Origin of the sequence: Chromobacterium sinusclupearum (assembly GCF_002902845.1) — a bacterium.
Taxonomy (GTDB): domain Bacteria; phylum Pseudomonadota; class Gammaproteobacteria; order Burkholderiales; family Chromobacteriaceae; genus Chromobacterium; species Chromobacterium sinusclupearum.
Window position 1 is genome coordinate 24118 of sequence record NZ_PPTF01000098.1, and the last position, 55419, is coordinate 79536.

General features: G+C 64.4%; 58 protein-coding genes (1 of these 58 only partly in view). 23 read left to right on the top strand and 35 right to left on the bottom strand.

Features of this window, described 5'->3' with window-relative positions; all coding sequences use genetic code 11:
• Positions 1-107 (bottom strand): hypothetical protein (locus C2134_RS22085; RefSeq protein ID WP_255408134.1); only part of this gene is annotated, 107 nt, incomplete at its 3' end.
• Between the two features lie 611 nt (positions 108-718).
• Here C2134_RS22085 and C2134_RS19865 point away from each other — a divergent pair.
• Positions 719-1420 carry a glycine zipper 2TM domain-containing protein gene (locus C2134_RS19865; RefSeq protein ID WP_103321798.1) on the top strand — a complete coding sequence of 234 codons (702 nt, stop codon included), beginning with the start codon at positions 719-721 and terminating at the stop codon, positions 1418-1420.
• A 59-nt stretch (positions 1421-1479) separates the two neighbouring features.
• Here the strand turns inward: C2134_RS19865 and C2134_RS19870 are convergent, their stop codons facing one another.
• From C2134_RS19870 to bioB, 10 genes are all read right to left on the bottom strand, one after another.
• Positions 1480-2367, bottom strand: coding sequence for a sterol desaturase family protein (locus tag C2134_RS19870; RefSeq protein ID WP_103321799.1), 888 nt, complete (start codon positions 2365-2367; stop codon positions 1480-1482).
• 130 nt (positions 2368-2497) lie between these two features.
• Positions 2498-3148 (bottom strand): glutathione S-transferase family protein, encoded by a 651-nt coding sequence (locus tag C2134_RS19875; protein ID WP_103321800.1) that lies wholly within the window; start codon positions 3146-3148, stop codon positions 2498-2500.
• A gap of 87 nt (positions 3149-3235) precedes the next feature.
• Complete coding sequence (locus C2134_RS19880) at positions 3236-4129, bottom strand: patatin-like phospholipase family protein (RefSeq protein WP_103321801.1); 894 nt, start codon at positions 4127-4129, stop codon at positions 3236-3238.
• 15 nt (positions 4130-4144) lie between these two features.
• A complete protein-coding gene (locus C2134_RS19885; RefSeq protein WP_103321802.1) occupies positions 4145-4696 on the bottom strand; it encodes a GNAT family N-acetyltransferase in 552 nt (183 codons plus the stop codon).
• A gap of 32 nt (positions 4697-4728) precedes the next feature.
• Entirely contained in the window at positions 4729-5637 is a 909-nt protein-coding gene (bioC, locus tag C2134_RS19890; protein WP_043627443.1) for a malonyl-ACP O-methyltransferase BioC, read from the bottom strand.
• Entirely contained in the window at positions 5634-6398 is a 765-nt protein-coding gene (gene bioH / locus C2134_RS19895) for a pimeloyl-ACP methyl ester esterase BioH (RefSeq protein WP_103321803.1), read from the bottom strand. Before bioH ends, bioC begins: the two co-directional genes overlap by 4 nt.
• Positions 6399-6422: 24 nt before the next feature.
• The gene (locus tag C2134_RS19900) at positions 6423-7040 is read right to left on the bottom strand and encodes a class I SAM-dependent methyltransferase (protein ID WP_233196520.1); all 618 of its coding nucleotides are present in this window, start codon (positions 7038-7040) and stop codon (positions 6423-6425) included.
• Entirely contained in the window at positions 7030-9873 is a 2844-nt protein-coding gene (locus tag C2134_RS19905; protein WP_103321804.1) for a bifunctional diguanylate cyclase/phosphodiesterase, read from the bottom strand. The genes C2134_RS19900 and C2134_RS19905 overlap by 11 nt, the downstream gene beginning before the upstream one ends.
• A 153-nt stretch (positions 9874-10026) precedes the next feature.
• Positions 10027-11178: an 8-amino-7-oxononanoate synthase gene (gene bioF / locus C2134_RS19910; RefSeq protein WP_103321805.1), complete on the bottom strand. Its 1152-nt coding sequence runs from the start codon at positions 11176-11178 to the stop codon at positions 10027-10029.
• A gap of 114 nt (positions 11179-11292) precedes the next feature.
• The gene (gene bioB, locus C2134_RS19915; protein WP_083340784.1) at positions 11293-12276 is read right to left on the bottom strand and encodes a biotin synthase BioB; all 984 of its coding nucleotides are present in this window, start codon (positions 12274-12276) and stop codon (positions 11293-11295) included.
• A gap of 92 nt (positions 12277-12368) precedes the next feature.
• Here bioB and C2134_RS19920 point away from each other — a divergent pair, with 92 nt between their 5' ends.
• From C2134_RS19920 to C2134_RS19930, 3 genes are all read left to right on the top strand, one after another.
• Entirely contained in the window at positions 12369-13079 is a 711-nt protein-coding gene (locus C2134_RS19920; RefSeq protein ID WP_103321806.1) for a ComFC family protein, read from the top strand.
• A gap of 40 nt (positions 13080-13119) precedes the next feature.
• The gene (trmL, locus tag C2134_RS19925) at positions 13120-13584 is read left to right on the top strand and encodes a tRNA (uridine(34)/cytosine(34)/5-carboxymethylaminomethyluridine(34)-2'-O)-methyltransferase TrmL (RefSeq protein ID WP_103321807.1); all 465 of its coding nucleotides are present in this window, start codon (positions 13120-13122) and stop codon (positions 13582-13584) included.
• A 103-nt stretch (positions 13585-13687) separates the two neighbouring features.
• Complete coding sequence (locus C2134_RS19930) at positions 13688-14497, top strand: septal ring lytic transglycosylase RlpA family protein (RefSeq protein WP_223253587.1); 810 nt, start codon at positions 13688-13690, stop codon at positions 14495-14497.
• Between the two features lie 192 nt (positions 14498-14689).
• Here the strand turns inward: C2134_RS19930 and yihA are convergent, their stop codons facing one another.
• Complete coding sequence (yihA, locus tag C2134_RS19935; RefSeq protein WP_103321808.1) at positions 14690-15310, bottom strand: ribosome biogenesis GTP-binding protein YihA/YsxC; 621 nt, start codon at positions 15308-15310, stop codon at positions 14690-14692.
• Positions 15311-15402: 92 nt separating this feature from the next.
• Between yihA and C2134_RS19940 the strand changes: the two genes are divergently transcribed.
• From C2134_RS19940 to C2134_RS19965, 6 genes are all read left to right on the top strand, one after another.
• Positions 15403-16017: a c-type cytochrome gene (locus tag C2134_RS19940; protein ID WP_103321809.1), complete on the top strand. Its 615-nt coding sequence runs from the start codon at positions 15403-15405 to the stop codon at positions 16015-16017.
• Between the two features lie 112 nt (positions 16018-16129).
• Positions 16130-18151, top strand: a complete 2022-nt coding sequence (locus C2134_RS19945) for a cytochrome c biogenesis protein ResB (protein ID WP_103321810.1) — start codon at positions 16130-16132, stop codon at positions 18149-18151.
• Positions 18151-19296, top strand: a complete 1146-nt coding sequence (gene ccsB / locus C2134_RS19950; RefSeq protein ID WP_103321811.1) for a c-type cytochrome biogenesis protein CcsB — start codon at positions 18151-18153, stop codon at positions 19294-19296. The genes C2134_RS19945 and ccsB overlap by 1 nt, the downstream gene beginning before the upstream one ends.
• 134 nt (positions 19297-19430) lie before the next feature.
• Positions 19431-21014: a TerC family protein gene (locus C2134_RS19955; protein ID WP_103321812.1), complete on the top strand. Its 1584-nt coding sequence runs from the start codon at positions 19431-19433 to the stop codon at positions 21012-21014.
• Positions 20995-21303 (top strand): GIY-YIG nuclease family protein, encoded by a 309-nt coding sequence (locus tag C2134_RS19960; RefSeq protein ID WP_103321813.1) that lies wholly within the window; start codon positions 20995-20997, stop codon positions 21301-21303. Before C2134_RS19955 ends, C2134_RS19960 begins: the two co-directional genes overlap by 20 nt.
• Before the next feature lie 143 nt (positions 21304-21446).
• On the top strand, positions 21447-21788 hold the full coding sequence (locus C2134_RS19965) for a hypothetical protein (RefSeq protein ID WP_103321814.1): 342 nt from the start codon (positions 21447-21449) through the stop codon (positions 21786-21788).
• A 235-nt stretch (positions 21789-22023) separates the two neighbouring features.
• On the opposite strand, the gene C2134_RS19970 is transcribed toward C2134_RS19965, so the two are convergent.
• Positions 22024-22860: an isocitrate lyase/PEP mutase family protein gene (locus C2134_RS19970; protein ID WP_158248833.1), complete on the bottom strand. Its 837-nt coding sequence runs from the start codon at positions 22858-22860 to the stop codon at positions 22024-22026.
• Between the two features lie 140 nt (positions 22861-23000).
• Here C2134_RS19970 and C2134_RS19975 point away from each other — a divergent pair, with 140 nt between their 5' ends.
• Positions 23001-24317: a bifunctional transcriptional activator/DNA repair enzyme AdaA gene (locus C2134_RS19975; RefSeq protein WP_103321816.1), complete on the top strand. Its 1317-nt coding sequence runs from the start codon at positions 23001-23003 to the stop codon at positions 24315-24317.
• Here the strand turns inward: C2134_RS19975 and C2134_RS19980 are convergent.
• From C2134_RS19980 to C2134_RS20040, 13 genes are all read right to left on the bottom strand, one after another.
• Positions 24278-25462 carry an MFS transporter gene (locus C2134_RS19980; protein WP_158248834.1) on the bottom strand — a complete coding sequence of 395 codons (1185 nt, stop codon included), beginning with the start codon at positions 25460-25462 and terminating at the stop codon, positions 24278-24280. The two genes, C2134_RS19975 and C2134_RS19980, sit on opposite strands and share 40 nt — an antisense overlap.
• Before the next feature lie 14 nt (positions 25463-25476).
• Positions 25477-26187 carry an HAD-IA family hydrolase gene (locus C2134_RS19985; RefSeq protein ID WP_103321818.1) on the bottom strand — a complete coding sequence of 237 codons (711 nt, stop codon included), beginning with the start codon at positions 26185-26187 and terminating at the stop codon, positions 25477-25479.
• 12 nt (positions 26188-26199) lie between these two features.
• Entirely contained in the window at positions 26200-27627 is a 1428-nt protein-coding gene (locus C2134_RS19990) for a hypothetical protein (protein ID WP_103321819.1), read from the bottom strand.
• A gap of 1 nt (position 27628) precedes the next feature.
• Entirely contained in the window at positions 27629-29173 is a 1545-nt protein-coding gene (locus tag C2134_RS19995; protein WP_103321820.1) for an L-tyrosine/L-tryptophan isonitrile synthase family protein, read from the bottom strand.
• 290 nt (positions 29174-29463) lie between these two features.
• The gene (gene ybgF, locus C2134_RS20000; RefSeq protein WP_103321821.1) at positions 29464-30210 is read right to left on the bottom strand and encodes a tol-pal system protein YbgF; all 747 of its coding nucleotides are present in this window, start codon (positions 30208-30210) and stop codon (positions 29464-29466) included.
• A 126-nt stretch (positions 30211-30336) separates the two neighbouring features.
• Complete coding sequence (pal, locus tag C2134_RS20005; RefSeq protein ID WP_103321822.1) at positions 30337-30858, bottom strand: peptidoglycan-associated lipoprotein Pal; 522 nt, start codon at positions 30856-30858, stop codon at positions 30337-30339.
• 14 nt (positions 30859-30872) lie between these two features.
• A complete protein-coding gene (gene tolB / locus C2134_RS20010) occupies positions 30873-32159 on the bottom strand; it encodes a Tol-Pal system beta propeller repeat protein TolB (RefSeq protein WP_103321823.1) in 1287 nt (428 codons plus the stop codon).
• Positions 32160-32187: 28 nt separating this feature from the next.
• Positions 32188-33084, bottom strand: a complete 897-nt coding sequence (tolA, locus tag C2134_RS20015; protein ID WP_103321824.1) for a cell envelope integrity protein TolA — start codon at positions 33082-33084, stop codon at positions 32188-32190.
• Positions 33081-33494, bottom strand: a complete 414-nt coding sequence (locus C2134_RS20020) for an ExbD/TolR family protein (protein WP_103321825.1) — start codon at positions 33492-33494, stop codon at positions 33081-33083. Before C2134_RS20020 ends, tolA begins: the two co-directional genes overlap by 4 nt.
• A 114-nt stretch (positions 33495-33608) precedes the next feature.
• On the bottom strand, positions 33609-34274 hold the full coding sequence (locus C2134_RS20025; RefSeq protein WP_103321826.1) for a class I SAM-dependent methyltransferase: 666 nt from the start codon (positions 34272-34274) through the stop codon (positions 33609-33611).
• Between the two features lie 61 nt (positions 34275-34335).
• Entirely contained in the window at positions 34336-34515 is a 180-nt protein-coding gene (locus tag C2134_RS20030) for a DUF3460 family protein (protein WP_043627403.1), read from the bottom strand.
• A 66-nt stretch (positions 34516-34581) separates the two neighbouring features.
• The gene (locus tag C2134_RS20035) at positions 34582-35169 is read right to left on the bottom strand and encodes a TMEM175 family protein (protein ID WP_103321827.1); all 588 of its coding nucleotides are present in this window, start codon (positions 35167-35169) and stop codon (positions 34582-34584) included.
• Positions 35170-35188: 19 nt separating this feature from the next.
• Complete coding sequence (locus C2134_RS20040) at positions 35189-36166, bottom strand: sensor histidine kinase (protein WP_146042232.1); 978 nt, start codon at positions 36164-36166, stop codon at positions 35189-35191.
• Positions 36167-36315: 149 nt separating this feature from the next.
• Between C2134_RS20040 and C2134_RS20045 the strand changes: the two genes are divergently transcribed.
• From C2134_RS20045 to C2134_RS20075, 7 genes are all read left to right on the top strand, one after another.
• The gene (locus C2134_RS20045) at positions 36316-37080 is read left to right on the top strand and encodes a substrate-binding periplasmic protein (RefSeq protein ID WP_103321829.1); all 765 of its coding nucleotides are present in this window, start codon (positions 36316-36318) and stop codon (positions 37078-37080) included.
• Between the two features lie 347 nt (positions 37081-37427).
• Complete coding sequence (locus tag C2134_RS20050) at positions 37428-38588, top strand: Re/Si-specific NAD(P)(+) transhydrogenase subunit alpha (RefSeq protein WP_103321830.1); 1161 nt, start codon at positions 37428-37430, stop codon at positions 38586-38588.
• Positions 38581-38880, top strand: coding sequence for a proton-translocating transhydrogenase family protein (locus tag C2134_RS20055; RefSeq protein ID WP_103321831.1), 300 nt, complete (start codon positions 38581-38583; stop codon positions 38878-38880). Before C2134_RS20050 ends, C2134_RS20055 begins: the two co-directional genes overlap by 8 nt.
• Positions 38881-38883: 3 nt before the next feature.
• Positions 38884-40257, top strand: coding sequence for an NAD(P)(+) transhydrogenase (Re/Si-specific) subunit beta (locus C2134_RS20060; RefSeq protein WP_103321832.1), 1374 nt, complete (start codon positions 38884-38886; stop codon positions 40255-40257).
• A 78-nt stretch (positions 40258-40335) separates the two neighbouring features.
• A complete protein-coding gene (locus C2134_RS20065; RefSeq protein WP_103321833.1) occupies positions 40336-41004 on the top strand; it encodes an META and DUF4377 domain-containing protein in 669 nt (222 codons plus the stop codon).
• 54 nt (positions 41005-41058) lie between these two features.
• Positions 41059-41727 (top strand): META and DUF4377 domain-containing protein, encoded by a 669-nt coding sequence (locus tag C2134_RS21780; protein ID WP_103321834.1) that lies wholly within the window; start codon positions 41059-41061, stop codon positions 41725-41727.
• A 253-nt stretch (positions 41728-41980) separates the two neighbouring features.
• Positions 41981-42802: a class I SAM-dependent methyltransferase gene (locus C2134_RS20075; protein ID WP_103321835.1), complete on the top strand. Its 822-nt coding sequence runs from the start codon at positions 41981-41983 to the stop codon at positions 42800-42802.
• Between the two features lie 21 nt (positions 42803-42823).
• On the opposite strand, the gene C2134_RS20080 is transcribed toward C2134_RS20075, so the two are convergent.
• Positions 42824-44452: a methyl-accepting chemotaxis protein gene (locus tag C2134_RS20080; RefSeq protein WP_103321836.1), complete on the bottom strand. Its 1629-nt coding sequence runs from the start codon at positions 44450-44452 to the stop codon at positions 42824-42826.
• Positions 44453-44672: 220 nt separating this feature from the next.
• Here C2134_RS20080 and C2134_RS20085 point away from each other — a divergent pair, with 220 nt between their 5' ends.
• Entirely contained in the window at positions 44673-45494 is an 822-nt protein-coding gene (locus C2134_RS20085) for an HDOD domain-containing protein (RefSeq protein ID WP_043627388.1), read from the top strand.
• Between the two features lie 138 nt (positions 45495-45632).
• On the opposite strand, the gene C2134_RS20090 is transcribed toward C2134_RS20085, so the two are convergent.
• The 7 genes from C2134_RS20090 to C2134_RS20120 all read right to left on the bottom strand — a co-directional run bounded on the left by C2134_RS20090 (position 45633) and on the right by C2134_RS20120 (position 52757).
• A complete protein-coding gene (locus C2134_RS20090) occupies positions 45633-47507 on the bottom strand; it encodes a ribonuclease catalytic domain-containing protein (protein WP_103321837.1) in 1875 nt (624 codons plus the stop codon).
• 368 nt (positions 47508-47875) lie between these two features.
• The gene (locus C2134_RS20095) at positions 47876-48655 is read right to left on the bottom strand and encodes an outer membrane protein OmpK (protein WP_043628196.1); all 780 of its coding nucleotides are present in this window, start codon (positions 48653-48655) and stop codon (positions 47876-47878) included.
• Between the two features lie 247 nt (positions 48656-48902).
• Positions 48903-49220 (bottom strand): MGMT family protein, encoded by a 318-nt coding sequence (locus C2134_RS20100; protein WP_103321838.1) that lies wholly within the window; start codon positions 49218-49220, stop codon positions 48903-48905.
• A complete protein-coding gene (locus C2134_RS20105) occupies positions 49220-49870 on the bottom strand; it encodes an MBL fold metallo-hydrolase (protein ID WP_103321839.1) in 651 nt (216 codons plus the stop codon). Before C2134_RS20105 ends, C2134_RS20100 begins: the two co-directional genes overlap by 1 nt.
• A gap of 317 nt (positions 49871-50187) precedes the next feature.
• Entirely contained in the window at positions 50188-52098 is a 1911-nt protein-coding gene (locus tag C2134_RS20110) for a B12-binding domain-containing radical SAM protein (protein ID WP_103321840.1), read from the bottom strand.
• A gap of 87 nt (positions 52099-52185) precedes the next feature.
• On the bottom strand, positions 52186-52542 hold the full coding sequence (locus tag C2134_RS20115) for a carboxymuconolactone decarboxylase family protein (protein WP_071108744.1): 357 nt from the start codon (positions 52540-52542) through the stop codon (positions 52186-52188).
• Positions 52539-52757, bottom strand: a complete 219-nt coding sequence (locus tag C2134_RS20120) for a YgaP family membrane protein (protein ID WP_103321841.1) — start codon at positions 52755-52757, stop codon at positions 52539-52541. Before C2134_RS20120 ends, C2134_RS20115 begins: the two co-directional genes overlap by 4 nt.
• Positions 52758-52860: 103 nt before the next feature.
• Here C2134_RS20120 and C2134_RS20125 point away from each other — a divergent pair, with 103 nt between their 5' ends.
• The 4 genes from C2134_RS20125 to C2134_RS20140 all read left to right on the top strand — a co-directional run bounded on the left by C2134_RS20125 (position 52861) and on the right by C2134_RS20140 (position 54705).
• Entirely contained in the window at positions 52861-53175 is a 315-nt protein-coding gene (locus C2134_RS20125; protein WP_199180008.1) for an ArsR/SmtB family transcription factor, read from the top strand.
• A gap of 2 nt (positions 53176-53177) precedes the next feature.
• A complete protein-coding gene (locus C2134_RS20130) occupies positions 53178-53606 on the top strand; it encodes a YeeE/YedE family protein (protein WP_103321843.1) in 429 nt (142 codons plus the stop codon).
• Between the two features lie 3 nt (positions 53607-53609).
• Entirely contained in the window at positions 53610-54023 is a 414-nt protein-coding gene (locus C2134_RS20135) for a YeeE/YedE family protein (protein ID WP_103321844.1), read from the top strand.
• A gap of 91 nt (positions 54024-54114) precedes the next feature.
• Positions 54115-54705, top strand: a complete 591-nt coding sequence (locus C2134_RS20140; RefSeq protein WP_158248835.1) for a c-type cytochrome — start codon at positions 54115-54117, stop codon at positions 54703-54705.
• Positions 54706-54851: 146 nt separating this feature from the next.
• Here C2134_RS20140 and prfA read toward each other — a convergent pair whose 3' ends face one another.
• On the bottom strand, positions 54852-55419 hold the 3' portion of the coding sequence (gene prfA, locus C2134_RS20145; RefSeq protein WP_103321846.1) for a peptide chain release factor 1. It continues 509 nt past the right edge of the window; only the last 568 of its 1077 coding nucleotides appear in the window; its start codon lies beyond the right edge, outside the window — the gene reads right to left on this strand; its stop codon occupies positions 54852-54854.

Genomic DNA, 55419 nt, shown 5'->3' on the forward strand with positions numbered 1-55419 from the left:
CTGGCCGAGCCGAGAAACAGGCCGGTGCCGACCGCGCCGCCCAGCGCGATCAACTGTATATGGCGGTTTTTCAGCTGGCGCTGCAAACCGGTATCAACTTCACTCACGATTTATTCTCCTGTGGTGCAGGCGGCGGGCCGCCTGTAAGGTGCAATGTGCATCTAACCACCTGCCGGGCGCACCGTCAAACCGCTGGATACAATATATATGCTCATATTATGATGATTGGTTGCATTTTAGAAATTAAAAACCATTTAATATGGTTTTTTTTGACATAAATTGCCAATAATGGCGCATCACGCTGCAAATTCCCTAGGGGCTGTTGACGTTTGGTGAGTAGATCGCGTTTGCGCCGATTTGGGCCGGAAGCAAGGCGCACAGTCCGACGCATAGTCATTCTATGCAAGGGCTGGGCAACGCAGCTTCCGGCCCAAAGCGGCCAAACCCGCAGGGCCGGGCGCCTTTCGCGCCGACTCTTCGTTGTTCCGCGCTGGCAGAGAATGACTATGCGGCGCGCGAAACGCCTCGATTCGGCGCAAAATGCATCCCGGCGCGACCGCCCACCAAACGTCAACAGCCCCTAGCCAGCGCCCTGGCCGCCCCGCCGCTAACGTTTCGTTACCCGTGGTGACAAATGCTGTACACAGTTCTTGCAACTGCCAACCGATAATCGCGTCCAAGCCATATGTGACCGCAGCGTCACTTCAGGGAGAGAATAATGAAACAGTCTGTACTCATCGCCAGCGTGCTGGGCGGTGGCATCGCGCTGGGCGCCATCGGCGTTGCCGGCATCCAGGCATTGAAACCGTCCAAACCGGAAACCGTCGCCGCAGCCAGCGCGCCGCTGGCTCAGGCATCGGCCCCGGCCGTTCAGGCACTGCCGCCGAGCACGGCCTCGTCCACGGTGGCTCAGGCTGCCGCCGTGGCGGCACCGGCCGCAGCGGTAGCGGCCGCCGCGCCGAAACCCGCGCCCAAGCCGGTCCACGCCAACCACGCCAAGATACTGGCCGTGACCCCGATCAAGGAAACGGTGAGCGAGCCGAAGCAGGTTTGCCATCAGGAACAAGTCGTCCACCAGGCGCCGGTACAGGACAATAACCGCATCGCCGGCTCGGTGATCGGCGGCGTGGTCGGCGGCCTGCTAGGCAACCAGGTCGGCGGCGGCAATGGCAAGAAGGCCGCCACCGTGCTGGGCGCGCTGGCTGGCGGCCTGGCCGGCAACAAGGTGCAGGAAGGCATGCAGGAGCGCGACCAGGTGGCCAGCACCCGGACCATCTGCAATACCGAGAACGTGGACAAGGAAAAAGTCGTCGGCTACAACGTGCGCTACTCGCTGGACGGCAAGACCGGCACCGTGCGCATGGACCAGAAGCCGGAAGGCAAGACCCTGCCGGCCAAGGACGGCAAGCTGCTGATCTGATCCAACTGACAGTAGCCCGAAAAGCACAAGGCCCGGAAACCGGGCCTTGTGCTTTATGTTCACGCCACCTGACGCGGCGCCTCGACTCGCAAGCGCTGGCGCGCCGCCACCTCTTCCGCCGCCTCCGGCGGGCCGAACAGCGACACCAGCCGGTCGCGCCAGTTATCCGCCCGCCAAGCCTCCGCCAGCATGTCGCGCCACTCCACCACGCTGACCCATAGCGGGTTGAAGCTGTTGACCGGCTTCACCGTGCCGTATTCGCAGGGATCGCTGTCCCGCTCCTCCACGAAAGTGCCGAACAGCCTGTCCCAGATCACCAGTACTCCAGCGTAGTTGTGGTCGATGTAACGCGGGTTTTTCGCATGGTGGGTGCGGTGGATGGACGGGGTGTTGAAGACGTATTCCAGCCAGCCCAGCTTGGGCACGATCTGGGTATGCACAAAGAACTGGAAGGCGAGATTCAGCAACACCACGGCCACCACCTGTTGCGGCGGAAAGCCGAGCCAGGCCAGCGGCAGCCAGAATGCCCACATGCCGGCCACCGGATACATCAGGCTCTGGCGGAAGGCCACGCTGAAATTCATGCGCGTGGAGCTGTGGTGCACGCTGTGCGCCGCCCACAGCCAGCGCACGCGGTGGCTGGCGCGGTGGAACCAGTAGTACAGGAAGTCTTGGCCTAGAAACAGCAGGAAGAAGCTCAGATAGCTGTCGGCAAAATCGAACAGCCGGTGCTGCTGGTAAATCCAGCCATATAGAGGCAGCACGAACACCCAGGCCAGCTTGTCGGCGCCCTGGTGCAGCAAACCCAACGCCGCGCAGCAGGCCGAATCGCGCCAGTCGTACACGGACAGCCGCCCCTGACGCCGCAGCCTAAACAGCTCCCAGGCGACGAACAACAGAAAGACCGGCACCAGCGCCAGCAGTATCAGTTCCACCGGAAATTTCATCGATCATCCCCTTGCCAGACAAAGCAAACACTCGATTGGAGTTTAGGCTCTATCCAGCAAGGGCTGTCAACCGCCATGTCATGGCATCCAGGCAGGACCGGCTGACTGTGGCGCGAAAACCATAGTCAGGCTATTCGCGCCTGGCCATATAAGCCGCCAGCGCGGCATCGCGGTCCGCCCATACGCGGGCCACGCTGGGCCGCTGTCCCAGGCGCTGCAGATAGTCGGCGCAACCGGACAGCCGCAGCGTCATGTCCTCGCCGAGGAAAGTCTGGCTCAAGCGTCCCACCGTCGGCAGGATGCCGGCGGCGCTGAGATCGGCGAAGCTGAAGTCCTCGCCGGCCAGCCACGGCGCCTGCCGCGCCAGCTGCGCCACCGCGCTGATGCCGCGCGCCAGGGCCTGGCGTATTTCCTCGGCCTGCTCCGCGCTAGGCTGGCTGCCTTTCATCATGTGGCCGATCAGCGGAGCCGCCGGCCGCATCACATACAGCTCCAGCATGGTCATCAGCTCGCGCGCCAGGGCGCGGCCGTTCGGCGTCGGCGGCAGCAGCGAAGCGGTGGGATATGCATCCTCCAGCCACTCCAGAATCACCGTCGATTCGGCCAGCGGGTGGCCATTGATCTCCACAAACGGAATCTTGCCCATCGGGCTCTTTTCCAGCAGCCAGTCCTCCTGCGAGGGCGGGGTCAGCACCTCCTGGAAATTCACGCCCTTCTCCAGCAAGGCGATCTTCACCTTGTTGTAGTACGGCGACAAAGACACTCCGTGCAGTTTGATCATGCCATCTCCAAAAGAACATTGGGAAAGCGGCGGGGCGGAATGCTGCCCGCCCCGCCGCGACTTGCGACATCATCGCAGCCTATAACGTTATTTAGCCAGCTCCAGGCTCTTTTGCTGCAACAATTTGCGGATTTGCGGCAGCATTTGCTGCGCCGCCTTCTCGCCTTCCAGAATAGCCTGATTGCGCGAATCAAAGTCGGCGGAGCCGATGTCCAGCACATCCGGCCGAATCACCACGTCGGCCTGCTTCAGTTCCAAGGCCAGCGCCGGGCCGTTCATGATGTTCAGGCTCTGGTCCAGCATGGACAGGAAACCAACCGCCTTGCCAGGCTTGGGACGGGCGGTGATGTCCACGGCGATGACGAACTGCGCGCCCATCTCGCGCGCCGCGCTGACTGGCACCGGGCTGACCAGGCCACCGTCGACATAGCGCTTGCCGCCTATTTTCACCGGCAGGAACACATTGGGGATGCTGGCCGAGGCGCGCACCGCCTGACCGGTGTTGCCGACGCGGAACACCACCTTGCGGCCGGAGTCCAGCTCGGTTGCCACGGCGCCGAACGGCCTGGGCAGTTTTTCCAGCGGCTTGTTGCCCACCTGGGCATTGATCCAGTTCTGCAGCTTCTCGCCCTTCAGCACGCCCTTGGTGGACAGCGTCCAGTCGGTCAGATCGGCCTGATCCAGCGCCATGGCGCGCTGCTGCAGTTGCACGCCGTTGAGGCCGGACGCGTATAGGCTGCCCACCACGCTGCCGGCGCTGGTGCCGGTGATCACGTCGGGCACGATGCCCGCGCCTTCCAGCACCTTGATCACGCCGATATGAGCGAAACCCTTGGCCGCGCCGCCGCCCAAGGCCAGGCCTATCTTCACTTTCACCGGGGCCGGGGCCGGCGCTTCCGGCACTTTGGACGTCGAACAGCCGGCCAATAGCGCGGCCAGGCCCAATGCCAGCCACGGACGCATTGCTTTCTTGCTTATCATGATTCCATCAGTCTTTCAGACATTGGCGGCCGGCAAGGCCGCCCCAACGGGCGCGGGATCGAGCATCACGTAATTGAGATGCCGCGCGCCCTCCAATTCGAAATACGTTTCGCCATGCACGGCCATGCCGACCCGGCGGTAGAAGCCGATGGCGCGCGCGTTGCCGTGCCAAACGGTCAGCCACAAGCGCGGCTGGCCGGGCTGGAGGCGCGCCCATTGCCGCGCCGCATCCAGCAAGCGCCTGCCCAGGCCTTGTCCGGTATGGCTTTCCAGCAGATAGAGCCGGTCGACTTCCATCGTCGGGAAATCGCAGCCCAGGCACGCGCCGTCCAATTTCAACAGCGCGTAGCCGAGCAGATGGCCATCCTCCTCCATCAGCAGCAGCCGGCGCGCGGGATTGGCGATCAACGCCTCGAAATGGGCCGGCGAGAATTCGGACAGCACATAATCGGCGATGCCGCGGCGGATGCCGCCGCCGATCAGATAGGTATTCAGCCACACCTGAATCGACAGGGCGGCCAGACAAGCCGCGTCATCGGGACAGGCGCTGCGGATTTCCACGTCCATAGCACAGACTCTGGTTCGCGCCGCCGGTTCGCTCAATCGGCCCGCGGCGCTTTCTTGACGAATTCGATCACCTGCCGACCGTCGTCCGTCATCTTGGCCAGCTTTTTGCCGGTGCCCTTCCAGGCATGGCCGTAGACCACCTCGTAGCTGGCAGGCAGCTTGCCGTCGCGGCGGTGGCGCTCATAGGCTTCCTCCACCTTGCGCCAGGCCTGCTTGCCCATCAGGCCGCGGCCGCGGCCGGCCGTGGCGTTGTGCGCGCCGATGGCTTTGAGGTCGCGCATCACCGCCTTGGCGTCGTCGTAAGTCAGCACGATCTTTTCCATGTCCATCACCGGCTCGGCGAAACCGGCGCGCATCAGCGCGTCGCCTATATCGTGCATGTCGATGAACTGGTTGACGTGGGTAGCGCCGTCAATGCCGGCGAATGCGCCGCGCAGCTCGAACAGCGTGTCCGGCCCCAGGGTGGAGAACATCAGCAGCCCATCCGGCTTCAACACCCGGCGCAGTTCGGCGAACATCTTGTCCGGCACATTGATCCACTGGATGGTCAGGTTGGACCAGATCATGTCCACGCTGTCGTCGGCCAACGGCAGTTTTTCGATATCGGCGTTGATCTGCCACGGCTGGCTGGGCTTGAACAGCTTCTTCAACAGGCCGTCGCCCTCGCGGGCGCGTTCGCGCGAGGCCAGCAGCATGGCGTGCGCCAGGTCCAGCTCGATCACCCGCGCCTGCGGATAGCGTTGGCGCAAATGCGCCGCGCCGTAGCCGGTGCCGGCGCCGGCATCCAGAATCACCGCCGGCTGGTGCTTGATGTAATCCAGCCGCTCGGCCATGCGGTCGGACACTTCGCGCTGCAGCACGGCGGCCGAATCGTAACTGGCCGCGGCCTTTTCAAACGAGGCGCGCACGCGCGCCTTGTCGGTGTAAAACGCTTCACTCATGCCTGGGTTTCCAGATGCTCGGCAAGCGCGCGCACAAAGTCCGGCTCATGGGACAGGAAAGGCGCATGCGACGCTTGCGGGAATTCATAAAGGACGGCGTCGCCAAGGGTGTCGGCCAGCCAGCGGCCGGCGCCTATCGGGGTGATGGCGTCGCGCACGCCATAGAACAAGGCGGCTGGGCAGCGGATGCGGCCGGCCAGCTCGCGGGCGTCGGCCTCCAGCAGCAGCTCCAGCGCCGGCAGCAGGCCCTGCGGCCGGCCATGGGCAAACAGCTCGCCGCGCAAGGCTTTCAGCGTGTCGCGCGCCGCCGGCGCGCCCATCATTTGCAAGGCCAGAAAACGCTCCAGCGTCTGCTCGAAGGCGCCGTCCAGGCTTTGCGCGACAGCCTCGATCGACTGGCGCGCCTGCGCGTGCGGCCAACTGTCGTCGCGGACGAAACGCGGACTGGTGGCGATCAGCGCCAGGCTCTTGACGCGATCCGGATGGAGGGCCGCCCAGTGCTGGGCGATCAGCCCGCCGAGCGACCAGCCCACCACATGCGCCGGCAGCGGGAAATGGGCGGCCACGATGTCGGCCACCGCATCGGCGTCGAAGCGCGCCAGCGCCGGCGAGGCGCCGTGGCCGGGCAAATCCACCAGATGGACGCAGAAGCGGGAAGCCAATTGCTCGGCCACGCGGCTGAATACGCCGCCGTGCAGGCCCCAGCCATGCAGCATGACCACGTCCGGGCCCTGGCCCAGCGTTTCGACAAACAGATTCATGAACGGTCAGATGGGGGGAAAACGCTATTTTCGCAAGAGTGCGATGTGAAGGAAACCACCTAAGCCGGCGTCTTCGTCGTGAATGCGTTGCAATTTGGTAACGGAAACGATGTCGCCGAGGCGGCGGTTGATGTCGGTGGCGACAAAGCGCGCCACGAGATTGCCGGCGCGGCGCCATAGCGGCGCGCGCGAACGGTCCGCCAGGAACTTGTCGAAGACGGCCACCCGGCCGCCCGGCTTCAGCACCCGCTCCACCTCGCGGATGCAGGCCTGCGGGTCCGGAATCACCGCCAGCACCAGATGCAGCGCCACCGCATCGAAGCTGGCGTCGGGGAAGTCCAGTTGTTGGCCGTCCATCTCCAGGGCGCGCACGGCCATGCCCAGCCGCTCGGCGCGTTCCTTCAGCTGCTGCAGCATGGCCGGCGCGATATCGATGGCGGTGACATGGCGGCAGCGCACCAGAAAATCCAGGTCCAGGCCGGTGCCGGCCCCCACCAGCAGCACCTGCTCCCCCGGCTGCGGATTGAGCAGGCCCAGCGAGCGGCGGCGTTGCGCGGCAAAGCCCTGCGCCAGCTTGTCGTACAAGGGCGCGTACACATCATAGCGCCAACGGTTGAAACGGGTCGCCCATTCACGCCGCACTGCGAATTTCCTGTTCAAAACGGGCCAAGCGCTCCCAGTCCAGACCATGCGCCGGCGCCGGGGCGGCAAAATAGAAGCCCTGCAGCTTGCTGCACCCCATCTCCTGCAGCATCGCCAGCTGTGCGGCGGTTTCAACGCCCTCGGCCACCACGTCCAGATCCAGCGCCCGCGCCAGCGCCAGGATGGCGCGGACGATGGCCGCCGATTCCTCCTTGCGGTCCAGGTCGAACACGAAGGACTGGTCTATCTTCAGCACGTCGAAACGGTAGCGGTGCAGATAGGACAGCGCGGAATAGCCGGTACCGAAATCATCCAGCGCCAGCTTCACGCCCAAGCCATGCAGCGCCTGCATCACCGTCGCCGCGGTCTCCGGCTGGTCGATCAGCGCGCTCTCGGTGATTTCCAGATGCAGCATGGCCGGCGGCAGCTGGTAATGGGCGATGCGGCCGCCTATCCAGGCGACCAAGTCCGGATCGTGGAAATTGGCCGACGACAGATTGATGTGCAGCGAAATGTGCTCGCCCACCCGCCCCTCGGCGCGCCAGGCCTGCAGTTGCGCGCAAGCCGCGTTGACCATGTAACGGTCCAGACGGTTGATCAGGCCGCTCTCTTCGGCCATCGGCAGGAACAGCGCCGGCGGGATCAGCCCGCGCTGCGGATGCTGCCAGCGCACCAGCGTTTCGAAGCCGGACAGCTTGCCGGTCTTGGCATCGATGAACGGCTGATAATAGGGAATCAGCTGCTTGTCCTCTTCCAGCGCGCGCCGCAGCTCGGTTTCCAGCGCCAGCTGGTCGGCCTGGTCGATGCGCAACTGATGGCTGAACAAGGTATAGCCCTGGCGGCCCTGCTGCTTGGTGCAGTACATCGCATGGTCGGCGTCGCGCAGCAGCTCATCGGCATTGCGGTAGTGGTCGCGGTCGGCCAGCACCACGCCGACGCTGGCGGTGGAGAATACTTCGCGTCCGGCCAGGATCACCGGCCGCTCGAACTCTCGGACGATGCGGCGGGCGATGATCTCGCAGTCTTCCGGCCCTTGCATGCCGAACATCACCACGGCAAACTCGTCTCCGCCCAAACGCGCCAGAAAATCATAGTGGCGCAAGCAGGAACGGATACGCGCGCCGGCCTCGAACAACAGGTGATCGCCGGCCAGGTGGCCCAGGGTGTCGTTGACCAGCTTGAAGCGGTCCAAGTCGATGAACAACAGCGCGAAACGGTCGCCGGAACCGGCGACGAAGCCTTCCCAGGCCCGATGCAGCGCCTTGGCGAAGTAGTTGCGGTTGGGCAGTTTGGTCAGGGGATCGTGCAGGCTGTCGAACTCCAGCTGGGCATTGACTGCGTCCAGCTCGCTGGTGCGCTCTCTCACCCGCTGTTCCAGCTCGGCATAGGCCTGCTGCAGGCTCTCCAGCGCGCGCACCCGCGCCAGCGCCGCGCCGATGTTGTTGGCGACGAACTCCAGCACTTCCTGATCGCGAAAATTGTAGCTCACCTCGCCGTCGTAGCTCTGCACCGCCAGCACGCCCAGCAATTCATGGTCGCAGTACAGCGGCACGCCCAACCAGCTTTGCGGCTTTACGCCCCCGTCTTCCACCGCGGCCGGCACCTGGCTGTACGGGTCGACCAGCAGCGGCCGTCCGCTGTGCAGCACCTGTTCGATATAGCCCTGAGCCGGCTTGCGCGGGTGCAAGACCTCGACATATTCGTCGGCGCAATAGGGAAACGTGATGCGGTCGCTCAGCTTGTCGTATAAGGCCACCACGCAATTGCGCGCCGACACCATTTCCGACAGCAGCCGGTGCAGACCGCTGAGAAAAGCCTCCAGCGACAGACTGGAGTTGGATAATTCAGCAATGCGGAACAAGGCGTTCTGGAACTTCTCCACCTGCTTGCGGCTGGCCACCTCGGCCCGCAGTCTGGCATTGGCGCCTTCCAGCTCGCAAGTGCGCAGCCAGACCTGGCGTTCCAGTTGGCTGCGGTAAAGCACCCGGTCCAATGCGAAACCGACATGGCGGGCGGCGAACATGAACAATAACTGCTCGGACGAGGTCAGCGCCGCCTGGTCCTCATAGGCATGCAGCATGACCGCGCCGATGGGATTGCCGTCGGCGTTCACCAAGGGCGCGCCCATCCAGAACGCCGGCAACACGGCCGGCTGCGCCAGCTTCTCGTCGCGGCACAGCTCGGCGATGCGCTCGCCGGTCAGCACCATGGGCTTGCCGCCGCGCAGCAGCCAGGCGGCCAATGCGGCATGCCCGTCGTCCAGCGGCAGCATCGCTTGCGGCGAAGGCGGCGCCGGATCGCGCCTGTCGACATAGAACGGAAAATGCAGGCTGGCGCCGTCGTCGCCATACAGCGCAATGGCGAAATTGCTGGCATCCATCAGCCGCTGCATCAGCTTGTGCAAGCGCGGCAGCAGCCGATCCAGGCTGGCGCACTCGCCGGCCAGGAGGCTGATTTCCAGCATGGTCTCGTTGGCCAGCCGGGCCGCCGATTGCTCGCCGCGCAGCGCGGCGCAATACAAGTGGCCGCCCAAGAGCGCGGCAATGTCGGCCGCCTCCGCCGGCGCCTGTCCGCGCCACACAAGCCAGCCCACCGTGTTATCCGCCATCCGCAACGCCAGCGCGCCGCCATCCGGTCCCGGCAGACGGCCGCTGGCCAAAGCGTCGGCGCTTGGCAAACCGTCGGCCGCCCCCAAACTGGCCAGGCGCTGCCAGGTCACGCCGGACAGCCCCCATACCGCCGCGGCGGACAACCCGCCGCCTCGCACCAACAGCGCCAAGGCGCGCTCGGCGGCTTGCGCCGGACTTTCCAAATATTCAGCCGTGCTCATCATGTCATTATCGTAGTACGAGTTAGCCGGAAAATCCGCATGCCACGCTCAGGCCGCTTCCCCACGGCCGCGCCAGCTGGCGGACATGCAAAAGCCCGGAGCATAAGCTCCGGGCCGATGGATTTGCCACTGCAGCGGGCGCGCCGCCGCCAGGGTTCAATCCTGCGCTTGCAACAGCAGATCGAGCAGCGCGTCCAGCTGCGCCGGCTCGTGCTGCGCCGACAAGGAAATCCGCAAGCGCGCACTGTTTTCCGGCACGGTGGGCGGACGGATGGCGGGCACCCAGTAGCCTTGCTGTTTCAAGCGCTCAGCCTGCCTTATGGCATGAGCATCCTCGCCTATGATAATGGCTTGAATCGGTGTGCGGGAAGCCCTGCCGGCAAAATGCGTGCCGGCCAGCCGTTCGCGGCAGCGCGCCGCCAGTTGCCGCAGCCGTTCGCGGCGGTCGTCGCCCTCGGCAATCAGCCGCAGGCTGGTTTCCACCGCGGCGGCCAGCGCCGGCGGCTGGGCGGTGCTGAAGATATAGGTGCGGCCGCGATTGACCAGCCATTCCACCAAAAGCCGGCTGCCGGCGACGAAAGCGCCGGCGAGACCGGCCGCCTTGCCCAGCGTGGCCATGTAGATCAGCCGTTCCGAGGCCAAGCCATGCTCCACCGCTGAGCCGCGGCCGCCGCCCAGCACGCCGAAACCGTGCGCGTCATCGACATACAGCCAGGCGTCGTAGCGTTCGGCCAGCGCCAGCAAGGCCGGCAGCGGGGCCTCGTCGCCATCCATGCTGTACACCGCGTCCACCGCGATCAGCTTGGTACAGGCGCGGCTCGCCGCCAGCAGCTGTTCCAGATGTTCCAGATCATTGTGGCGGAAACGCTGGAAATCGGCGCGCGACAGCAGGCAGCCATCGTTCAGCGAGGTATGGTTCAACTTGTCGGCGAACACCGCGTCGTCGCGGCCGACCAGGCTGGTGATCACCGCCAGATTGGCGGCATAGCCGGAGCCGAACAACAGCGCCGCCTCGCGGCCGACGAAGCGCGCCAGCGCTTCCTCCGCGCGCTGGTGCGCTTCACTGTGGCCGGTCAGCAGATGCGATGCGCCGCTGCCGGCGCCCCAGCGCTCGACGCCCTGCTGCAGCGCACGCACCAGGGCCGGATGATCGGCCAGCCCCAGGTAATCATTGCTGGCAAACGATAGGTAAGATTGACCTTCAATGACGATATCAACTCCCTGCGGCGACTCCAGGGTGGCGCGTCGGCGCAGGCGGTGATTCGCATCCAGTTCATTCAGGGCGGCGGACAAATCTTGCAGGCGCATGATGGTTGCACTCTTTTGCGTGGGTTGACCAAACCGCGGCGGCGAACCACCTCGGTACGACACACTATATATAGGTTCGCATTTAAGCAGACAGCGCAGAATTGCTAAAGAATATTACAGGGCCCGCAAGTCCAGTTTGGCCATCAGTGTCTGGTCGGCCAGTACATCGGGGTTGCCCGTGGTCAGCAGCTTATCACCATAGAATATCGAGTTGGCGCCGGCCAGGAAGCACAAGGCCTGGGTCGCCTCGTCCATCTCGCGCCGGCCGGCGGACAAGCGGACATAGCTCTTGGGCATGGCGATGCGCGCCGCGGCGATGGTGCGCACAAACTCGGTCCAGTCCAGCCGGCTGGCATCCGCCAGCGGCGTGCCCACCACCTGCACCAGATTATTCACCGGCACCGACTCCGGCTGCGGGTCCAGATTGGCCAGTTGGGCGATCAGCCCGGCGCGGTCGCGCCGGGTTTCATTCATGCCGACGATGCCGCCGCAGCATACCGACAAGCCGGCCTTGCGCACTTTGCCCAGCGTCTCCAGCCGATCCTCATACTCTCGAGTATGGATGATATCCGCATATTTGTCAGGCGCGGTGTCCAGGTTGTGGTTGTAGTAATCCAGGCCCGCGTCCTTCAGCTGCTCGGCCTGGCCGTCGCGCAACAGGCCGAAGGTGGCGCATGTCTCCAGCCCCAGCGCCTTCACCTCGCGCACCATGTCCAAAGTCTTGGCCAAGTCGGCATCCTTCGGCCCGCGCCAGGCCGCGCCCATGCAAAAACGGCCAGCTCCGTTGGCCTTGGCCTGCCGCGCGGCCGCCACCACCTCGTCCACCGTCATCATCGGCTGATCGGCTACCGGCGTGTCATGGTGCAGCGACTGCGGACAATAGCCGCAATCCTCCGGACAGCCGCCGGTTTTGATCGACACCAGCGTCGACAGCTGGATTTTGGTCGGATCGAAAAACTGCCGATGGATCTCTGCCGCGCGGAACACCAGCTCCATGAAGGGCAGACCGAGCAGGGCCTCCACCTCGTCCACGCTCCAGTTGGCTTGTTCCGGGTGCGGCGCCGCCGGGCGCTTGAATTCCATCGGTACAGTATGCATCGTACGCTCCATTCATCTAATGTCATTACAGGGGGACGCATTGCCCATCCCGCCAACAGGGCGGGCGGCAAAATCTTGGAGGGCCAGGCCCAGTGCTGTCAAACTTAATTACATCGATAATTGACAACTGCTCACCAATTAAGCAGAACTGCCTGCTTTGCGGACAGGCCGGCACCCGCCGCGGCCTATGCCCGCCTTGCCGCGACATGCTGCCCACCCTGCCCGCTGAACAGTGTCCGCGTTGCGCCGAACCGACGCTTGGCGGCATGCTGTGCGCCCACTGTCAACGCCGGCCGCCGCACTTCGACGCGCTACACGTTCCTTATCTTTTTGACTACCCCCTGAGCGGGCTGATTCATGCCTTCAAGTATGGCAAACGGCTGCCTTTGGCGGGGGTTTTGGGCGGCCTGCTGAGCGATTTCGCGCAGGGCTCCGGCCATGAATACGACCTTGTCATTACGGTTCCATTGGCAAATGAACGACTTGCGAAAAGGGGCTTCAATCAGAGCGGCGAGCTTGCCAAAGCGTTCGCTGGTACAATAAACACCCGTTTTTCGGATAATCTGTGTTGGCGAAAATACAACACAGCGTCGCAGGCCTCGCTCGGCCGCGCCGAAAGACTCAGAAACGTGCGCCATGCGTTCGGCGTAAAACGCCGCTGCGACGGGCTTTCCATCGCCATCATCGACGACGTCGCCACCAGCGGCGCCACCCTCTCCTCCCTGGCTCGAGAGCTCAAAAAACAGGGTGCGAAACGGGTCGACGGATGGGCGCTGGCCCGGGCGTTTTCCCCAAAAACTTGACCAAGATTTTGATTCCTTGGAACAATCCAGCCTGCCAACGATGTTCACTGTTGTTCTATTTCAGCCGGAAATTCCGCCCAACACGGGCAATGTGATCCGTTTATGTGCCAACACCGGCTGTGAACTGCATCTGGTCAAACCGATGGGCTTCCCGCTTGAGGATGCCAAGTTGCGGCGAGCGGGACTCGATTATCACGAGTATGCCCGCGTCGTGGTCCACGAAGACTGGTCTGCTTGTCTGCAGGCCCTTCACGGACGGCGGATTTTCGCCGCGACGACGAAAGGCGCTACGCGCCATGACCGGATTTCCTACCAACCCGGGGACGTTTTTCTGTTCGGTCCCGAATCCCGCGGCTTGCCGCAAGAGGTGCTGGCTGCCCTGCCGGCGCAACAAAGGATTCGCTTGCCGATGCGTCCCGAGTCGAGAAGCCTCAACCTCTCCAACGCCGTCGCTGTGACGGTGTATGAGGCTTGGCGCCAGATCGACTTCGCAGGGGGGGCATAGCAGTTCGCAAGGTTGGCCCAACAGCATAGGGAGGTTTATGCAACCTGTACTCCGATGGCTGTGGCTTGTATTTGTCAGTCTCGTGCTTGTGGCCTGTTCCACCGTGAAGACGGCCAGTGCCACAAACCAGTCGGCTACGCCGACAAACAAGAAGACCGTCGCCAAGAACGGGGCTTATTTCCAGAACGACGGTCCGGCCGATCATATCCCGGTCAACCTGAATCTGGTGCCCGACGCCGTGCCGCAAGAAGAGCCGCTGATCAAGTCGGCTAACCTGCCGTACTCGGCGCTGGGCATGAGCTTCCGTCCTGACGTGCGCGAAAAGCCTTACCACGCCACAGGCCGTGCCTCTTGGTACGGCAAACAGTTCCACGGTCGCAAGACGACCTCGGGCGAACGCTATGACATGTTCGCCATGACCGCAGCGCACCCGACGCTGCCGATCCCGAGCTATGCCCGGGTGACCAACCTGACCAACGGCAAGTCCGTGGTGGTCCGCATCAATGATCGCGGTCCGTTCCACAAGAGCCGTTTGATGGACCTGTCGTTTGCAGCCGCCTACAAGCTTGGCTTCGTCAAGCAAGGCAGCGCCAAGATCGCGGTGGACCGCGTCTGGCCGGCCGCCGACGATACTTATGTCGCTTCGGCGCAACCGGTGACCGAGCCGGTCCGCGAGCTGAAGGCAGGCGACAATCCGAAATATCTGCAGCTGGGTTCATTTACCAAGCTGGCCAACGCGGAAGCGCTGCTGCAGAAGATGCTGGACCAGCTGGATGACAAATATGACTCCAAGCTCGGCATCGTCAACCAGGAAGGCCTCTACAAGGTGCGCCTGGGCCCGTTCCCCTCGGACGAGGCCGTACGCACCGTAGCGGAGAATCTTCACGTCGAAACCGTGATCTCCAGCTTGTAAGGCTGACTGCTGAATCGTATGGCACAGGGCGAAAGGCGAAGGATGCATCCTTCGCCTTTTTTCATGCCCGCCGCCCAAGAAAAAACCCCGGCCTTTCGGACCGGGGCAATGCCTAAATATCAACGATTCAGGCCCCGCTCAGGGAGCCAAGCGGGAGGTGTGAACACCTAATGCTTAGGTGGCGGGCCGCAATCAAAGTTCCTGCGCCGGCTCGTCCACCGGCGGCAACGCGTCGAACCAGCCCTTCACGACCTGCTCCACCTGGTCCACGCCGGCCTTCTTCAGGCTGGAGAACATCTGCACGCTGACGGCCGGGTAATCGGCCAGCTCGCGCTTCACCAGCGCCAGCACCTTGGCCTGCTCCTGGCGCGACAGCTTGTCGGCCTTGGACAGCAGGATATGCACCGGACGGCCGGTTTCGCGGAAAAAATCCAACATTCTGCGATCGAGTTCCTTAAGCGGGTGGCGAGCGTCCATAATCAACAGGAGGCCGATCAGGCTCTGCCGCGTCTGCAGGTAGCGACCCAGCAGCTCCACCCAGTGCGCGCGCACCGCCTCCGGCACCTCGGCATAGCCGTAGCCTGGCAGGTCCACCAGGAAGCACTCCTCGCCCAGCTCGAAGAAGTTGATGTGCTGGGTCCGGCCCGGCGTCTTGGACACGTAGGCCAGACGCGTGCGGTTGGCCAGCGTGTTGATCGCGCTGGACTTGCCGGCATTGGAGCGTCCCACGAAAGCGACCTCGGCGCGCGTGGCCGGCAGGTCCTTCATGTGGTTGACGGTGGTATAAAATCTGGCGTTCTGAAAAATCGACATGGTAGTAAGGTTGAAATCAGTTGGTATAGAATAACAGGTTTGGAATTGCTACTTTTACAGATATTTTAGGGCTCACCCCTAAAGGAGCGACCATGAAACGAATAATGCTGTTGGCGATGGCAACCTTTTCCCTGGCCGGCTCAGCGCTGGCAGCCGCTCCGGGCCCGCAGGGCGACCCGGCGAAAGGCAAGCAGATCGTCGATACCGTCTGCGCGGCCTGCCACGGAGTGGACGGCAACAGCGTCGCGGCGGCCAATCCCTCGCTGGCAGGACAGAGTTCCCAATATCTGTATAACCAGTTAAAAGCCTTCAAGAGCGGCCAGCGCAAGAATCCGACCATGCTCGGCATGGCGTCCACGCTGTCCGACGACGATATGCGCAATGTCGCGGCCTACTTCAGCGAACAGAAGCCCAAGGAGCGCGAGGCCGCCGATAAGGCGCTGATGCCGCTGGGCGCCAAGATTTACCGCGTGGGCAACAATACCACCCATGTGCCGGCCTGTATGGCTTGCCACGGTCCGGCCGGCAAGGGCCTGCCCGACGAATTCCCGCGCCTGGGCAGCCAGCATGCCGCGTATGTCGCCAAGCAACTGGCCGACTTCAAGGCCGGCGCAGATCGCAAAAATTCCATCATGTACGACATCGCCAGCCGCATGACGGACGAGGAGATGAAGGCCGTCGCCGAATACATCTCCGGCCTGCGCTGAGCGCCATGCCCGCCCGGCACGCCTCCGCCAAGCGCGCGCAGCCGCAACTTTGCCGACCCGGCTCGTTCAAAAGGGAAGCCCCAGGCGGGCTTCCCTTTTTGTGTTCCCGACCATGAATAAAAATCAACGCCGCCATTCCACCGTCCACGCGCTGTATGAGCTGCTCAGTTCGATGCGTTTCGCCATCGGCCTGTTGACCATCCTGGCCATCGCCTCGGTCATCGGCACCGTGCTGAAACAGAACGAGCCCTATCCGAACTATGCTTTCGAGTTCGGCCAGTTCTGGTTCCAGGCCTTCGAACGGCTAGGCTTGTTCGACGTCTACCATTCCGGCTGGTTCCTGACCATCCTGGCCTTCCTGGTGCTGTCCACCACGCTGTGCGTGCTGCGCAACGGCCCGGGCTTCATCAAGCAGATGCGCTCGTTCCGAGAAAAGGCCAGCGACGGCTCGCTGGCCGCCATGGCGCACAGCACCGCTTTTACCGCCGAGCAGGCCGATCCGCAGCGGCTGTACGGCTATCTGCAGGCCCAGGGCTTCCGCTGGCGGGAGACCGAGCGCGGCAGCGGCGTGCGGCTGATCGCAGCCAAGAAGGGCGCGGCCGGCAAACTCGGTTATTTCTTCGCCCACATCGCCTTGATCGTCATCTGCGTCGGCGGGCTGATAGACGGCAACCTGCCGCTGAAACTGGCGGAAATGGCTGGCCGCATCGTGCCGGAAACCCGCGACATCCCGCAAAGCCAGATTCCCGCCGCCAGCCGGCTGAGCACCGCCAACCTGTCGTTCCGCGGCAACGTCAACATCGCCGAGGGCAAGAGCGCCGACGTCACCTTCCTGAATTCCGGCAACGGCTATCTGGTGCAGGAGCTGCCCTTCATCGTCACGCTGAAGAAATTCCATGTCGATTACTACAGCAACGGCATGCCCAAGCTGTTCGCCAGCGACATCGTGGTGACCGACAAGGCCACCGGCAAGCGCACCGAGGCGACGGTCAAGGTCAACCATCCGCTGATCGTGGACGGCGTGGCCATCTATCAGTCCAGCTTCGGCGACGGCGGCTCGCCGCTGCGCTTCAACGCCTGGAACTTGGCCTCCCCGCACGCGGCGCCGGTGCCGCTCGCGGGGGTATCGATGAACAGCCAGCCGCTGCGCGCCAACGGCAAGGACTACACGCTGGAGTTCGGCGAGCTGCGCGTATTCAATATCGAAAACATCGGCAAGCCGGACGCGGCCGACCCCACCCTGCGGCAACGCATGCAGGACGCGCGCGAAGTGAAGCACGAAAAGTCGCTGAAAAACTTCGGCCCCTCCGTCAGCTTCAAGCTGCGCGACGCCCAAGGCCAGGCGGTGGAGTACCTGCATTACATGGCGCCGATCGAGCAGGACGGCGCGCAATATCTGATGGCCGGCATGCGGCGCACCCCGGCGGAGCCGTTCCAATACCTGCGCCTGCCGCTGGACGACGATATGAAGCTGGATCGCTTCATGCGCCTGTACGCCGCGCTGCGCGATCCGGCGCTGTACGACGAAGCGGCGGCCCGCGCCACCCGCAAGGCCCAACAGGGCGGCGTGATCGACGCCAAGCTGGCCCGCCAGTTCGGCGACAGCGTCAAGGGCGTGCTGCAACGCTTCGCCGACAACGGCTTCGCCGGACTGGAGAAATTCCTGGACGAACGGGTGCCGGCCGACAAGCGCCAGGCGGTGGCGCAAACCTATATCAAGATCCTGCAAGGCGCGGTGATCGACGTGATGGCGGTGGCCGATGAGAAAGCCGGCGCCAAGCCGCTGGCCGCCGACACCGCCCACTACCGCTTCCTGCTGGACGGCCTGGTGGCCGCCAGCGGCCTGCATGACTACGGCGCGCCGGTCTTCCTGCAACTGGACGGTTTCGACCAGGTGCAGTCGTCCGGCCTGCAGCTGACCCGTTCGCCGGGCAAGATCCTGGTGTACTTGGGATCAGTCCTGCTTGTGCTCGGCATCGTGCTAATGTTCTATGTGCGGGAACTAAGACTGTGGATACGCCTGGATGGCCGCCATCTGCGGGTGGCCATGACGTCGAATCGACACAATCGCGATCTGGATACCGACTTTCAGCGTCACGTCGACGCCATCCAACACCTGACAAGGGGAGCCTGATGGAGCTTGTCAATTCCGCTTACGCCCGCGTGCCGCTATGGCAGCGACTGAACCTGTGGGACTGGGCCTATGCGCTGCTGATCGTGGCTGCCGCCGGCTATGCCTTCAAGCTGTACCACCTCAATATGGACGTATACGAGCAGGGCATCCTGGCCGGTTCGGCGCTGGGCCTGATCGCGCTGGGCTGGTTCTGGAAGGCCTGGCGCGGGTATTTCCCGCTGGCCGGCGCCTTGGCGCTGGCCGCCATCCCGCTGTACCAGCATGATCTGGCGCGCGGCCAGCAGGCGTTCTGGCTCAAGTACGCGCTGTCCAGCCAATCCGCCATCATGTGGATGTGCACGCTGTTCTTCCTCGCCACCGGCGTCTACTGGGTGGCGCTGCTGCGCCGTTCGGACTCGCTGGCGCGCATGGGCAGCGGGCTGACCTGGTCCGCCGCGGTAATGGGGCTGGCCGGACTGTTCGTGCGCTGGTATGAAAGCTATCTGATCGCACCGGACGTCGGCCACATCCCGGTGTCCAATCTGTACGAAGTCTTCGTGCTGTTCACGCTGATCACCGCGCTGATGTACCTGTACTACGAGGCCAAGTTCGCCGCGCGCCAAGCCGGCGCGCTGGTGCTGCTGGTCATCAGCGCCGCGGTACTCTTCATCCTGTGGTACACCTTCGACCGCAAGGCGCATGAGATCCAGCCTCTGATCCCGGCGCTGCAATCGTGGTGGATGAAGATACACGTGCCGGCCAACTTCGTCGGCTACGGCGCCTTCTCGCTGGCGGCGATGCTGGGCGTCGGCGAGCTGATGGCGCAGAAGGGCTGGCTGAAAGACCGCCTGCCCAGCGCCGAGGTGCTGGACGAAATGATGTACAAGGCCATCTCGGTGGGCTTCCTGTTCTTCACCATCGCCACCATCCTGGGCGCGATGTGGGCGGCGGACGCCTGGGGCGGCTACTGGAGCTGGGACCCGAAGGAAACCTGGGCGCTGATCGTCTGGCTGAACTACGCCGCCTGGCTGCACATCCGCTTGGTCAAAGGCTGGCGCGGCGCGCCGCTGGCCTGGTGGGCGGTGATCGGCCTGGCCGTCACCTCCTTCGCCTTCCTCGGCGTCAATATGTTCCTGTCCGGCCTGCACTCCTACGGCGGCTTGTAATCTTTCCCGGTTATCATGCACGCCCCGCCGCAAACGGGGCGTTTTGCATTTCTCCCGCCCGGAACGATGGCATTTGGTATCCTTGTAACGCTTTTATCGATTTTTTATCCCTTTAAGGAACGTTCTACACCATCATGGACTTATCGTGGCTGTCCGACCCCGCCGCCTGGCTGGGCCTCTTGACGCTGATCATCCTCGAGATCGTACTCGGCATCGACAACCTGATTTTCGTGGCCATCCTGGCCGAGAAACTGCCGCCGGAACAACGCGACCGCGCCCGCATCACCGGCTTGTCGCTGGCGCTGATCATGCGGCTGGTCCTCCTGGCCAGCATCTCCTGGCTGGTGACCCTGACAACGCCGCTGTTCTCAGTCTGGGGCCAATCATTCGCCGGCCGCGACCTGATCATGCTGGGCGGCGGCGCCTTCCTGCTGTTCAAGGCCACCACCGAGCTGCATGAGCGGCTGGAAGGCGTGGAACACGCCAAGGGCGCCACGCAACGCGCTTATGCCGCCTTCGGCACCGTGGTGGCGCAGATCCTGGTGCTGGACGCCGTGTTCTCCATCGACTCCGTCATCACCGCCATCGGCATGTCCGAACATCTGCCGGTGATGATGCTGGCCGTCATCGTGGCGATGATCCTGATGATCGCCGCCAGCAAGCCCTTGACCGCCTTCGTCAACGCCCACCCCACCGTGGTGATGCTGTGCTTGGGCTTCCTGCTGATGATCGGCTTCAGCCTGATCGCGGAAGGCTTCGGTTTCCACATTCCCAAGGGCTATCTGTACGCCGCCATCGGCTTCTCGGTGCTGATCGAGGCCTTCAACCAGGTGTCGCAGGCCAACCGCATCCGCTACCTGAACCGCACGCAAAGCTTCCGCGAACGCACCGCCGATGCCGTGCTGAGCCTGATGGGCAGCCGTCTGTCCGACGGCGCGGCGCCCGAGGCCAAGCCCGAAGCCGGCCCGCAGCCGGTGGAAGACACCGCCTTCGGCCACAACGAACGCGCGATGATACACAGCGTGCTGACCCTGGCCGAGCGGCCGATCCGCGTCATCGCCACCCCGCGCGCCGACATCCACCGCCTGGACCTGAGCCAGCCGGAAGCGGCCCAGCGCAAGGCCTTGCGCGACAGCCCGCACTCCCGCATGGTGGTGATCCGCGACGGCAGCATAGACGAGCCGCTGGGCATCGTCGCCCGCAAGGACTTGCTGGCGCAGCTGCTGGATGGCCGTCCGCTGGACATCGACGCCGCGCTGCGCCAGCCGCTGGTGCTGCCGGAGACCGTCACCGTGCTGAAAGCGCTGGAAAGCTTCCGCCAGCACGCCGCCGACATGGCCTTCGTCGTCGACGAATTCGGCAGCCTGGAGGGCATCGTCACCCAGAAAGACCTGATGGAAGCCATCGCCGGCGAATTCCCGGAAGAGCACGAGCGCCATGAATTGCCGGCCATCGTCGCCCATCCGGACGGCAGCTACAACGTGGAAGGCAGCCTGGAGCTGGTGACGCTGGAACAGTACCTGACGCTGGGCGATTTCGAGGATGAAGACTTCCACACCGTGGCCGGTTTGCTGATGGACTGCCTGGAACGCATCCCGCGCGAGGGCGATGAAGTGGTCGTGGGCGACTGGAAGCTGCGCGTCACCGCGCAGAAGGGCAACCGCACTGAGCGCGTGCTGATCAGCCCGCTGACCAACCATGGCGGCGACGAGCAGTAAGCCCGACAGCCAGGGCCCGCAGCGGCCCTGGTTCCTCTATGTGCTGCGCTGCGAGAGCGGCGCCTTGTACACCGGCATCAGCACCGATGTGGCGCGCCGCTACGCGCAACACGCCGCCGGCAAAGGCGCGCGCTACACCCGCCTCAATCCGCCGGTCTCCATCGAAATGGTGGTGGAGTACCCGGACCGTTCGGCCGCGCTGCAGGCCGAACACGCCTTCAAATGCCTCTCCAGCGCTGCCAAACGGGATTTCCTGGGCCGACATGGCCATGCCAAACAGGCAAGCTGATCCTGCCCGCGCCGCAATTATGAACAGTCGTAAAACAGCGGCTGTTTACATATATGTACATATGTCTTGCACCAGCCCGACTCCCTGCCTTGGCATAGGCTGAGTTCAGGTAATCCTTACCTGAACCCATTCGGGAGAACATCATGAAAAAGCTCGCTCGCAACATCCTGTCCGCCACCCTGCTCTGCGGCCTCGCCTGCGCCGGCGCGGCCCAAGCCAACGAAACCCAATGGCAGAAAGACCACCCGCGCCGCGTCGAGGTCAACAAGCGCCTGGCCAATCAAAACAAGCGCATCGACCGGGAAGAGAAAAACGGCCAGATCAGCCAGGCCGAAGCGCACAAGCTGCACCGGGAGGACCAGAACATCCGCCAGCAGGAACGCGACATGGCCAAGCTCGATCACGGCCACATCACCAAGCAAGAACAGAATGTGCTGAACCAGGAGGAAAACGGGGTCAGCCAGCAGATCAAGAACGGCAACTAGTGGTCTGAACGCCTTGCGCCGCCGGCAAAACGGCTTTGCCGGCGCGCGCCTAGCCGCCGCTCTAGCGTTCTGCCATCTGCGGCACAATCCCCGCCGATTTAGCAAATCAGGCTAGGAGCTGTTGACGTTTGCTGATCCAGGGGGTTTGGCCGAGATGTCGCGCGCGGCCTACCTGTCTGTGGAAAAAAAGCAAATTTCGGCCAGCCTGTGCATAAGTCACTCGCAAGCTGCGTGCTCAACGCCTCTCAAACAGCGCCTCCGCCTCGGCAAAGCCGTAATGGTGTTCCGCCATAGCCGTCCAGACACCTGCTCTCGCCTCGTCCGCCATCCGCCGCACCAAGCCCATCACCGCGAGCATCGGCCCTGCGCCCAGGCTGACTCGGGCGACGCCGACATCGAACCAGTCAGACGCGCCGGCCACGCCAGGCAAGGCCATCAGGTTCAGCGGGCCGTTCAAACTGGCGGCCAGGCGCCTGGCCTCGCCGGGATCGGCCAGGCCGGGCACGAACACCATGTCCGCGCCGGCCGCCAGGTAAGCATTGCCGCGCGCCAGCGTTTCGGCGAAGCGCCGCTCGGCACTCAGCCCCAAGTCCAACAAATAGGCATCGACGCGGGCATTGATCCATAGCGGCGCGTTCAACGCGTCGGCCATCTGTCTGGCGGCGGCCAGGCGGGCGCATTGCGACTCGATAGAGAACAAGGGCTGCGCCAAAGCGCCATGGCCGTTGTCCTCCAGATTGACGCCAACCGCGCCGGCCTCCATCGCCCCCCGCACAGTCACGGCGACATCCTGCGGGGATAGGCCATAGCCTGCCTCGATGTCGGCGCTGACGGGGACATCCACGCCGCGGACGATGGCTGCGATCTCGCTTAGCATCGCCTCGCGTCCTATGCGCTGAGCATCGCGCCAACCTCGGGCGTAGGCGATGCCGCCGCTGGTGGTGGCAAGGGCGGGATGGCCGGCGGCTTCGAACAACCGGGCGCTGGCGGCATCCCAGGCATTGGGCAGCAGCAGCTTGCCTTGAATGTTGAGTTGGCGGAAATGCTGGAACTGGGTCTGCGGCGCGATCATGACGACTCCTATTGTGGGAAACGCCGTCATCGTCTCTCAAGCATCGCCCGCCTGCTGGCGGATTCCGGACGTGGACAGCGCCCGCTATTCGGGTCCGAAAACCGCTGGCTGCGACGGGGAATTGGCGCGATCATCAGGCGATGGAATTCGATCCCGATACTTGCTATCGCGCGCTGGCCAGCCGCGATGTCCGCTTCGACGGCCGCTTCTTCATCGGCGTGCGCACCACCGGCATCTACTGCCGGCCGATCTGCCCTGCTCGCACCGCGCGCCGCGAAAACGTGGACTTCTATCCGACAGCCGCCGCCGCGCAGGAGGCGGGCTTCCGTCCCTGCCTGCGCTGCCGGCCGGAAGCCGCGCCGGACTCCGGCGCTTGGCGCGGCGTCTCCAACAGCGGCCACTCCCATACCGTGGCGCGCGCGTTGGCGCTGATCGAGCAAGGCGCCCTGGACGAAGCCGGTCTGTCCCTGCTGACGGATAAGCTGGGCGTGGGCGAGCGGCAATTGCGCCGGCTATTCGCGCAATATGTGGGCGCTTCGCCGCAAGCCGTGGCGCAAACGCGCCGGATACTGCTGGCCAAGCAACTGATCCATGAGACCCGCATGCCGCTGACCGACATCGCTTTTGCCGCCGGCTTCGGCAGCGTGCGTCGCTTCAACGAAGTGTTCCAGCAGCTGTATCGCCGTCCTCCTGGCGCGTTGCGCCGCGACATCGACGCCGCGGCAGCGGCGTCAGACCATATCAGCCTACTGCTGCGCTATCGTCCGCCCTACCACTGGCAAGCCATGCTGGATTACCTGCGGCGACAAGCCGTTCCCGGGTTGGAGATCGTGCGGGAAGAATCCTATGTCCGCGCCATCGCCCAGGATGGCGAATGCGGGGTGCTGACGGTAAGCCACGAGCCGCGCCAGCACGCCCTGCGTGTCGGCCTGCACCTTCCCCGTCTGCGCGCCTTGCCGCAGCTGCTGGCGCGCGTCAGGGCCATGTTCGACCTTGCGGCGGATATGGAACCGATAGAGCGTCAACTGGCGCAAGACCCCTTGTTGGCGAAGCTGGTCCCGCGGCAAACCGGCTTGCGGCTGCCCGGCGTCTGGGATGGCGAGGAAATCCGCTTCCGCCAGCTTTCGATCCCGGACAGGCTGGAGTGGCTGGAAACGCGCGGCCAGCCGCTGTCCCATCCCGCCTTTCCCGCCTTGCGCTTCGCGCTGCCGGAATCGGCCGAGCCGCCGCCGCCCGACGGGCCAGACCGGCTGCCGCCCGTGCCGGACTGGCAAGCCGCCCTGCTCGCACGGGAAGGCAAAACCGCGGATTTGTCGCCCGCCAGAATGGAAAACTGGCGGCCGTGGCGCGCCTATGCCGCGCACCACTTGCTTATGGCTGGCAACAGGGATGACGCATGCGGAACCGCCGCCCCCGCTCACGCGCCCCTGGAATACGCCTTGCGCGCGCTTTCTTGACCCGAGCGCAACACCAGCGCGGCCACGGCCAGCAAGGGCAGGCAAACCGCGTTGACCACTTGCCAGCCATAGAAGGCCATGAAGGCGCCGGCCCCGAACGAGGCCAGCACATTGGCGCTGTACACCACCAGCGAATTGATGCCCTGCGCCTTGACCCGCAGCGAGGCGGGATAGGTATTGGCCAACAGCAGGGTGCCGCCGTTGAAGATGAAGTTCCAGCCTATGCCGGACAGCGCCAGCTCCGCCATATAGACGGCGTAGCTCTGCGTGGGCAGCAGCGTCATCAGGCAACCGGCGGCGCTGATCGCGATGCCGGCCGCGACCAGCCCGCGCAATCCGAACCAGCGCACCAGCGTCGGATTGAACAGCGAGGGCAGATACATCAGCGCGAAGTGGACCTGCAACACCTGAGCGGACATTTGCACGCCGAAACCGCACATCTGCAAGGAAATCGGCGTCGCGTTCATCACCAGCGTCATCACCGCGAAGCCTATCGCGCACAGCGCGCTGGCCTTGGCGAAATCGCTGCGCAGGTCCAGCCTGCCGGAGGCGCCCGGCGCGTCCGCATGCTTGCCCAGCCCGGTCGACAGCCACATCTGCGACAGCGCCAGCAGCACGCACACCGCGGCCAGCGCGGCGAAGGCGCCGGCATACGGCACGCCGCTCAGCGCGCCGGCGAATTGCCCGCCCAGGAACGGCCCAGTCACGCCGCCGGCCACCCCGGCGCCGGTGACGATGGACACGGCGGAGGTGCGTTCTTCCGGCGTGCGCGCCGCGTCTATGGCGGCAAAACGGTAATACTGGCCGAAGGAGCTGAATATCCCCAGCAGGAAGGCGCCCAGGATCAGCGTGGCGAAACTCTGCGCCCACAAGCCCAGGCAACAAACCACGCCGCCCAGCACCCCTATTCCGGCCTTGAACATGAAGCCGCTGCGGCGGCCCATGCGCCCCATCAGCATCGACGCCGGATAAATCATCAACAACGCGCCCAGCACCGTCGCAGTGACCGGCAGCGTGCTCAGCGAGCGTTCCGGCGCCAGATAGGCGCCGGACAGGCTGGACACCGAAGTCAGCAGGGACACCACCGTGCTGGTCAAGGCCTGGCCCAGGGCCAGGACCAGGATGTCGCGGGAAGGCTTTTCCATGAAAGACATCCTCTTCAAGCGATGGCGCGGCGCCGCGCCGCGCCGGTGATGAAATCGGCCCATAGCGCCGGCAGCTCGCCCAGCGCCCCCACGGACCATGCCTCGCCGTCCAGCCCTTCGCCATAGCCATGGCGCGCGTGAATGAAGCGCATGCCAGCTGCCTGGGCGGCCTGGCGGTCTATTGCGGTGTCGCCGACCAGGGCGGCTACGTCCGGCGCCCGCCCCACCAGCTGGACCGCGTGCAATAGCGGCCGCGGATCCGGTTTCTTCCAGTCCAGGGTATCGCCGCACACGATGACGTCGAACCGGCCGGCCAGGCCCAGGCTGTCCAGCAGAGGCAACGTGAAGCGGCTCAGCTTATTGGTGCATAGCCCCAGCGCCGCGCCCTGCGCAACCAGCGCGTCCAGCGCGGCGGCGGCGCCCGGATACAAACGGGAATGCTCGGCCAGGCTCTGCGCGTAATGCTCCAGATAGCGCGCGTTGAGGTCGGCGAGCAGCGCCTCGCCCTCGCGCCCCGCTCGCGCCAGCGCGGCCCGCGGGAACGCCAATCCACCCAGCCCCAGACATTCCCGGGCCAGCGCCGTCTCCGCCTCAGGCAGGCCCAGCTCGCGCAACGCCCGGTTCATCGCCATCGCCACATCGTCCAGCGTGTCCACCAGCGTGCCGTCCAGATCGAACAGGGCCAGGCCTGCGTCCGCCGGCGTGTTCATCATGTCATCGCTCATGCCCGCTCCCGCTCAAGCCGCGGCCGAGGCGCGGCACAACGCTTGCAACAACGCCTCGTCGGCCACCGACGACAGGCACAGCGGCTGCCCCGACTCCGCCAGCCAGGCGAACACCGGATAGTCGCCCTGCGGCTCCAGGCGCACCGCCCGTGCCGGGCCGGCCCAGAATTCCGCGTAAGCGCCGAAAACGGTCTCGCCGCGCTCCCCCACCATGGCCAGCACATGCTGGGACAGCTGATTGCCGCCGCGCGGCCCCAGCGTGAAGATGGCCGGCATATCGCGCAGCTTGTCCTTCTCATGCACGGTCAGCCGCAGCGCGTTGCGGCCGCTGGCCTCCGACGCACCCGCCGTCTCGTCGCCGCCATCCATCAGGTGCAGGGCGATGTATTTGCGGGTGGACTCCCACGCCACGCTCTGGATGAAGGAGATGGCGTCCTCCAGCACGGTTTCGCTGCCTATCATGTCCAGACAGGCGGCCTGGTGGCGCGGCGAGATCAGGCTGGTGACAGCGGCCCGCACCAGGCGATTGGCATCGCCCGTCGCCAACCAGGCCGCCACGCTGTCCGGCAGCGGCAGGCCATGCGGAGCCTTTTGGCGCTGCGCCGGGTCCGGGGCGAATATGTGCTCCCAGTCGACATTCAGCAGCACGGTTCCAAACTTGGCGGCGGCCATTTCATCGGACACGCCGGCCAGCGCCTGTCGGAATTTGACGGCACGCTCGCCGGAAATGGCGGTATGGCCGCCGTCGCCCACCGCCTGCGAATAAGCCTGGAACTCGATCACGCCGGGACCGGCCAGCGCGTCGGCAATGGCTTGACGCTGCTGGTCGTAGCGCAGCGTCAGCTCCGGCCGGGTGAAAAACGCTTCGAAAAAACGGCTGCCGCCGGTCAGCACAGCCAGTTTGATGGGGCGGCCCGCCATCTTCTCCAGCGCCTTGACGATCACCAGCAAGCGGCCGATAGCGTACATTTCCGCCAGATCGGCATAGGGGCCGAAAGCTTTCAGGCCACCGGCAGAACGCTTGGGCTGGCCCCAGCCGATGACAAGAGTCGGCTCGCCGTCGCGGCCCAGCCAAGCGCGGATATTGCGCTGCAGCGCCTTGACGTCCAGCCGCCCGGCGTTCTTGCTGACGATGGGATTGCGGAAAATCTCGCATGCCTGCGCCGCCAGCAGCCAGTCAGGCTGGTCCTGATGCTCATACAGGCAGCCAGGCGGCAAGTCGGTCAGCGCGCTCGGCGCCAGCCGGGCCAGCGCGACGGCTTCCCGCTCGATGGCGGCGCGCCAGCTGCCTAGCATTTCCTTCACGCCATCGGCGGAAATGCTGGCCGACTCCGCGCGCGGCTCCAGACTGAGGCTGCCGCCCAGCTCGCTGGAGAAAACCTTGTGCAGATTGGACTCGCTCAACAACTCCCGCCCAGCGAACAAATTGCTCGTCGTCATATCATCCCTTCCTCAGCAATAAGGTGTGCATCAGGCCATTGCCGGCCAGCTCTGCCGCGGAGGCGTAGCAGATAGGTTGATCCAGCTTTTGCAGCGCGTGCAGCGCGCCGTATTTTTCCCGGTAGAAGGCCGTATCCGGCAAGCGCTCGATCAGGACTGGCACCTCGCCCAGCGACTCCCTCTCCAGCCGGTAGCGGAAAGTCAGCTTGGCGCCTTCCGCCGACGCGGCAACCCCGCCGCAGCAATGCTGGGCCGTCATATTGACATCCTGCTTGGTGGCGGACAGGAAATGCACTTCGCCCTTCTTGCCGTGTATGGTCAGCTTGATGGCGTCGCCGTCTATGCGCCGGACGACATCCAGGTCTCGGTCAGTCAGCGAGATCGCGACATAGCGGATCGCCGCCTCCCAAGCTTGCCGGCGCAGCGCGCGGAACAGCTCGCGAGTCCGCTCAGGCGGGAAATAACCCAACATGGGCAGATGCAGTCCCTGGAAGCGGTATTCGGCCAGATTGCGGTGCAGCGAGGACAGATAGGCGATATACAGCTGCTGGACCTCGTCGCCGTAATGGCGATCAGCGAAGGAATCCGTCTCGGCCAACGCGAACAGCTCCTCGTAATACACCGAGCCGACCACCGACCAGAAAGTGAAGCTCAGCTGGCCGCCGACATCGTCCAGCCGCTCGAGCGCCGCCATGCTCTCGTCCAGCGCATCCGCGTCGAAATGCGCGCCATAGCGCGCCTCCAGCTCGCGGCAGTGCGCCTGATAACGCCGAGTCCGCTCCTCGGCCAGGGCTGCCGGAATGCCGGCCGCCACCCACTGCTCGTAGTTCTCCAGCTTGACGATGTCGCCAATCGCCAGCTGTTCTATCCAGTAGCGCAAACCATCCTGGTAGGCGGCCACGAAGACGTCCGGCGTCCGACAGGCCCGGTTGTACTTGAAACCGTCCGCCAGGATGACGAACTGGCAACCAGTGGGGCTGAGCGCATGAATCACCTGGGCCGCCTCGGCGCAACGCGCCAGCGTATGCAATTCGGCGAGGTCCGGCAGCGGCCCGCGGTTCTTGACCGGACTGAACGGCTTGCGCGACAGGATGGGCAGGTGCAAGCGGATGGGCTTGCCTTGGGCGATCAGCTCGCGGACGCGGTCGCGCAGAGCCGCGCGCGACATATTGTCCTCCTTGGCCTTGAACCACCAGTTGTCGAAGAAGGCCTCGGCGATGAACTCGGCCACGCCGGGCTTGGCGACGCCATACAAACCAGCGTTCTTGCGCGCCCTAGCCACCGCCGCGCTGACCCGCTGGGCCATGGTCTCGTTCATGCCGGCGCGCAAGGCCGGCACGAAATGGTGCAGCCAGTAGTCCGCTGGCAAACGCACGGCGCGGGTATGGAATTCGGCCTTCGAATACAGATGGAAACGCTTCTGACGGACCAGGCGTATCAGGCGGTGGCCAGACGATATCTGGCTGCGCCTTTGCTCCTCGTTCAACTGGGGAGGCGCGTCTGTTTCTCCAGGCGCGCGGCGCGGCTGCGGTGACAACATATGCATTCAGTCCCTTTGCCGGCGCTGAGCCGGTGGAATCGAAGTGGATGGTTGCCTGAGCGAAGCCTCCCGCTCGATCTGATGCCGGGCGTAGAGTTATGTTTTAAGTATGATATTCACATCAATTCAATGACAATATCATTGCAAATATAGATTCGTCCACTTCCCGGTTGCGGACCGTGGCGATGAGACAACATATATGACGCAGAGTGGCTGGCTTGCTGGAACAGGCAGGAGGAAACAAGGAGGAGACAAAGCGGCCCGCTCCCGCCCGGCGGCGGGAGCGCGCGGAGATATTACATTCTGGCCAACGCTTGCTTGGCCTTCAGCGCGGCGTCGCTCTTCGGATAGAGCTTGATCAGGCGGCGATAGGTGTTCTTGGCCTGATCCACCTGTCCCAAATCGCGTTGGCAGTTGCCGATGTTGCGCAGCGCGTCCGGCGCGAAATGGTTGTTGGGGTATTGCTCGACGAAGCGGCGGTGGATGTCGATGGCGGCGTCGTACTGGCGCAAGGCGGTGTGGGCGACGCCCAGCCAGTATGCGGCCTCGGCCGCTTGCGGCGCTTGCGGGTTCTGCTGGATGAACAGCGACAGCGCGTTGACGGCATTGGGAAAGTCGCGCGCGCGCAGCAGATTCAGCGCCTTGTCGTAATCCGGCGAGGCCTGGCTGTCGCCGGCAGCGGCCTGCTGCTGAGCGGCTGCAGCCGGTTGCGAGGCATCGTGCTTGCCGGTGCCTTCCAGACGTCCCAGACGGCCGTCCAGGTCGTTGTACAGGTCGTTCTGTCGCTTCTGCGTGGTTTGCAGATTGTAGTTCAGCACTTCGATGTCGCCGCGCAGCTTGGCGACTTCGGCCTTCAGGTTGTCCACCTGGCTGACCATTTCCAGCAGCTTTTCATTGGACAGCTTGCTCTCCACCGCGGCGATGCGCGTCGTCGCCTGCTGGTTCACTTGGTCCAGTTGGCGGCGGGTGGCTTCCAGGTCGCTGGTGCTGGCGCAGCCAGCCAGCGTCAACAGCAGGGCGCTACTGATGGCGATGCGATTCATGGGCTTTCCGATGGATGAAGACTGCCGGATATCATAGCGGTTTGGCCGCCGCTTGGCAGCCCGCCCCTTGATATCCGGCAGGAGTGACAACGGCGGGCAGCCTATGCGGCCCCCCGCGGCAGGCGCTTACTGGCCCTGATAAACGATGTCGGCGCGACGGTTCTCGGCGTAATCGGCTTCGGTGTGGCCGGTAGCCTTAGGCTTTTCCTTGCCGAAGCTGACCGCTTCCAGCTGCTGTTCCTTCACGCCCAGCACTTCCATCGCGTGCTTCACGCTCTCGGCGCGGCGCTGGCCCAAGGCCAGGTTGTATTCGCGGCTGCCGCGGGCGTCGGTATTGCCCTGGATGATCACTTTCTTGTCCGCCTGGCCCTTCAGGTACTCAGCGTGGTTGGCCACGGTGGTCTTGCCTTCGCCGTCAACGGCGGAGGAATCGAAGGCGAAGTAGACGCTGCGCTTGGCCAGCGGGCTGTTCGGGTCGTTCAGCGGGTCCATCGCCGCATTGCTCTGGGTGGCCGGAGCCGTTACCGGAGCCTGGGTCTGCGGGGCTTGGGTAACCGGAGCGGCCGGGGCTTCGGCCGGTTTGGTGCTGGCGCAAGCGGCCAGCAGGGTAGCGACTGCAGAAGCAAGGGCGAGTTGTTTCAGATTCATCATTTGGCTCCCGATCAAGGATTGTTGAATGGACCCCATGCCGGGTCCTGTACATCACCGTTAAGCACTGCCAGTTTCACCTTGCTGCTGCCGTCGGCGGTGGCCGCGTACAGCACGCTGTGTCCGCCTGCGTCGCTGGAGTACAGCACCATGCGGCCATTCGGCGCGAAGCTGGGGCGCTCACTGTAACTTCCATCTGACAATAGACGCGTGTCATTAGTTGCCAAATCCTGCGACATCACACGGAAATTGCCGGCGGCGCGACGAATATAGACCAGCGTCTTGCCATCGGGCGACAATTTGGGCGAAACATTGTAATTCCCTTCCCAGGTGACGCGCTGGGCGTCGCCGCCGTTCACCGGCACGCGATAGATCTGCGGATTGCCGCTGCGATCGGACACGAAATACACCATGGAGCCGTCCGGACTGAAGGACGGCTCGGTGTCGATGCCGCCGTTGTACATCAACCGCCGCGCCGCGCCGCCGTCGGCGCTGATAATGTAGATTTGCGAATTGCCGCTTGTGGTCAGCACCACGGCCAGCTTGCTGCCGTCCGGGCTCCAGGCCGGCGCGGAATTGCTGCCCTTGAAGTTGGCAACGGCGCGACGCTGGCCGGTGGCCAGATCCTGCACCCATACCACCGGCTTCTGGCTGGCGAACGACACATAAGCAATATAGCGGCCGTTCGGACTCCAGCTAGGCGAAATGATCGGTTCGGTCGAGCGCAGGATAGTCTGGCTGCGCTGGCCGTCCACGTCGGAAATCTGCAGCGCGTAGCTGCGGCCGCTCTTCAGCACATAGGCGAGTCGGGTGTTGAAGAAGCCCTTCTGCCCGGTGATGGCCTCGTAGATCAGGTCGGCGATGGCGTGCGCCACCTGGCGGCTGCGGTCCGGCGTCACCGTGAACTCCCCGCCGGTCAGCTGCTTCTGCTGCGACACGTCCATCAGCCGGAAGCTGATCTTGATCTGGCCCCCAGCCGCGTTTTCCACCTTGCCGATGGCGATGGACTGGGCCCCTGCCGCCTGCCACAGCGGATAGCGCACGTCCGCCGGGACGAACGGCACATTGGCGACGGCGGACGGGTCCACCAGGCGGAAGGCGCCGGACAAGGCCAGGTCATTGCGGATCACCGGCGTCAGGTTGCCCTGGGTCGGCCCTTCGTCCTTGAACGGCACCACGGCAATGGCGTGGCGGCTGGCGCCGCCGCCGACGATCTCGATGTTCAGTTCGGCGCGCGCGCTGCCGGCGACCAGCATCGCCGCCACCAGCACGCCCCGCAACAGGGCTTTCAAACTGGGCATGTTTTCCTCAAGTCTTCGCTTTGTCCGTTCAACGCGGACGGAATTTCAGGACAAATGTCCGGTAACCATCATTGAAATTGGCGCCGGCCGGCAGTTTCGGAAAAGTCTTGGCTTCCCACACCGCTCTTTGCACGGCATCGTCGTAAGCCGGCACGCCGCTGCTTTTCACCAGCTGCACCGACTTCACTTCCAGCGTGGGCAGCAGCGTCACCCGCAGCTGCGCTTCCGGATTGCCGGCCATGGCTGGCGGAATCTGCACCAAGGGCGTCACCTTGGCCTTGACCATGTCGATCCAGCCGGCGCTGACGCCGGAGCCGTTGACCGCGCCGCCGGCCACGCCGTTCTTGCTGCCGGCCTGGTCGCTGCGCGCGTTCGGCTTGCCGCTGGTGCGCGTGCTGTCCAAGCTGGACAATAAATCATCCGCCTCGCTGTTATAGGCTTTGGCCGTCCGGTGTCCAGGTTTCGCCGCAGGCGGCGTCTGCGCGACCTTCGGCTCTTTCTTCTCTGGCGCCTTCTGCGCCGGCTTGGCCTTGTCGTGCGGTTTGGGTTCCGGCTCGACAGACTTGGGCTCCGGCTTAGGCTTTTTCGGTTCCGGCTTGGGTTCGGCCGGCGGCTTGGGTTCCGGCTTGACCACTTCGGGCTTGGGCGGCGTTTTCTTGCCCAGATTCACCTCGGCCGGCGGCGTCGCCACCGCTGGTTGCGGCTCAGGCGCCGGTTGTGGCGCGGGAGGCGGCGTCACCGGCGCGGTAATCGTCGCCGGCGGCGGCGGCGCGGTCGTCCACAGCTCCAGGGCCAGCGGCGCGGGATTCTGCGGCTCCGATGACTGGAAACCACCCCACAGCAGCAGGCCGATCACTGCAGCGTGAAACAGCGCCGAGGCGATCAGGGTCCAGGGGCGCAGCGAGGAAGACGATTGCGAACTCATTGCTTGGGCGTTTGTTTGACGGTCAGCGCCACGCGCTTGATGCCTGCCTGGTGCAGGCGATCGGCGATCTTCACCACTTCAGCGTATTTGAGGTTGGCATCGGCGGAGATCGCCACCGGACGCTGTTCGTTGCCGGCCAACGCCTGCAACTGGCTGGCCAGATCGTCCAGCGAGTCGACGCGGGTTTTCTGCTCGCCGTCTATCAGCTCGATCTTGCCGGTGGCGTCCACGGTGACTTCCAGCGGCCGCACATCGATGGACGCGGCTTGGGACACGCTGGGCACATCGATCACGCCGGGGGTGAACATCGGGGCGGTGACCATGAAAATCACCAGCAGCACCAGCATCACGTCGATGTAGGGCACGACGTTCATCTGGTTCATCTGGCGGCGGGGACGGCGATTCAGCATGACGGATTCAGATTCGGCTCGGTCAAATGGCCATCATAGCATCGGCAATGGTGTCGATGCTGCGGCCAAAACGTTTCAGACTGCGTGGATTCATCGAAAGTTCATGCCACGCGTTTAACGCCGCGAGCACAGCGTCAAACCATCGCCTATCGGCAGCACGCACATATTGACGCGCGGATCGGTCTTCAGGCTGGCGTTGAAGGCATGCACCAGATGCACGCCGGGCGGGTCTTCCGGCTTGGGCTCCACCACGCGGCCGGACAGGAAGATATTGTCGATGGCGATGACGCCGCCCGGCCGCACCAGTTCGAGACAGGCTTCGTAGTAATCGAGGTAGCTTGGCTTGTCGGCGTCGATGAAGGCGAGGTCGAAACTGCCGGCGCGGCCGGCGTCCAGTAGTTCGCGCAGCGTGGCGAGCGCGGGTTGCAGCCGCAAGTCGATGCGCTCCGCTACCCCGGCTTTTTGCCAATATTCGCGGGCGATGTTGGTGAAGGTTTCGCTGACGTCGCAGGCCACCACCGCGCCATCCTCTGGCATCGCCAGCGCCACGGTCAGCGCGCTGTAGCCGGTGAACACGCCGATCTCCAGATAGCGGCGCGCGCCGATCAGCCGCGCCAGCCAGCCCATGAACTGGCCTTGGTCCGGCGAGATCTGCATCTTGGCCAGGCGGTGGCCGGCGGTGAATTCGCGCAGCTCGCGCTGCACCGGATGCTCGGTGACGGCGATGTCGAACAGATAATCGGAGAGGGCGCTGTCCAGCGCCACGGTGCGGCGGGTCATGATGGGCTTTCCAGAAATGACAAAACGCCCGCATAGGGCGTCGATCGGGTCCGGCCGGGGCTTATTCCGGCTGGTAGACGTAAGGCTTCTGCGGCACGCGCGACTCCTTCCAGCGGCGCTGGTCGTCCAGGTCGACCTGGCGGTCCCACAGCGTCAGGCGCAGCTCGCGGCGCTCGTTGTCCACTTCCGGGTTCTTTTCCAGGAAGCCATTGATGAACTTGGTGAAATCGGACTGGTACATGGTACCTACCCCCTGATGGATGGATAGCGACATTTTAAACGAATACGGCTGCCGCCGCCACGCGCTTCAGTCCCCGCCCTCCTCGTACAACATGCACTCGATGCGCCGGTCCGGCACCAGCCACATCAAGGCCACCGCCAGGTACAGCGCGCCGGCCAGCCAGGGATGCCACCAGGCCGAGGCGATGGCCAGCAGATAGCACACGGGCGAGAGCTTGCCCTTGATGTCGCCGCCCAGCGCCTCCGACAGCCGCGTGCGGTTGCCCGGCAGGCACAGCAGCGCCTGCTGCATGATCCACCAGGCGATGGAGCACATCAGCAGCACCGCGCCGTACAGCGCCACCGGCAGCGGCTCGTAATGGTTCTGCCCCATCCAGCCGGTGACGAAGGGAATCAGCGACAGCCAGAACAGCAAGTGCAGATTGGCCCACAGCACGCGACCGTCGATGCGGCGGGTGGCATGGTAGAAATGATGGTGGTTGTTCCAATAAATGCCGACGTAGACGAAGCTGAGCAGATAGCTCAGAAACACCGGCAGCAACGGCGCCAGCGCCTGCCAGTCGGTGCCATGCGGTACTTTCAGCTCCAGCACCATGATGGTGATGATGATGGCGATCACGCCGTCGCTGAACGCCTCCAAACGGTTCTTTTCCATGCAGGACTCCCGAGTTGTCTCATTCAGCCGCCCGCCGGTACGGCAGGCGCAGGCGGGTATGGTAGCGGTCGCCGCGGCGCTCGGTGACCAGGCTGGCCTCGGCGTCGAAAAACAAGGCCAGGCGCTCGCGCAGATTGGACAAAGCCATGCCGCTGCCGGGGCTGGCGGCGTCGGACTCGTCCGGCACCGGGTTGTCCAGCGCCAGCTCCAGCAAGCCGCCGGCCAGGCGCGCCGCCACCCGGATCTCCACCTCGCCGGCCAGCCGTTCCGCGCCGTGATAGACGGCGTTTTCCACCAAGGGCTGCAGAATCAGCGGCGGCAGCGCCGCATCCTGCGGCGCATCCAGTTGCCACGCCACGCGCAGGCGCGGCCCCAGCCGCTCCGACTCTATCGCCAGATACATCCGCGCCAGCTCCACCTCGCGCGCCAGCGTCGACGCGCGCGCCGGGTCCGCCATCTGCGCCCGGAACAGGTCCGACAGATTCTCCAGCACGCTTTCCGCCTTGGCGGGCTGCAGCCGGATCAACGCAATCGCCGCGTTCAGCGTATTGAACAGGAAATGCGGCCGGATGCGCGCCTGCAAGGCCGCCAGCCTGGCCTCGGCCAGCGCCGGCGACAAGGCGCGCTGCCGCAGCGACAGGTAATGCAATAACAGCGCCGCCGCCAGCGCGGCTACCCACGGCGCGGCCCAGGCCTGGCCCAGTTCGCCGCGCAGCGCGTACTGGCACAGCGCGAAACTGCCGCCGGTCAGCGCCAGCGCCCACAGCGGCCCCAGCCTTTGCCTGGCCAGCCATGGTTGGGCCAACGCCAGCAGCGCCAGCGTCAACAGGCTGCCGGGCACGATGGCCAGCGCCGTCTGCAGCCAATGCCACAAAGGCTCCGGAGCGCCCAGCGCCAGCAGCCCATCGGCGCACAACAGCAGCAAAGGCAATAGCAGGACGCGCAGCATCACGCCCAGATTGCGGAAATCCGGCAATGGCGTCATCAGGGATAGCAAGCGGCCTCCTCAACCGTGGCTCATGTCGCGATCATAGCAAGCCAGCCGGCGAGCCGGCGCGACAGATTCATACGAATCAATACATTCAAACAGAAAATATTCGGCACGGTGTATAACTTTAGGATGAGTCGATCCGAACCGAGTCCGCCATGAAACTCTTGCTGGCCATCCTGCGCCTGCTATGGCTATGCGCATGGGCCGCTTCCGCGCTGGCCGCCGAGCTGCTGATCTCCACCGGAGAATACGCGCCATGGAGCGGCGAGCAATTGGCGCAGCAAGGCTTCGTCAGCCGGGTGGTGCGCGAGGCCTTCGCCCGCGAAGGCATACAGGTGCGCTTCCATTTCATGCCGTGGGCGCGGGCGCTGGAATCGCTGCGCAACGGCGACGTGGGGGCCAGCTCCTTTTGGTACGACGATCCGGCCAAGGCGCAGGAATTCCTATACAGCGAGCCGATCTCCGAGCACCGCGAATTGCTGTTCCACCGCAAGGATCTGGCGATGCCGCGCTGGCAGAAGCTGCGCGAGCTGAGCACCCTGCGCTTCGGCGCCACCCGCGGCTACACCTATACCGCCGAATTCCGGCAACTGGCCAAGCAAGGCGTGTTGTCGGTGGAGGAAGCCAATGACGACAAGACCAATCTGCTGAAGCTGCTGGCCGGCCGCATAGAACTCTTCCCCTTGGACGAATTTACCGGCTGGCAACTGCTGTCCTCCGACGCTTTCCCGCGCGGCGCGCACGATCTGGTCACCACCGAAGCCCGCCCGTTCAGCATCCAGTACGGCCACCTGCTGATGCAACGCTCGCCGCGCAACGAGCAACTGATGGCCCGCTTCAACGCGGGCCTGGCCAAGCTGCGCGCCGACGGCACGCTGGAGCGCTTCAAACTGGACCTGTATCGCGGCAGCGGCCAATAGACCGCCTCTGATCCGGCGCAAACTTTTGCGGTTTACGCGGTTTTCCCGGCTTTACACCGCGGCGGCGTGACGATTACGGTGGTTCCCCGGCGCCGCCAGGCCTCCGCGCGCCGCACAAACCAATTTTCATGATATTTGAATATCAATCCGTTTTAATCATGGCAAACCGCCTCCGCCCTGCGCCGTTTCCCGCCCTGGCCACTATGTCAGACGATATACGGTAGCCAATATATGGCTTGCATAATGCACTGCAACATGCTTTTAATCATTTTCAAACAGCCGTTCGAAAACGCCGCGCACGGCCGTTCAAGATCCTGAATTCCCATCCATTTGCAGGAGATCCAGAGATGCACATCGCCATACCAGCCGAACGGCTGGCCGGAGAACACCGTGTCGCGGCCACGCCGGAGACGGTGAAGAAACTGGCCGCCGCCGGCCACACCGTCGCGGTGGAAGCCGGCGCCGGCAAGGCCGCGGCCATCCCCGATGCCGCCTATCGCGAGGCCGGCGCAAGCATCGTCGAACAGCGCCCCGCGCTGCTGTCCGGCGCCGACATCGTGCTGTGCGTGGGCTCGCCCGACGCCGCCGACCTCGACGCGCTGAAATCCGGCGCCGTGTTGGCGGGCATGTTGTCGCCCTACCACAACCCGCTGCTGCCGCAACTGGCGGCCAAGCGCGTGTCGGCCTTCGCGCTGGAGCTGCTGCCGCGCACCACCCGCGCGCAGAGCATGGACGTGCTGTCCAGCCAGAACAATATCGCCGGCTACAAGGCCGTGCTGCTGGCCTGCCAGTTCTATCCGCGCTTCATGCCCATGCTGATGACCGCCGCCGGCACGGTGAAGGCGGCCCGCGTGCTGGTGCTGGGCGTCGGCGTGGCCGGCCTGCAGGCCATCGCCACCGCCAAGCGGCTGGGCGCGGTGGTGGAGGCTTACGATGTGCGCCCCGCCACCCGCGAGCAAGTGGAATCGCTGGGCGCCAAGTTCATCGAAGTGCCGATGAGCGATGAGGAGAAGGCCGCCAGTTCCGGCGTCTACGCCCGCGAGATGACGCCCGAGTTCCTGGCGCGGCAGAACGAACTGCTGGCCAAGCGCGCCGCCGCCGCCGACATCGTCATCACCACCGCGCTGATTCCCGGCAAGCCGGCTCCGGTGCTGTTGCCCGCCGCCAGCGTGGCGGCGATGCGGCCGGGCTCGGTGATCGTGGACCTGGCGGCCGAATCCGGCGGCAACTGCGAACTGACCCGCGCTGGCGAGGCCTGGCAATCCGACAACGGCGTGCATCTGGTGGGCCTGACCAATCTGCCTTCGATGGTGGCCGCCGACGCCTCCAGCCTGTACGCGCGCAACCTCCTGACCTTCCTCGGCCTGCTGCTGAGCGCCGAGGGGCTGAAAATCGACCTGGAAGACGACCTGCTGGCGGCCACGCTGATTACCCATCAGGGCGAACTGCGCTTCGGCACCACCGCCAAGCCCGCCGCGCAAACGAATAAGGAGCCGCAACATGGTTGACCCCTTCATCACCAGCCTCACCGTCTTCGTACTGGCCATCTTCGTCGGCTACCACGTGGTATGGAACGTCACCCCGGCGCTGCACACCCCGCTGATGGCGGTGACCAACGCCATCTCCGGCATCATCATCGTCGGCGCCATGCTGCAGGTGGTGGACATCAACGGCCAGGAAATCACCCTGACCTCGGTACTGGGCACCATCGCCATCTTCCTCGCCAGCATCAATATCTTCGGCGGCTTCCTGGTGACCCAGCGCATGCTGGACATGTTCAAGAAAAAGAACAGGGGCTAAGCGATGCAGAATATTTCAGCGATTCTTTACCTCGTCGCCGCAGTCCTGTTCATCCTGGCGCTGAAGGGGCTGTCCAGCCCGGCTTCGGCGCGGCGCGGCAATCTGTACGGCATCGTCGGCATGGCCATCGCCGTGCTGACCACCCTGCTGATCCTGGACAAGCCGGTGCTGGCGCTGATCGCCGGGGCCATCGCCGCCGGCGCGGTGATAGGCGGCTGGAAGGCGCGCACGGTGGAAATGACCGGCATGCCGGAGCTGGTGGCCGCCATGCACTCGCTGGTGGGCCTGTCGGCCGTGCTGATCGCCGTCGCCGCCATCTTCCACGCCGGCGTGGAGCACACGCCGGTGCAAAAAGTGGAGTTGTTCATCGGCGCCTTCATCGGCGCCATCACCTTCACCGCCTCGGTCGTCGCCTACGGCAAGCTGTCCGGTCGTTTTGGCGCCAAGGCGGTGAGCTTCTCCGGCCAACACCTGCTGAACCTGATCCTGGCGCTGGCCATGCTCGGCTTCGGCCTCGCCTATTTCGCCACCGACAGCCAGGCCGCCTTCCTCGCCATGCTGGCCGTGGCGCTGGTGCTGGGCGTGACGCTGATCATCCCGATCGGCGGCGCCGACATGCCGGTGGTGGTGTCCATGCTGAACAGCTACTCCGGCTGGGCGGCGGCCGGCATCGGCTTCACCCTGAACAACCCGGTGCTGATCATCGCCGGCGCCTGCGTCGGCTCATCCGGCGCCATCCTGTCCTACATCATGTGCAAGGCGATGAACCGCTCCATCGTCAGCGTGCTGCTGGGCGGCTTCGGCGCGGAAGTGGCCGCCGGACCAGCGCCCGGGCCGGGCGAGGCCAAGCCGTACAAGGCCGGCAGCGCCGAGGACGCCGCCTTCCTGATGGCCAACGCCGACCAGGTAGTGATCGTGCCCGGCTACGGCCTGGCGGTTTCCCGCGCCCAACACGCCTTGCAGGAGTTCGCCGAACTGTTGCACGAAAAGGGCGTCAGCGTCCGCTACGCCATCCATCCGGTGGCCGGCCGCATGCCGGGCCACATGAACGTGCTGCTGGCCGAGGCCGAAGTACCGTACGAGCAGGTGCTGGAAATGGAGGAAATCAACGCCGACTTCTCCACCACCGACGTGGTGCTGGTGATCGGCGCCAACGACGTGGTCAACCCGGCTGCGCAGAAGGACAAAGCCAGCCCGATCTACGGCATGCCCATCCTGGAGGCGCACAAGGCGCGCAACGTCATTGTGGTGAAACGTTCGATGAGCGCCGGCTATGCGGGGTTGGATAACGAGCTGTTTTACATGGATAAAACCATGATGGTGTTCGGCGATGCGAAAAAAGTGGTGGAAGACCTGCTGAAAAACGCCGTACATTGACGACGCCGCCCGCGCTGAGCAACGCCTGCCGCTGGCGGGCGTTTTTGCATTCTTCGCTCGACAAGAACAGGAGACAGCATGCCCTCCCTCAGCGCCCTTCTCATCAGCGGCAGCATGATGCTGCCGACGCAAGCCCTGCCCGATCTGCAACACACCGAATGGCGGCTGCAATCGCCCGCCCAGGCCGCTCCGCTGCCGACGCTGAGCATCGCCGATGGCGGCATCAGCGGCTTCGCCGGCTGCAATCGCTTCACCCTGGGCATAGACCATGACGGCAAGCACCAGGTAGCCACCACCCGCATGGCCTGCGCGCCAGAAACCATGCAGCGCGAACAGGCGCTGCTGAAACTGCTGGGCGCGCCGTTCCGGCTGCTGCCGTCCGATGACCGCCAGCACCTGACCTTGCGGGCCGGCAAAACCGAATACCGCTTCGAACGGATCGACGCCGCGGCGGCGCAGGCCGCTATCGCCGCCAAACCGGCCGCAGCGGCATGGCAGCCCGCGCCCGGAGAGCAATACTGGTACGTCACCAGCGGCGCCTGCGCCAGCGGGCCCTGCCTGCAGCTGCGCAATCGCGAAGACCAGCCATGGCAGAGCTATGCCGGCGCCATCAGCGGCTTTCAACCCGAGCCAGGCCACCGCTACTACCTGAAACTGCAGGGCGAGCCGGCGGCCGATGGCGGCCAGCCGACGCTGCAACTGGTCAAGGTGATCTATCAGGAAACGGTCACGCCGATAGCCGATTGACGGAACCCACGGCGCGCGGCGGCGTCTGACTTCCATTTACATTAGGAAAATACGATGAACCATCGCCTGATCCTGTCCGCCCTGGCGGCGGCCCTGCTGGCTGGTTGCGCCGGCATCCAAGGCCCCGCCGGCTCTGCCGCAGCGCCCACGCTGTCCCAGTTGCAAGGCGAGTGGAAGCAGCTGGATGCCGGCCCGGCCGCCGCCAGCTTGCAGATCGCCGAGCAGCGGCTGTCGATCAAGGCCGGTTGCAACGGCATGTTCGGCCCGGCCACGCTGGAAGACGGCAAGCTGCGCGCCAAGCCGCTGGCCGCCACCATGATGATGTGCCCGCCGGAGGCGATGCAGCGCGACGCCGCGCTGAGCCGCCAGCTGGAAGCGGGCATGCCGGTGCGGCTGGAACAGGGTCAGTTGCTGCTCGGCGAAGGCAAGGACGCCATGCGCTTTGAAAAGCTGCCGCAAGGCGAGATCAAGTTCATCTACGTCGCCGCCGAGCGCAAGCCATGCAGCGGCGTCGCGCCGATGCAATGCCTGCAGGTGCGGGCCGACAAGAACCAGCCGTGGCAGCTGCATTACGGCGAGATCGAAGGCTTCCAGCCGGAACCCGGCGTGGCCTACCGCCTGCGCGTCAAGGAAGTGAAGGTGAACAATCCGCCGGCCGATGCCTCATCCATCCGCTGGATTCTGGACATGGTGGTGGAGCAGGAAGTGGTGAAGCAGCCCTGAGGGCCTGCTCCAATTCTGCTTGGCAGGATTTGAACCTGTAGGGCGGGCAAGGCCCAGAGGCCTTGCCCGTGTCACCCCGGAAACGGAGCCGAAAGGCTTCAGACGCTGGCTCGGCCATAAGCGCTGCCGCGCGGGCAAGGCCTGCGGCCGGCCCGCCCTACTTGGCTTTGCATCCGCTGCATGGATGCGTCCAAAACGGATCACCGCCCCCGCTCTGCTACAATCGCGGCATTGAAATTGCAGGAGGCCTGCCATGAGCCTGATTCCCGAAATCAAACCCCAGCAATCGCTGGAGCTGCTCAAAGAGCTGCACATCGTCACCCGCGACGGCAAGATCAACCAGGACACCCGCCGCAAGCTGAAGCAGGTCTACCACCTGTATCAGTTCATCGAACCGCTGATGGCCGACGTGCTGGAGAAAAAGGGCGCGATGACGCTGGCTGACCACGGCGCCGGCAAGTCCTACCTCGGTTTCATCCTGTATGACCTGTTCCTGAAGGACAAGGCCGCGGGCCATGTTTACGGCGTGGAAACCCGGCAAGAGCTGGTAGACAAATCGCGCGCGCTAGCCGAGCGCCTGGGCTTCGAGCGCATGGGCTTTCTGAACCTGACGGTGGAGCAGTCGATCACTTCGACCGAGCTGCCGGAGCAGGTGGACATCATCACCGCGCTGCACGCCTGCAACACCGCCACCGACGACGCCATCCGCTTCGCGCTGGCCAAGGACGCGCAATACATCGTGCTGGTGCCGTGCTGCCAGGCCGAGGTGGCTTCGGTGCTGCGCCAGAAGAAAAACGAGACCTTCGGCAAGACGCCGCTGTCCGAGCTGTGGCGCCATCCCATCCACACCCGCGAATTCGGCAGCCAACTGACCAATGTGCTGCGCTGCCTGCAGCTGGAGGCGCGCGGCTACCAGTTGACGGTTACCGAGCTGGTGGGCTGGGAACACTCGATGAAGAACGAGCTGATCATCGCCAAGAAAACCGGCAAGGGCAAAGCCAGCGCGCGCGAGCGCCAGCTGGCCATTCTGGAGGAACTGAACCTGATGGACCTGCGCGAGCGCTTCGCCTACTGACCGCCATGGGACCGGCGCCGCTTACAGCCGGAAGCGCGCCGTGACGCTTTGCAGCGCGTGCGACAGCGCGTTGAGCTGGCTGGACGTGGTGGCCAGCTCTTCCACTGTGGCGCTGTTGGACTCCGCCATTTGCGATACCTGCTCCATGTTCTGAGCCAGGCTCAGGCTGGCGGTGCGCTGCTCGCCCAGCGCGCCGGTGATGGTGGAAATGGTATCGACGATGGACAAGGTGCTGCCTTCGATCTCGCCCATGGAGTCGCTGGCCTCGCGCGCGCTGCCGCTGACGGTTTCCACGCTGGACAAGCTCTGCTCCATGCTGCCCACCACCTTCTCCACCCCTTGCTGGATGGCGGAAATCATCTGCGTGATTTCCTGGGCCGAGCTGGCGGTGCGCTCGGCCAGCTTGCGCACCTCGTCCGCCACCACTGCGAAACCGCGGCCCATCTCACCGGCGCGCGCCGCCTCGATGGCCGCATTCAGCGCCAGCAGATTGGTCTGGTCCGCCACATCGCGGATCACCGTGACGATATTGCCGATGCGCTGCACCTCGCCGGTCAGCGTGCGCATTTCTTCCGATGTCGCAGCCACCGCCTCGCTGACAGAATGAATCTTGCCGACCGAGGCCTGCACCGCGCGTCCGCCGCGCGAGGCCAGCTGGCCGGCCTCCTTGGCCTGGCGCGCCGCCGCCTCGGAGTTATCCGCCACATGGTTGATGCTGACCGTCAGTTCCTCTATGGTGGCGGCCGCCTCCGCCGTGGCCTCGGACTGGCGCTGGGCGCCGGTGGCCACTTGCTGCGCCATGCTGGCCAGCTCATGGGCGGAGTCCGACACCTGGCTGGCATTGTTTTGGATGCTGGAAACCACCTCCCGCAAACCCTTGCGCATGTTCTGGATATTGCGGGCGATTTCCACCGCCTCATCGCGCGACTCCGGCAAGGCCTCATCCGCGCCGCTCAGGTCGCCCTGCTCGATATGCCGCACCAGCGCCACGGATTTGCGCAAGGGCGTGGTGACCAGATTGGCGATGGTCAAGGCGATGGCCACGGCCACCAGCACCGCCAGTCCGGCGGAAACCAGCATGATGGACAAAGCCTGGCTGTACGCGGATTTGCTTTCGTCCAGCGCCTGTTGCACCTTGTCATGCTGATAGGCGGTCAATTCATCCAGCTGCTGCAGGAAGGCGTCGATGCTGGGAGCGAAGCGTTTTTCCAGAAAGGCCTGGGCTTCAGCGTTCTTGTTGGCTCTGGCCAGCGCGTACAAAGGCTCATATAACGGCGTCAAGGCCTCGCGCGCCTGGATGGCTTTGGCGAAGACTTCCCGCCCCTTCGGGGAAACCAACGCTTTGTCCAACTCAGCCAACACGGCGGTATTCTGCGTCTTCAAACCCTCGATCTTGGCAATGCTGGCCTCGATGTCCGACGCTTTCGTCTCGATGATCGCATCGCGCATCAATCTGGAGATATTCAAGGTGGAGACGATCAGCTTGTTGCACATTTCCACCTTGGGGTAGCGATTGCCGGTGATTTCTTCCTGCCTGTCTCGTATCGCATTCAACTTGAGAATGGCGGAAATCACGATGGCGATCAGAATCAGAATCAGCAAGCCATAGCCTGCCAGTAGCTTTTGCTTGACGGTAAGCTGGGATAGCATGGTTTCCTCTCCGATACGCCGGCGGCACATTCCTCAGGGCGTGCTTAGCACCGCGTACTACCACGCCTGTCAGCTTGCAACATAGTCGCTAGGCGGTGGCGGCGCAAAATAAAACCCCTTGCCGCCTATTCGCAACGACGGGAAATGGCGCATTCCCCCTTACTTTCACAGAGCCATTGCCTAAGCTCAAACCAGTGACCGAGCAAACGGGAGAGTGCGGATGCAAGTGGCGGAGATCTTCGACAAGGCGTCGGGCAAGCTGCCGATGGTGCCCAAGGTGGTGCAGGAGCTGATGGCCAGCTTCCACCGCAACGACATCAATATCGGCGAAATCACCAATATGGTGATGCATGACCAGGTGCTGAGCGCGCGCGTGCTGCGGCTGGCCAATAGCGCCCGCTTCGGCAGCAGCCGGCGCATCGGCTCGCTGGACGACGCCGTGGTGCTGCTGGGCTTCGACAACCTCCGGGTGCTGGTCATCGCTTCCGGCATCACCGGCGCCACGCTGGGCATCACCGGCTTCGACATGAAGGCTTTCTGGCTGCGCTGCTTCGCCATGGCCAATACCTGCAAGCTGTTGGCCAAGCTGTGCGGACTGGACCCGCAGCTGGGCTATACCTGCGGCCTGCTGTCGAATATCGGCGAACTGGTGCTGTTCGTCGCCGTGCCGGAACAGGCGCAGCAGATCGACCGCATCGTCGCCGGCGGCACCGACCGCATCGCGGCGGAGCGCATGCTGCTGGGCATGGACCTGACGGTGTTGGGCGCCGAACTGGCCCGGCGCTGGAATTTCCCGGACGAAATCCAGGAGGCCATCCTGAACCAGCACGATCTGCTGAACGAGGACGCCTCGCCGTTCGCGCTGCTGTTAGGGTTGACCAGCTGCATCGTCTCCGGCTTCCGCCACGGCATGCCGACCGAAGACATGCTGGCCAGCCTGCCGGAACGGGTGCTGGAGCGGCTCAATCTGGACAGCGAGCGCATGGAAGCCTCGATCGAACAGCTGCAGCAGGCCAGCACGCTGGTGGACGAATTGTTCTAAGGGCCGCATTCCGGCGCCGCTGGCCTTGGCAACAAGAGCATGGCGGCCCGCCGCCTCTCTTGAAGCGCCGCTAAGCGCCGACGCAAAAACGCCGCCGGGCCTCACGGCGCGGCGGCGTTGTCTCGCAGTGATGAGGGATCAACCCTCCTCGTCGTCGGTTTCCGCCTCGACATGGTCCAGGCGGCCGGTGTAGCGCAGTTCTACCTCCTGCGTCAGCAAATCCACCTTCACCACCGACAGCTGCACGCGGTCGCCGCGGGCGAGTTCCGGCAAGCCCGGGATGCGCAGGCGCAGCGGCAGGCCATCGATGCGCACTAGGTCTTCCTTGATCACGGTGGCGGTCGGCGCGGTGATGTTTTCCTGCAGCAGATACTTCAGGCACCAGTAATGCTCCATCTTGTCCTGGAAGGACAGATAGGCGCCGTAGGTGGCGTCGAAATCGCGCAGGATGGCGAACAGCATGGCGTCGCCCTGAGGGAACAGCGGCTTCTCGCCGCGTATCATCGCCGCCAGCTGGCGCTGGTTGATGAAGTCGCTGGCGCGCCTGAGCGGCGAGGTGCTCCAGGCGTACTGCGCCACGCCCAGGCCCATGTGCGGCTCCGGGCGGGTGGTCATGCGCACCTTGCCCATGCTCTGGGCGCGGTACATGGCCGGAATGTCGGCCTCGGCCAGCATGCGGCCCCACTCGCTGTTGGCCAGGATCATCAGCTCGGACACCAGCTTGTCCATCGGCGCGCCGCGTTTGCGGATGGTGATGGTTACATGGCCATCGCTCACGTCGATGTTGTAGTCGTGCTGCACCGGGCGCGTCGGGTCGTATTTGCCGCGGCGCTTCTCCAGCGCCTCGGCGAACTGCCACAGCCACACCAGCTCGCGCTTGAACGGGTAGTCCACGCCCGGATCGTTGGCCAGCGTCTCTTCGTTGAACACCTGCTCCAGCTCGGCATGGCGCAGGTTGGCGGCGATATGGACTTTTTCGATGCGGTTTTCAAAGGCCACCGGCTCGAATTCCGGCGTCACTTCGGCATACAAGGAAAACGCCGGGCAGTCGCGGCCTTCCTGCAGCGTGAACGCCTGCACCACATCGTCCGGCAGCATGGTGATCTTGTCGCCGGGGAAGTAGGCGGTGGACAGGCGCGACAGCACCATCTTCTCGATGTCCGAGTCCACCGGCACGCCCAGCGTGGGCGCGGCGATGTGGATGCCGACGCGCTTGTTGCCGTTGGGCAGGTCTTCCACCGACAAGGCATCGTCGATTTCGGTCGTGTTGGCGTCGTCGATGGAGAAAGCGCGCGCGCTGGAAACCGACAGCTCCGGCAGCGCGTCCGGCGGGGCGTACTTGCCGAAGCCGGCGCCTTTGGGGAAGTACTCCATCAGGAAGCCGGCCATCAGGTAGTCCGGCACCGACGGGATGCCGCCCACCTTGTCGGCCAGCCGCAGCGGCGGCAGGCCGGTTTCGCGCGAGGCCTGGTCGAAAGCCTTGAATTCCAGCGTGTTCTTGTCCGGCTTCCACAGCAGCTGCATCAGTTGTGAACGGATGGCTTCCGGCAGCGCGCCCGCCTTCAACTCAGACACCCAGCCGTCGATCTGCTCCTGCTCGCGCTTCTTGCGTTCGATGCCGGCCAGCGCGGCCTGCAGCGCATCCTGCGGCGCCTTCTTGTAGCGGCCCTTGCCCTTCTTGTAGAAGTACATCGGCGCGCCGTGCAGGCGGCCGATCAGCGCGGCGGCCTCGACGGCGGACGGCTCATGGCCGAAGTAGTCGGCGGCCAGATCCTGGTAGCCGAATTCGTCGTCCGGGCTGCATTCCCACAGGAAATCCAGGTCGATGTCGGCCGCCAGCTTGTCGGCGGCCGGCAAAAAGTCCGCCAGCGGCGAATTGAATTCCAGGAACACGTTGGCGCTTTTGATCTTGGCGCGCTTGCCGTGCTGGGTATCCACCTGCAGGCTGGCGTCGCTGCGCGACACAATGCTGCCAACCTTGAAACTGCCGCTTTCTTCGTAAAAAACGTTCATCAAAACATGCCAGGCCGTTGAATTTAAGGGCGGATTATAGCAGTTCGCCCCACCTGCTGGCGCGGCATCTTGCCTAGGGGCTGTTGACGTTTGGTGAGCGGTCGAGCCGGGATGCATTTTGTGACGAATCGAGGCGTTTCGCGCGCCGCATAGTCATTCTCTGCCAGCGCGGAACAACGAAGAGTCTGCGCGAAAGGCGCCCCGCCCTGCGGGTTTGGCGTAGCTCAAACGCGATCCACTCACCAAACGTCAACAGCCCCTAGGCGCGCGGCAGATTCAAAAAACAAGACCCCCGCGCAAAGGCGGGGGCAGACAGGGGCGGCAAGCCGCCAGCCAAGGCCCGCATTGGGCGGCCTTGGCGCTTCTTATTAGAAGTTGTACTTGACGGTGTAGATCATCGCGTTTTCGTTGCCGGCGATGCCCAGCTTATTCACAGCGTAGCGGTACTGCAGGCCAGCGGTGAAAGACTTAGTCGGGTTCCACCACAGGGAAACCGCGCCATTCTGGCCAGTGCGCTTCTGCACGGTGCCGCCCGGCTGAGCCACAGTGGTAAAGTAGTCGGAGCGATCAAACTCGGTTTCATGCCACTGGGTCACGGCAAACGGCTGGCCGAAAGCGGTGAAGTCGAAGCCTGCCACGTAACCGGCCATCCAGCCGTTACGATGGGCGCCAGTTTGCCATTTCAGTTCTTGGTGCATGCCCAGGAACGGCTTGAACCATACTTTGCCAAAGGACAGGTCGGTGCCCAGACCCAGCACGCGGTTCTGATCGAAGAAGTTGTAGCCACGAGTATCGTATACGTGGGTGTACAGCTTAACCGGCACGCCGCCTACATCGGTGATGTTGAAACGCGCAACTACCTTGGTGGTGTAGCGACGATCGCCAGCCGGCATTTCCTTGTCGTTACGGTTCCAGTTTTCCAGATCGAAGAAACCATACAGATCGCCCCAGGAACGGCCCATGCCACCTTCAGCTTCCAGATACTGGAAGTTGCGTTTGGCGCCAAACGGCGCAGCCTGAGTCTTTTCCAGCGTGCTATCAGACCAGTTCAGCTGGTTGAAGCTGACATTGCTGAAAGTGTAATCGGCGTGAGCCAGAGTAGAGGCGGCCAACAAAGACAAGGCCAGCAGCGACTTGCGAGTATTCATTTGTTTCACCAGACTATTTTCGTGTAGTAAGCAGCCGACAAGCGTCGGCGAGCGCCGCGCAGAATAGTCTCTGAAATGGCCTTGTGCAAACGATTTGTCACACTTCTGTCGCTTTTTTGCAAAGAAATTTGTTTTTTCTGTAGCGAAATGACGTCAGAATTACAAATTGTTGGCTTAATGCCACACGAGATTATCTCCACGTGGAGATAAGTATCTGAGCCAGCGCCGCTTTCTGGTTTGTTTCAGGTCAAACTACCTCGCCCGACCACTCGCAAATCCGCATATCGACTTTGCCATTGACATGGAATGCCACATCCTCCTCCTCCAACAACACGCGCTGCCAGTCGGCCTGCTCGCTGCCGGGACGGGACAGCCGCCCGCCGGCGCCGACCACGCGGTGCCAGGGCGCGGAAATGCCTTCCGGCAAATGGCCCAGCAGGCGGCCCACATGGCGCGAGTGACGCGGATAACCGGCCAACTCCGCCAGCCGGCCGTAGGTGACGACACGCCCAACCGGCACTTGCGCAAGCAGCGCCAACACGCGGCGGGCGAATTCCGGCGGCATCAGCGGTAGCGCGGATCGGCGACGTAGGGGTTGTCGCGTTTCTCCGCGCCTATCGTGGTGAGCGGACCGTGGCCGGGGATGACCACGGTGTCGTCCGGCAGGATGAACAGCTTTTGCTGAATGGCGTCTATCAGCTGCTGATGGTTACCCATCGGGAAATCCGTGCGGCCGATCGAGCCCTGGAACAGCACGTCGCCGGCCACCAGCAGGCCGGCCGCCGGGCTGTAGAACACCACGTGGCCCGGCGTGTGGCCGGGACAGTGGATCACCTGCAGCGTTTCCTGGCCGATGGCGACGGTGTCGCCCTCTTCCAGCCAACGCTCCGGCGTCAGCGGCTCGCTGCGTGGGAAGCCGAACATCTGCCCTTGGGTGGGCAGCTGGTCCAGCCAGAAGCTCTCGGCGCGCTGCGGCCCTTCGATCTGCACGCCCAGCGCCTCCGCCAGCTTGGCCGCGCCGCCGGCGTGGTCGATGTGGCCATGGGTCAGCAGCAGTTTCTCCACTGTCAGGCCCTGGCTATCCACCCAGGCGCGAATCCGCTCGATGTCGCCGCCGGCGTCGACAATGGCGGCCTGGCGGCTGACGCTGCACCACAGCACGCTGCAGTTCTGGGCAAACGGGGTGACCGGGATCACGTGATATTTCAGGGCCATGGCAATGCTCGCGGACAAAAGTCGGAATCTGACATTCTGGCATGGCCGCCCGGGTTTGGGGAGGGGCGGCGGAGACGGTGCGGCCGGATAACGCGGGCAAGGCCTTATGGCCTACCCGCCCTACAAGACGAACCCGGCCGGGACAGCTAGGGAGGAACCCCGTAGGGCGGATGCCCCGCTAGCGGGGCGATCCACCGAACCATATCGACAAGGGAACGGCGGCAAAGGCGTAACTCCGGGCCTTAGCCGGGATTCCGCCCTACGGGGAAAAGGGCGCGACGGGAAGGCGGATCGCCCGGCCCTGCCGGGCATCCGCCCTACTGGTAGAGCGCCCGCTCGATGAAGTTGCGCGGCACCTTGGGCTTGGGCACGCGGATATCGAACCAGCCGCGCACGTCGCCATCCAGGCCGATGCCGTGCATGAAGTTGTACAAAGCCTTGTTCAGGCCCCGGCCCATCAGCTCGTGATCGGTGCCGGTGGGGTCGATGAAGCCGACATCGTTCTTGGCGAAGTTACCCGGCGGCAGCGGCACCAGCTGCACGCCGTACTCTTCCGGGTTCTGTCCCACCGGCGAATGCACGGTGCAGGCGAAGCGGTGGAAGAAGCCGGACTGGATGCAGCCGGTGTCGAACAGCTGGCGCACGTATTCCAGCGCGTCCACCGTGTCCTGCACCGTCTGTGTCGGGAAGCCGTACATCAGATAGGCGTGCACCAGCACGCCGGCCTCGGCGAAGCCGTGGGTGACGCGCGCCACCTGCTCCACCGATACGCCCTTTTTCATCAGCTTCAGCAAGCGGTCCGACGCCACTTCCAGGCCACCGGAAATGGCGATGCAGCCGGATTCGGCCAGCAGCTGGGCCAGCTCCGGCGTGAAGGACTTTTCGAAGCGGATATTGCCCCACCAAGAGATGGACACCTTGCGCCGCAGCAGTTCCTCGGCCAGCGCCTTCAGCATCTTGGGCGGCGCGGCTTCGTCCACGAAGTGGAAGCCGGTCTGGCCGGTTTCGGCGATGATGGCCTCGATGCGGTCCACCAAGAGCTCGGCCGACGCCGTCTCGTAGCGCGAGATGTAATCCAGCGTCACGTCGCAGAAGCTGCACTTCTTCCAGTAGCAGCCGTGGGCGATGGTCAGCTTGTTCCAGCGGCCGTCGCTCCATAGCCGGTGCATGGGGTTGAGCATGTCCAGCAAGGACAGGTAGCGGTCTATCGGCAGGCCGTCCCAGGTCGGCGTGCCGGATTCGGAGAACGGCACGTCGGCTTCCTGCATGTTGACGTAGCGCACCGCGCCGTCCTGGCGCAAAAAGGTGCGCGCCAAGCGGCTGACGCCGCGCTTGCCTTCGAGATGCTCCATCAGCGCCAACAGCGGCTTTTCGCCATCGTCCAGCGTGACATAATCGAAATAGTCGAACACGCGCGGCTCGGCCAGCTCGCGCAGCTCGGTGTTGACGTAGCCGCCGCCCAGGCAGATCTTGATGTCCGGCCGGTGGCGCTTGATAGTTTGGGCGATGCGAAAGGCCGCGTACACCGCGCCGGGAAACGGCACCGAAATCAGCACCAGCTGCGGCTGGTGCCGATCCATCGCCTCTAGCGTCAGCGCGGCCAGGGTGTCGTCCACCCAGTTGGGTTCGGCCGCCAGCGCGCGGGCCAGCGGATCGAAGGTCGGTTGCGACAGCGCCAGGGATTCGGCGTAGCGGACAAACTCGAAGCGCGGGTCCACCGCCTCGCGCAGCACGTCGGCGATATCGTTCAGATACAGCGTGGCCAGGTGGCGGGCGCGGTCCTGGGTACCCAGCGCGCCGAAGGCCCAGGCCAGCGGATCGCCGCCGTCCGGATCGTCCGGGTCCACGTACACGTCCAGCGCGGCGAAGCGCGGCCCTTCCGGCAGGTAGTTGCGGCCGGCGATGCGGTAGGACAGCGTGGCGTCGCGGCCCTGCAGGAAGCCGATCACCGCGTCTATTGTCGCGGCGTAGCGCTCGTAGGAGATGTCGAACTGCATCATGCAGTCCGTGCGCTGGTGCATCGGGATGCGCCGCACATGCTCGCGCAAGGTGGCCATGCCTTCCCTGGAGAACAGCTTCAACACCAGCGCCAGCGCCAGGTCCTCCTGGAAGGCCGCCACGCCGCGCGAGCGCAGAAAGCCGGTGAGGTAGGCGGTGGACGGGTAGGGCGTGTTCAGCTGCGTCATCGGCGGGATGAGCGACAGCACGCGCAGGGAAGAAACAGACATGGGGCGTGAAATCCGGCTGTGGTTCAAAAAGCATAGCCGGGCTTGCGCCCGGCCATGAAGAATTGTCCCACAGCGGACGATGCGAGACTAGGCGTGCTTGGCGCTGAACTGCTCAAAGGCGGCCAAAGCGTTGGCGGAATACATCAAGGACGGCCCGCCGCCCATATACACGGCCATCGCCAGCGTCTCTTCCACTTCTTGCTTGGTGGCGCCCAGCTTGACCAGCGCCTGGGCGTGGAAGCCCAGGCAGCCATCGCAACGCGCGGCCACGCCCAGCGCCAGCGCGATCAGCTCCTTGGTTTTCTTATCCAGCACGCCGTCTCGCGTGGCGGCGCGGGCCAGATCGTTGAACCCCTGCATGACTTCGGGCGCGTCGGCGCGCAAGGTAGCCAGGTGCTTGGAGATGGTTTGGGTCAGCTCGGGATAGTTGACATCACCGCTCATGGTTTTTGCTCCGGTTGGGATGGGGACGACGAGGCGCGGCAACTGGACCAGCCAAATGGCAAATAGGCCGGGCAGAAGCGGAACAAGCCGGTTGCCAGCGGCACCAGGCCCAGCCACCCCCACGGGCCGATCACGCCGATCGCCGCGCCGACAATCAGCGCCGCGCCAACGGCAACGCGCAGCGCTCTATCCAAACCGCCCACATTGCTTTTCATATCTGCCTCCTGTTCCGATGCGCCATCGAGAAAGTTGATATCTTGATTTATATAATATCAATTGATATATTGAAGTCAAGCCACAACACTGCAAAGCTTCGCCATGGATACACCCGTTCTTGCCCTTTCCGACATGCGCCAAGCCGCCGGCCAGGCCTGCGGCCTGCTGCGCGCGCTGGCCAATGAAGACCGCCTGCTGCTGTTGTGCCAACTGAGCCAGGGAGAAAAATCCGTCGGCGAGCTGGAGGAGATGGTAGGCATCCGCCAGCCCAGCCTGTCGCAACAACTGGGCGTGCTGCGCAATGAGGGCCTGGTGGCCACCCGACGCGACGGCAAGCGCATCTTCTATTCCGTGGCGGACGCCAATGCCCTGGCCGTGCTGGCCACCTTGTACCAACTGTACTGTCCCAAGGAGTGAGCATGGCGCTGGACTGGACCCATTTCACGCCGTGGAGCGCCCTGGCCGGCGGCGCGCTGATCGGCCTGGCCGCCGCCTGGCTGATTGTGCTGAACGGCCGCATCGCTGGCATCAGCGGCATCGTCGGCAGTCTGCTGGCTCCCGGCGCAGACAAAGGCTGGCGGCTGGCCTTTGTCGCCGGTCTGGTGCTGTCGCCGTGGCTGTACCGCGTGTTTGCCGCACCGCCGGACATCATCGTCGACAGCCGGCCGTGGCTGCTGATCACGGCTGGCTTGCTGGTAGGCTTCGGCACCCGGCTGGGCGCCGGCTGCACCAGCGGACACGGCGTATGCGGCCTGGCGCGCCTGTCGCCGCGCTCGCTGGCCGCCACGCTGACATTCATGGCGGCCGGCTTTGCCGCCGTCTGGCTAGTCCGTCATTTCGGGGGATAAAACATGAAGCGCATGATAAGCGCCGCGCTGGCGGGACTGATCTTCGGCAGCGGCCTGATCATGGCCGGCATGGCCAACCCGGCCAAGGTGCTGGCTTTCCTGGACATCACCGGCCGCTGGGATCCTTCGCTCGCGCTGGTGATGGCCGGCGCCATCGCCGTGGCGCTGCCGGCCTTCGCCTGGGCTAAACGGCGCGAGCGCTCGCTGCTGGGCGAGGCCATGCAGTTGCCGACATCGCGCCGCGCCGACCGCCGCCTGCTCGCCGGCAGCCTGATCTTCGGCATAGGCTGGGGGCTGGCCGGCATCTGCCCCGGCCCGGCGCTGGTGCTGGCCGGCAGCGGCCTCGCCGATGGCCTATTGTTTCTGTTGGCCATGCTGGCCGGCATGGCGCTGCACAGTCGGCTGCTTGACTCCTAGCGCCAAACAATCATTGGCACAACCGGAACACCACGACAAGCACGCCGCCCGCCTCTATACCTGTATCAGATCGAGACTTGATGGAGGCTCCATGCACACCGCCCGCATGATCATGACCGGATGGCTGGCGCTGGCGAGCGCGCTGGCCTGGTCCGCGCCGCCCCAGCTGGCGCAGCAACTATGCGCCGCCTGCCATGGCATTGATGGCAACGGCCCGCCGCCGACGCCCAGGCTGGCTGGCCAGCAGGCCGATTACATCGCGCAACAGCTGGACTGGATGCGGCTGGGCCAGCGCGATGACGGCGGCGCGCACAAAGCGGCGTGGGATCGATTGAAGAACGATGCCGACATCCAGGCCGTCGCCCGCTACTACGCCGCGCAAAAACCCGCTCCGCAGCCGGCCAAGTCGGCCGATCCGGCGCTGCTGGCCAGCGGCCGCAAGTTGTATACCGAGGGCAACCTGGCCGTGGGCGCGCCGCCTTGCTTCACCTGCCATGGCGAGCAGGGCGAAGGCGGCAGCGCCGCGCCGCGGCTGGCGGGCCAGCACGCCGCCTATCTGGCGCAAAGAATGAAGGTATCCGACACGCCGCAGCCGCCGGCGCGGATGGAGATGCAGGAAATCCTGAAAACGCTGAGCCAGGACGACGTCAAGGCGCTGCTGGCCTATATGGCCACGCTATAGACGGGAAAAAGAAAAGGCCACCCAGCGGCGGCCCCAAGTTTCGGAGAAAAACGGGCTCCGGCCTACACTGGCCAAGAACATGCGGGCCATGCGGCCCGCCGTTTTCCGGGGGTGATTCTAACGCCGACAAACCCCAGCGGCAATCCTCAATCGCCCAGCGCCGCCAATAGCTCGGCCTGCTGTTCGGCGATCAGCGCGTCGGTCAGCTCCTGAAGATCGCCATCCATCACCTGATCCAGTTTGTACAGCGTCAGATTGATGCGGTGGTCGGTGATGCGGCCTTGCGGGTAGTTGTAGGTGCGAATGCGCTCGGAGCGGTCGCCGGAGCCGATCAGGCTCTTGCGCTCGGCCGCTTCCTTCTGGTTCTTCTCACGCAGCTGGATGTCGTAGATGCGCGCCGCCAGCACCTGCATGGCGCTGGCCTTGTTAGCGTGCTGCGAGCGGCCGTCCTGGCACTCGGCGACGATGCCGGTGGGCAAGTGGGTGATGCGCACCGCCGAGTCGGTCTTGTTGATATGCTGGCCGCCGGCACCCGACGCGCGGAAGGTATCGATGCGCAGATCGGCCGGGTTCAGCACCACTTCGGCAATCTCGTCCGCCTCCGCCATCACCGCCACGGTGCAGGCGGAAGTGTGGATGCGGCCCTGGGTCTCGGTAGCCGGCACGCGCTGCACGCGGTGGCCGCCGGACTCGAACTTCAGGCGCGAATACGCT

What these genes read in the sequence shown, in the direction of transcription:
- C2134_RS19865 (WP_103321798.1), top strand. Translation starts at nt 719, where the DNA reads ATGAAACAGTCTGTACTCATCGCCAGCGTGCTGGGCGGTGGCATCGCG.
- C2134_RS19870 (WP_103321799.1), bottom strand. Translation starts at nt 2,367, where the DNA reads ATGAAATTTCCGGTGGAACTGATACTGCTGGCGCTGGTGCCGGTCTTT.
- C2134_RS19875 (WP_103321800.1), bottom strand. Translation starts at nt 3,148, where the DNA reads ATGATCAAACTGCACGGAGTGTCTTTGTCGCCGTACTACAACAAGGTG.
- C2134_RS19880 (WP_103321801.1), bottom strand. Translation starts at nt 4,129, where the DNA reads ATGATAAGCAAGAAAGCAATGCGTCCGTGGCTGGCATTGGGCCTGGCC.
- C2134_RS19885 (WP_103321802.1), bottom strand. Translation starts at nt 4,696, where the DNA reads ATGGACGTGGAAATCCGCAGCGCCTGTCCCGATGACGCGGCTTGTCTG.
- bioC (WP_043627443.1), bottom strand. Translation starts at nt 5,637, where the DNA reads ATGAGTGAAGCGTTTTACACCGACAAGGCGCGCGTGCGCGCCTCGTTT.
- bioH (WP_103321803.1), bottom strand. Translation starts at nt 6,398, where the DNA reads ATGAATCTGTTTGTCGAAACGCTGGGCCAGGGCCCGGACGTGGTCATG.
- C2134_RS19905 (WP_103321804.1), bottom strand. Translation starts at nt 9,873, where the DNA reads ATGATGAGCACGGCTGAATATTTGGAAAGTCCGGCGCAAGCCGCCGAG.
- bioF (WP_103321805.1), bottom strand. Translation starts at nt 11,178, where the DNA reads ATGCGCCTGCAAGATTTGTCCGCCGCCCTGAATGAACTGGATGCGAAT.
- bioB (WP_083340784.1), bottom strand. Translation starts at nt 12,276, where the DNA reads ATGCATACTGTACCGATGGAATTCAAGCGCCCGGCGGCGCCGCACCCG.
- trmL (WP_103321807.1), top strand. Translation starts at nt 13,120, where the DNA reads ATGTTCACTGTTGTTCTATTTCAGCCGGAAATTCCGCCCAACACGGGC.
- yihA (WP_103321808.1), bottom strand. Translation starts at nt 15,310, where the DNA reads ATGTCGATTTTTCAGAACGCCAGATTTTATACCACCGTCAACCACATG.
- C2134_RS19940 (WP_103321809.1), top strand. Translation starts at nt 15,403, where the DNA reads ATGAAACGAATAATGCTGTTGGCGATGGCAACCTTTTCCCTGGCCGGC.
- C2134_RS19945 (WP_103321810.1), top strand. Translation starts at nt 16,130, where the DNA reads ATGAATAAAAATCAACGCCGCCATTCCACCGTCCACGCGCTGTATGAG.
- ccsB (WP_103321811.1), top strand. Translation starts at nt 18,151, where the DNA reads ATGGAGCTTGTCAATTCCGCTTACGCCCGCGTGCCGCTATGGCAGCGA.
- C2134_RS19955 (WP_103321812.1), top strand. Translation starts at nt 19,431, where the DNA reads ATGGACTTATCGTGGCTGTCCGACCCCGCCGCCTGGCTGGGCCTCTTG.
- C2134_RS19960 (WP_103321813.1), top strand. Translation starts at nt 20,995, where the DNA reads ATGGCGGCGACGAGCAGTAAGCCCGACAGCCAGGGCCCGCAGCGGCCC.
- C2134_RS19965 (WP_103321814.1), top strand. Translation starts at nt 21,447, where the DNA reads ATGAAAAAGCTCGCTCGCAACATCCTGTCCGCCACCCTGCTCTGCGGC.
- C2134_RS19970 (WP_158248833.1), bottom strand. Translation starts at nt 22,860, where the DNA reads ATGATCGCGCCGCAGACCCAGTTCCAGCATTTCCGCCAACTCAACATT.
- C2134_RS19975 (WP_103321816.1), top strand. Translation starts at nt 23,001, where the DNA reads ATGGAATTCGATCCCGATACTTGCTATCGCGCGCTGGCCAGCCGCGAT.
- C2134_RS19980 (WP_158248834.1), bottom strand. Translation starts at nt 25,462, where the DNA reads ATGGAAAAGCCTTCCCGCGACATCCTGGTCCTGGCCCTGGGCCAGGCC.
- C2134_RS19985 (WP_103321818.1), bottom strand. Translation starts at nt 26,187, where the DNA reads ATGAGCGATGACATGATGAACACGCCGGCGGACGCAGGCCTGGCCCTG.
- C2134_RS19990 (WP_103321819.1), bottom strand. Translation starts at nt 27,627, where the DNA reads ATGACGACGAGCAATTTGTTCGCTGGGCGGGAGTTGTTGAGCGAGTCC.
- C2134_RS19995 (WP_103321820.1), bottom strand. Translation starts at nt 29,173, where the DNA reads ATGCATATGTTGTCACCGCAGCCGCGCCGCGCGCCTGGAGAAACAGAC.
- ybgF (WP_103321821.1), bottom strand. Translation starts at nt 30,210, where the DNA reads ATGAATCGCATCGCCATCAGTAGCGCCCTGCTGTTGACGCTGGCTGGC.
- pal (WP_103321822.1), bottom strand. Translation starts at nt 30,858, where the DNA reads ATGAATCTGAAACAACTCGCCCTTGCTTCTGCAGTCGCTACCCTGCTG.
- tolB (WP_103321823.1), bottom strand. Translation starts at nt 32,159, where the DNA reads ATGCCCAGTTTGAAAGCCCTGTTGCGGGGCGTGCTGGTGGCGGCGATG.
- tolA (WP_103321824.1), bottom strand. Translation starts at nt 33,084, where the DNA reads ATGAGTTCGCAATCGTCTTCCTCGCTGCGCCCCTGGACCCTGATCGCC.
- C2134_RS20020 (WP_103321825.1), bottom strand. Translation starts at nt 33,494, where the DNA reads ATGCTGAATCGCCGTCCCCGCCGCCAGATGAACCAGATGAACGTCGTG.
- C2134_RS20025 (WP_103321826.1), bottom strand. Translation starts at nt 34,274, where the DNA reads ATGACCCGCCGCACCGTGGCGCTGGACAGCGCCCTCTCCGATTATCTG.
- C2134_RS20030 (WP_043627403.1), bottom strand. Translation starts at nt 34,515, where the DNA reads ATGTACCAGTCCGATTTCACCAAGTTCATCAATGGCTTCCTGGAAAAG.
- C2134_RS20035 (WP_103321827.1), bottom strand. Translation starts at nt 35,169, where the DNA reads ATGGAAAAGAACCGTTTGGAGGCGTTCAGCGACGGCGTGATCGCCATC.
- C2134_RS20045 (WP_103321829.1), top strand. Translation starts at nt 36,316, where the DNA reads ATGAAACTCTTGCTGGCCATCCTGCGCCTGCTATGGCTATGCGCATGG.
- C2134_RS20050 (WP_103321830.1), top strand. Translation starts at nt 37,428, where the DNA reads ATGCACATCGCCATACCAGCCGAACGGCTGGCCGGAGAACACCGTGTC.
- C2134_RS20055 (WP_103321831.1), top strand. Translation starts at nt 38,581, where the DNA reads ATGGTTGACCCCTTCATCACCAGCCTCACCGTCTTCGTACTGGCCATC.
- C2134_RS20060 (WP_103321832.1), top strand. Translation starts at nt 38,884, where the DNA reads ATGCAGAATATTTCAGCGATTCTTTACCTCGTCGCCGCAGTCCTGTTC.
- C2134_RS20065 (WP_103321833.1), top strand. Translation starts at nt 40,336, where the DNA reads ATGCCCTCCCTCAGCGCCCTTCTCATCAGCGGCAGCATGATGCTGCCG.
- C2134_RS21780 (WP_103321834.1), top strand. Translation starts at nt 41,059, where the DNA reads ATGAACCATCGCCTGATCCTGTCCGCCCTGGCGGCGGCCCTGCTGGCT.
- C2134_RS20075 (WP_103321835.1), top strand. Translation starts at nt 41,981, where the DNA reads ATGAGCCTGATTCCCGAAATCAAACCCCAGCAATCGCTGGAGCTGCTC.
- C2134_RS20080 (WP_103321836.1), bottom strand. Translation starts at nt 44,452, where the DNA reads ATGCTATCCCAGCTTACCGTCAAGCAAAAGCTACTGGCAGGCTATGGC.
- C2134_RS20085 (WP_043627388.1), top strand. Translation starts at nt 44,673, where the DNA reads ATGCAAGTGGCGGAGATCTTCGACAAGGCGTCGGGCAAGCTGCCGATG.
- C2134_RS20090 (WP_103321837.1), bottom strand. Translation starts at nt 47,507, where the DNA reads ATGAACGTTTTTTACGAAGAAAGCGGCAGTTTCAAGGTTGGCAGCATT.
- C2134_RS20095 (WP_043628196.1), bottom strand. Translation starts at nt 48,655, where the DNA reads ATGAATACTCGCAAGTCGCTGCTGGCCTTGTCTTTGTTGGCCGCCTCT.
- C2134_RS20100 (WP_103321838.1), bottom strand. Translation starts at nt 49,220, where the DNA reads ATGCCGCCGGAATTCGCCCGCCGCGTGTTGGCGCTGCTTGCGCAAGTG.
- C2134_RS20105 (WP_103321839.1), bottom strand. Translation starts at nt 49,870, where the DNA reads ATGGCCCTGAAATATCACGTGATCCCGGTCACCCCGTTTGCCCAGAAC.
- C2134_RS20110 (WP_103321840.1), bottom strand. Translation starts at nt 52,098, where the DNA reads ATGTCTGTTTCTTCCCTGCGCGTGCTGTCGCTCATCCCGCCGATGACG.
- C2134_RS20115 (WP_071108744.1), bottom strand. Translation starts at nt 52,542, where the DNA reads ATGAGCGGTGATGTCAACTATCCCGAGCTGACCCAAACCATCTCCAAG.
- C2134_RS20120 (WP_103321841.1), bottom strand. Translation starts at nt 52,757, where the DNA reads ATGAAAAGCAATGTGGGCGGTTTGGATAGAGCGCTGCGCGTTGCCGTT.
- C2134_RS20125 (WP_199180008.1), top strand. Translation starts at nt 52,861, where the DNA reads ATGGATACACCCGTTCTTGCCCTTTCCGACATGCGCCAAGCCGCCGGC.
- C2134_RS20130 (WP_103321843.1), top strand. Translation starts at nt 53,178, where the DNA reads ATGGCGCTGGACTGGACCCATTTCACGCCGTGGAGCGCCCTGGCCGGC.
- C2134_RS20135 (WP_103321844.1), top strand. Translation starts at nt 53,610, where the DNA reads ATGAAGCGCATGATAAGCGCCGCGCTGGCGGGACTGATCTTCGGCAGC.
- C2134_RS20140 (WP_158248835.1), top strand. Translation starts at nt 54,115, where the DNA reads ATGCACACCGCCCGCATGATCATGACCGGATGGCTGGCGCTGGCGAGC.